Here is a 57,671-nt window from a genome sequence, read left to right on the forward strand (position 1 = left end):
GTTGGAGGGTTGCCTCCCGCCACAATCGCTCAGTGCCAGGTTCTACTTTTAAATAAAACCTCCTAGCTCACATCATTGCTAGGAGGTTTTATTTTATCTTGGATTTAGAATAGTCATATTTGCAGTAGTCCCTCTGGATTGACTGATAGAAGCGATCGCCTCTGCAAACCTTCGCGATGTAAAATCTCGTTGGCTGCTATTAATCCGCTACTAACTGCACGTTCCATTAAACCGCAGGGGAAGGGCATTTTTACCCAATCACCAGCAAACAATAAATTAGTAATATCTGTACTAGTTTCTGGCCTGTCTGCATAACTATGAGGTGGATAACCAGAAAAATTACGTTGATTTACCAATTCTCGATGTAGTACCTTGGCTTGCTTTAACTCAGGAACTATCTCATATAGTTCTTCTTCAAAGCTGGTGAACAAAGCTTCTTGGCTGGGAAATTCTTTTTCTTTATAACAGTAAGCGTGTAACTCAACGACACTACCACCAGTGCGTTGTGACCAATCAATGAATTGTTGTTGGATGCGATGATATAGAGTGATACTATCGGTTAACTGGTAACCAGATAGGGACGTAAAATTACTCTGTTTCCATTCAAAGTCGCGGTCAAACCAGAAACGACATACCGCAAAAGGATCAGCGATACTCAGTTTTTCTACTTGCGATCGCACGGTTTGATCAACATCGCCACTAATCTGCTTAAATAGTTGTTTAACTCCCGGCACATCAGTAGCAAAGACATAATAATCTGCGGTGATTGTCTGTGGAGCAGGTGAGTGAGAATTTATTGCTACTAATTGCAATTCATCATGTTTTTTATTCACAACTTGCAACTTCTGTAAATTGCGTTGAGCGGGGCCTTTCAAAACTTTACCATCAGCAGCAAATACTGCACCATGACAAGGACAATGAAACTTTCCGTCTGCGGCTTTTTTGACAGTACAACCTTGATGAGTACAAGTTAAAGAAATTGCTTCTTGACTACCAGAGGTTAAAGCAAAAACTTCATCTGCTGCACCGAAGTATTCTGTGTTTTTATCAGATATAACTGAGTTAGGGTGTACCCAAAAAGGTACATGAAGCTGATTGCTACCTAAATAATATTTTAAGCTGTGAATTTTACCATTTTCAGCGACGATTTCACTCACTTTTACATCAGTAAAAATTGTCCCTTTCTGCTTTTGTATTGATTTGATCATGGGTTGAATTAAACTTGTCCCCATATCATCTTTAGTACCATTAAAAGCCAAGCCTTCGGGGTTGCCAAAAAAATAAAAATGGAAGAACTGCATGAGTTCTCCCACACTCATCATATCGGGTGCATTTAAACTAGATTTGGCAAAGGGGAGAAAATACAAATCATATAAACCTTGAGGAAATTCGGTTGCTACCCAATCAGCAACCGAAATATTATCAAAGCGTTGATAGTTTTTCTCTCGCTGAAATCCTGTAATGGCTTGGAATACTTGTAGATGTTTGATTTTAGTTAAATTGATTCCCCATTGCAAGCGATTGGGAGAAGCGATCGCTAAATCGATAATATTCCAAGGAAAGGCTGAACTACTAGGGCGAAATACTTCCGGCTTGTATTGATCACCACGATAAAGAACGGCATAGAAATTTAAAGATTGAAAATTATCATTTATGCCTAGTTCTGTAACTATGCTGTTTAAATTATAATATTGCGGAAAAAAGCCATGAAAGCCATGTTCCATCATAAAGGTTTCACCAGCCGCTTCTATTTGCCAACTAGCAATTTTGCCTCCAAGTTGGGGAGATTTTTCTAATAGGGTGACAGTAAATCCCCTGTGACTTAATTCATAAGCACAAGCTAAACCTGCCAAACCTCCACCAATCACTACTACACTTTTCGATTGGTTCAATGTCCTTGGTAAATTGAGAGTATCTTGTTGAAATACTGCTGGTTTAGGCTTGGTAAACCGGGAGTAACCCGTAACCCCTGCAATTGCACCTATACCAAACACCTTTAATAAAGTGCGACGGGAGATAGTTGAAGATTCCGGCGAATTAAATGGTAGACTCATCGGTTAAAAACTTAACTTTTCACTTCGGAATTACTGGGATGAAATGCTAGCTGTCAATCAGTAGATTTCTAGAGGGTTTGTTACAAATCCTCTAAGATCACAAATGGATTGATTTTTGCAGAATCGAGGAAATTGTCAACTCATACTAGTAATTCAAAATACAAAAAATAAAATGCAAACTTTGGTATTCTAATGAATAAATTGAGTATCTGCAAACCTTGCTTTTTTCAATGAATTTTGCTGAGTAGCAAATAATTGCTCAAAACGGCATTAATTTGCGTTGGCGTAACCGCCCACCAGAGGCGATCGCTATCTAAGTAATTAACCTAATTTGTACTGGGTAATTGCTTACACTGGAGATTTAAGGCAAAATTAGTCACAGTAACTTGTTGCCGATATGCGTATTTCAACAGTTGTAGTTTTTATCGTGGGGATATTGCTGGGATGGGAACAGCTAGTCCTAGCGAACTCACCAGCAGATATTCCACACGGGATTAGTGCTGTAGAAATTAATGGGTATGCTAAATATGGAGGTTATGTAGAAGTACCCACAACGATTGAGTTTTCCCAGAGAATTGTCCGAGATATTCAAATTCGCTTTATTGATGAACGGGGTAGGTCGATTGATGACCAAGGAAAACCGATTCGAGGACGTACACAAAGAGACTTTCTTCTGGGTATTTTAAAACTCAAACCAGGTGAAGTATTCCGGGAAGATGTACTAGAAACAGACTTACAAAGATTGCGGACATTAGAATCTGTGGATTTTGTTAGGGCTTTTCCCCAAGAAAACAGCCTTGGTGTCAGCATCGTCTACGATATCAAAGAACGACGCTTTCCCACTTGGAATTTTGGTGCGGGGAGTAACAGTGATATCGGGCTTTACGGTCAAGTACGCTATCTAGATGCGAATATCAGTGGTGTCAATGACCAATTAAACACTACAGTTCAAGTTAGCGGCAAAGATGTTCAATATTCTAGCCAGTTTATTAGTCCTTACCGTGCAGCAGAACCAGAACGCTTTGGTTATAGTCTCAAAGTTTTTCGCGATCGCAAATTATCTCCAGTGTTCGATGATGATATCAGACTAGCCAACGGTGATCGAATCCGGGAAGGTAGATTTGGCGGTTCTTTCACCTTGTTGCGTTCCTCTGAGGATTGGGATACAGCTTTAGGTTTTAACTACACCAGAATTAGTCTGCGTAACCAAGATTATGATGTCGTCCCAGAAGATGAATTAGGAAATCAGCTTTCTGTCAGTGGTAAGGGGATTGATGACTTATTTACTGTATCTTTTAGTGTAAATCGAGATCAACGCGATCGCCGCAACAATCCGAGACAAGGATCAATCCTCACCCTCAGCACCGCCCAAGCAATTCCCATAGGATTAGGTAATATTTCTAGCAACCGACTACAAGGAAACTACATTCAGTATCTACCAGTCAATTGGCTAGGTAATGATAAGTTTTCTGACACTCCCGAAATGATAGCTGTAAATTTCCAACTGGGTACAATCCTTGGCGATTTTCCTCCAGCCGATGCGTTTAACCTTGGTGGTGCAAATTCTGTACGAGGTTATGGTTACGGAGAACTTGCTAGTGGTCGTAGTTATGGTTTAGCGTCTTTAGAATATCGTTTCCCGATTATTGAGTACATTGGTGGAGTTGTATTTACAGACTTCGCCTCAGATTTCGGTTCTGGTAAAACCGTCATCGGAGAACCTGGACTAGTGCGAGATAAACCCGGAAGCGGTTTTGGCTACGGCTTAGGAATGCGCCTCAGTTCACCCTTTGGCATATTGCGTGGTGACTTAGGAGTAAGCGACCAAGGAGAAGTAAGATTAGAATTCACCACAGGTCAGAAATTTTAACAATCCAAAATTTAAAATTTAAAATGGGCATCGGTCAATACTGCACCGATACTTTAAAACAGAAAAAATGAGTAACCTCTGTGCCTCAGTGTCTCTGTGGTTTAAATTAATTTATACTTACCACAAAGACACAGAAGTCAAGCAAATTTAGCTTTCCGAAGTCTCCTGAGAAAACTTCTTGTGCAGGCTAGTAGTTTGTTTCCCATTAGCAGCCGATACAGTGATGAGGTAATCAATTAAATCTTCTGAGAAGGGAACACGTAGATGGAATGTACCATCTGATTTGAGTGTGATAGGTTTACCCGCGATATTGACTGTTGCACCCGGTTCTGTTGCTCCGTGGATAATTAACTCAGCATCAGCTACAAACCAAAAGTCTCCGTAGGGACGACTAAAGACATGAACATTAGCTGAACGAGTTATATTTACCCAACTTTCCCCATCGGTAAAGTAGCCAATTTCTACCATGTAATCACGATCGCTATGGGGAATTGCTATATAGCGATCGCGAATAATTTCTTCACATTCATATTGCTGTATTAATGGGGGAGTTTGATAACTCAGGTCGATATTAGTGACATCATACAGCCGTAGTGCCAATTGAGAAATACCCGCATCCCGCAACATTTGTTGACGCATCTCAGAAATTTGCCAGGAAACATAAGCCCATTTAGGAGTGCGAGAGATGAAGAAAATTTGACTTTCTTCATCTTCTATGGAGTCATCTACAACTAGATTTTCTATGTAAGGACGACTGAAGACACGCACAACATCGGAACGAGCTATTTTCACCCAGCGATCACCTGCTGTTATATAACCAATTTCTACCATGTAGTTGCGATCGCTCTCTAGAATCGATACATAGCTATCAGTGATAGCTGCTTCATATTCGTACTGCTGTACCAAAGAGGGGTCTTGATAACTCAAGTCAATTTCTGTCACATCATAAAGTCGCAATGCTAATTGTGAGATGCCATTATCTCGCATTTGCTGGCGATCGCCGTGAGAAACATACCAAGAAACATAAGCCCATTCCGGGCTACGGGGTTTGAGAAAAATACTGCTCTCTTCGTCGTTATTTGCGACGTTGGCAGGTACTACATCCACTGTTGGTAAACTTTCTCCTGTGGTATCTGTTGTTTCTGGGTCAGGAGTATCCTGAATCCCATAAATACCCACCGCCGCCGCCCCAATGCCTAAACCTAGTGCTGCTGCACTACCAGCTAAATTTTCTAAATTAGTTGGAGGAGTATATTCTGTTTCTTCAAGTGTCTCATAATCGGGTGGTTCAGCCTCATCTGCCACCAAATTCAACGCATCTTCTGGAATCTCGGCCAACTGGGGTGGAACAGTCGGTAAATCTTCCCCATCCTCATCAGATAATTGAGGTGCAATTAACTCAGTGGTAGCATCTGTCTCATCAAATAGGGAGGTAATATCAATATCGGTTGCGTCGTCTAGCTGGGTTTCGCTAGACCATTCTATCTGCTCATCTGCCGTGTCTAAATCGCCAGGTATCACAACTGGCACATCAGCAAATGTGTCTGTGACTGCTAATTCAGTAGTAGCTTCCGACTGCTCAAAGATAGATTCTATATTGGTTGCATCTGGCTGGGGCAATTCCGTATTGAAATCACCAGCTAATTCTTCATCTACGATGTCTAAATTGCCTTGAGTCACATCTACATCTATATCAACAGGTGCATCCGTCATTGCTGGTGTTGATAATTCTCCTGCACCCTTAGTTTCTGGCTCTTCAGTCATAGCCCAGATGCTGGTTTCTATTTCCGGGCTAGCAGTAACTTCCGCCTCAATATTTGACTCACTCGATAAAGTCTCTGGAGTCTCATTTGTCACATCTTGAGTATTGCCAGTTTCTACGATTTGCGGATAGGAAGTGTTCACGATAGCAGCTGGTGCTTCCATATCCCAAGGAGATTGCTCTAACTCAGGCGGTAGGGGTAGGGGCGATTGAGTTACGTTGTCTTTAATATCTGAACTTTTGTCTGCATGGGCTAGAGTCCCCGACGCTGAGTCATTCAGAGTAGATTCTTCCCCAGATGCTGACGGTCGCCGCATAAACCACATTAGCGATCCACCAATAGCACCTATGGGTAACAGCAACCACCACAGCAAGTTTCGTCCATCGGTCTGGGGATTTTCAGGAGGTGCTATCACTGATGGCTGAGTGATGTTATTTACTGTAGAAGTGCTGTTACTATCCAAAAAAGGAGAAGCTGTGGCAGCTGGTGTAGTTATCGTCAAGGGCGCAGAGGTAACTTCCTCTGTGGGGGAATTAGTGGCTGCTGCGGCTTCTGTAGTAGCGGTTGGTGTTGTTTCCGGAGTGCTAGTAGGATTAGTAGCTGTGAGAAATACTGATGATTCACCTTTAGCGATCGCTTCTGCCTCAGCTATTCTCGCTGCTTCTATAGCCTGCTGTCCTTGGGGTGCTAAAGCAAATCCCAAAAAAGCTGCTACGCCAGGACTCGGATTTTTTTTGTAAACGTAAACAAAAGGCTGAGAAAAAGGATACTTCGGATCATCTGGTAAAGTGTCATGTAACTTCAGAACACGTACACCAGGGATTTTTGATACTTGATTAGCTCTGGCATAGCTAATCCCATCCTTACCCAATTGTTTAACAATTTCTGCGGTGTCATCCTGTGCTATTTGGGTAGCAGTCGCGCCTGTAGCAAACTTAGTACCTCGAAACACGGGATAGTTACTCAGTGCTTCCCGTGTGCCGCTATTATCTGGGCGATCAATTACCCGAATCTTACCGTTTGCGTTTCCCAATCGTGACCATCTGGTAATTCTTCCCTGGAAAATTCTGGCAAATTCCCGATCAGTCAAGCTGCCCTTAAAGGGATTGTCTGCTCCTACTATGATCGCAATTTTTTCTCGGTGCAATCGAGCTTGTTCCAAACCTTGAGCCTTTTCTTGTGGAGTCAGGCCTCGACCAATTGCCGCTATGTCGATTTGTCCATCTAACAGAGCTTTAATCGCCGCTTCCGTTCCATTGGCGGCAACTGCCACTTTTGTACCAGAGAAATTTTGCTCAAAACTCTGTTGCAAGTTTTGATTAAAGGCAGCAAAGCCACCAGAACCATCAATCTTCACCGTAGTCCCATCTACCACAGTTTGTGGCAATGGGAAAGAGGGTGTTTCAGTTCCAGATTGTGCCAGCACTGAGGCGGACACTAAAAGGTTTGTTGCTACGGGAGAGGTAGTTAAGGCTAGCAATAATGCCAGACGGACTATCCCACTATCTTGTTTTTCTTGTTGCCACATATGCTGCTTATCAAGGTACAGGAAACAGAAAGCCGACGAGTCTAAAATTCATATTTTCATGCAGGAGGAGACGCGCTCATTATACATCTGGTGTCAATTTTCTTTTAAGTCTCCCAAAATTTCTTTTAGTATAATTGAATACTTATGTTTTATGGGTATTAAGTAGTCTAATATAAAACTTTTGCTTATTATAGACAGTTAAATTAATTATCATAATCTAGAATAAGCGAGGAAAATCATCACAATTTTTATCATCTCTACTGTTCTGTTAAACCTACTTTGACGGTTGGAGAGACGCGATCAATCGCCGTGTCTACAGAATATCTATCTATTCATCAATTATTTCTTGACAGACTAATACTTCTTGCGCTTCTGAGCTTTCCACGTTCCACCATAAACGTAAAATGGGTTATTCTCACTCGCATCAGTCCAACATTCAGGACAGACAAAAACCCACTCTCCACCCAATACCTCTCGGTTAAGCTTATTTATTGCCAAAATTAGTGGAGGGTAACATGGCTAAAAACCTGAGAACTTCGTGAGTAAAATCATTTTAAGTTTTCTAACCGAGAAGTATTGACTCTCCACCTGCTTCAATTTTGACCCTATACAAAATCGGTGCAGGTTGACTGCACCGATTGCATAGTTTAACTCTATTTCCAACAGACATTTCCCTCACGCCAATGCTGAAGCTTGGGGTTTGGCGAAAATCATCCGTCCGGCTGTGGTTTGCAGTGCGCTGGTGACTACTACCCGCAGTTCACCACCTACATAGCCTCTACCTTCCTCGACGACAACCATTGTGCCATCGTCTAAATAACCAATACCTTGGCTGGGTTCTTTACCCTCTTTGAGAATTTTGAGGTCGAGATTATCTCCGGGTAAATAGGTAGGACGGACAGCGTTTACTAAGTCGTTCACATTTAACACTGGCACTTTCTGCACGCTGGCAACTTTAGATAAGTTGTAGTCATTGGTGAGGAGTGTGCCGTTAATTTCTTGGGCAAAGCGCACTAATTTGGCATCTACCGTAGGAATATCGTCATAATCAGATGGGTTGATAATAATTCGATCTGGATATGATTCCTTAACGCGGTTCAATATTTCTAGTCCACGCCTTCCCCGCACCCGTTTTTGGTCTTTACTCGCATCAGCGACTTGCTGCAATTCTTGTAAGACAAACTGTGGAACGATGATTTGGCCTTCTAGAAATCCGGTTTCTAGTAGTGTTTCAATCCGACCATCAATAATACAACTGGTGTCTAAAACTTTGGTGCTAGCGGGTTTGAGTGTCCCTTCCGCTACCATTGTTTCAACAGTATTAGGATTAATAAATCGCAATAAACCCCGTCCGTGGGTGTCGGCTAAATTCATGCCGGTAACGGATAGGATAATACTACCAACCACTGCTACTAGTGGTTTAATAAAACTAAAGTCTGCTGGAATGGGCAGTAAAAATAGCGGTGCTAGCATTAAGTTTGCTAACAATAACCCAATGACTAAGCCAATAGCACGGGTTAAAATTACTTCCAGAGGCATTTCTCGGACTTGGGTTTCTAAGCGGCGGTAACTTGTTTGAAAACTCAGCCCGATCGCACCGCCAATGATGGCGGCAAAAACTGCAACAGTTAGGCGTAGAGCGTCCAGATTCGTAACGCGATCTAATGACCCAGTGGGTAGTAAATCGGTGCTGTAGAACCCGATGCCTGCTACTGCCAGGATAAATGAGAGAATGATAATGGCATCAAGCATGGTTATGATGTATTCCTGCGACTGTTTTACCTAATCGAATCCAATATTGTAAATTTACTCCTTGAGAGAAACTAATCAATATTTACTTAGACTAGGGTTTGATGCAGGGAATGTCTGCAAATATTATAACTAAAGTGCTTTCTCTTAATATTTTTCATAGTTTTGTTAAAAACCGATAGAAAGTTGTAAAGAAACTACGCATTTTCATTATTTCTAATTTTCTGTTAATTAAGTGAATTTTTTCATTAATATGCCAAAAGTTAATAACTCTAGCATTGTCAGTTCTGCCTATGTACACATTCCGTTTTGCCGACGGCGGTGCTTTTATTGTGATTTCCCGGTGTTTGTGGTGGGCGATCACTCGCGGGGGGAAACGTCTGGTACTATCTCTCAATACGTTGAGATGCTCTGTCAAGAAATTTCTACTTCCCCAGCCTTTGGTCAACCTTTAAAAACAATTTTCTTCGGCGGTGGGACTCCCTCATTGCTATCCACGCCTCAGTTACAAAAAATTCTAGAGGTGCTAGAGAAGCGGTTTGGTCTGACTGCTGACATGGAAATTTCTATGGAAATAGACCCAGGAACATTCGATTTAGAGCATATTACAGGCTATCGTAGCGCGGGCGTAAATCGTGTAAGTTTGGGTGTACAAGCGTTGCAAGCAGAATTGTTAAAATTGGCAGGGCGATCGCACTCGGTAGCAGATATTTTTGCGGCTGTAGAATTAATTCACCAAACCCAAATTCCCGAATTTAGCATAGACTTGATTTCTGGGTTGCCGCATCAGTCTTTAGATCAATGGCAGGATTCTCTCACCAAAGCAGTAGCCATTAACCCTACTCATATATCTATATATGATCTCACCATTGAGCCAGGAACTGCTTTTGGTCGTTACTATCAACCTGGAGACAAACCTTTACCCACAGATGAAACCACAGTCACAATGTACCGCATGGCGCAACAAGTCTTAACATCTGCGGGTTATGAACATTACGAAATTTCCAACTACGCCCAAATCGGACATCAATGTCAACATAATCGTGTCTATTGGGAAAATCGACCCTATTACGGCTTTGGTATGGGAGCAGCGAGTTATCTAGAAGGTAAACGCTTCACTCGTCCCCGTACAACTAAAGAGTATTATCACTGGGTAAAAACTGGCTGTGTGATTGATTGTGAAGTCACACCCCCAGAAGAAATATTATTAGAAACTTTAATGTTGGGATTGCGTTTAGCTGAGGGTGTGAGTTTAACTGCACTCACCCAGAAATTTGGTCAACAGCAGATAGAAGCAATTCATCAATGTTTACAACCTTATTTTGCCAAAGGCTGGGTAGAAGTTGTAGACGATAGATTACGTTTACTCGACCCAGAGGGGTTTTTGTTTTCTAATGTAGTGTTAGCAGATTTATTTAATCAGTTGGGATAATCATACCCAATTCTGTATAGTATCTAATTTGTCAATAAGCAATAATACTTAAAACAGTGTTTAATACTATTGAAGCTGTAAAAATCATCAAATTTTTAAATTCTCAGGTGTAGGGGCAATACGTTGCGGATAAGATAATTTGCCAAAGTAATAACGCCTGTAGAGACTTTGCAATGCAGCGTCTCTACCCAACCCACCCATAACGTTAACCGAACCATATTGGGTGTAGGGATGCAAGATATACCTTTGGTCTAGGTGCAATGTTTTACGAACAATGTTATGTTTAGGAATGTAAAGTAACTCTTAAGCTATTCGGGCAGTTATAAAATCTGCTCAATGGATCTGAAAACCATGTCCCAAAGTATTTACAGCCTGTAATTTCTTTGGATTCAGTATGGTATTCATGGCTTAAAAATGAGGGTTAATTCATAAAGTTTTATTGCATATCTTTGCTGAAACTTTAATTACACCTTAAATTTCATAACTCTTTGTCTGTATCAACCAAAATAAAGACGCTAAATATTCTAGTGTTTTATCTTGGTGTAGATAAGCCTATAACTGTCATCAAATGTAGCAAGAGTATCCTCTTTTTTTAATTTAATTGGGGTCAATCTGTGCTGCCAATTTGCAGGAAAATATCCTCTGAATTAGATTCAAAATCTATCATTTAGCAAATCCTAATTTTGTTTGAGGTGCTAGGTGAAAAGTATGAAAAAGCTTGGTTATAAGTTCCTGAAAGTTCAGAATTTCTAATATATCCTATAGAAAATATCCAAAAAATCGATCCAATATTTTACAAACAATGTTATGTTTGGTAATGTAAAGAAAACTTAAGTGATTCGGGCAGTTTAAAGATACTGTCACAAGACTCTTTACAAAAGGTCTAGAGCTAAAAGTCTGTTTATTTTGACTACAGCCTAGTAACCAAAACTTAAAAGGAAGAGAAAATTAACGCAAGTTTTCTTATCCAAATTACAGGAGCGACTAAGTTTAACCAAGATTTAACATAATGATTACTATTCCTTTAAGAGCAAACTCCATATGAGCTTGGGAATATTCATTGGCATGATTTAAGTCTTGGATATCATCAGCAACTGTTACACAACGCCTTGTTTTATGAACTTAAGGTGTTGTGTACAATGCAAATTTCCAGCAAGCTCTGCTTAACCAGAAGCCAATAATTTCTAGTTAGGACGAGTGTATTAACCCAGTAAAACAGGCTATTTTTGTATCCAAAGGACTAAAAAATGAGCATCGTCCAAGCAAAGTTTGAAGCTACAGAAACAGCTTTCCATGTAGAAGGCTACGAAAAAATTGAGTATGACTTAGTGTATGTAGATGGAGTTTTTGCTATTAAAAATCAAGAACTTGCAGATGTCTATAAAAGTTTTGGGCGATGTTTAGCTGTTGTTGACGCAAATGTGAGTCAGTTTTACAGTAGTCAAATGCAGAAATATTTCCAGCATTATGGCATTGAATTGACGCTGTTCCCCATCACAATCACTGAACCAAATAAGACTATTCAAACTTTTGAAAAAGTTATAGATGTCTTTGCAGATTTCAAATTAGTTCGCAAAGAACCAGTCTTAGTAGTGGGTGGGGGTTTAGTTACAGATGTTGTCGGTTTTGCTTGTTCTACCTACCGACGCAGCAGTAATTACATCCGTATTCCTACTAGCTTAATTGGACTAATTGATGCTAGTGTTGCCATAAAGGTAGCAGTTAACCACAAGAAGCTGAAAAACCGTCTAGGTGCTTATCACGCTTCTCGCAAAGTTTTCTTAGATTTTTCCTTCCTGGGTACTTTACCAACAGACCAAGTACGCAACGGTATGGCGGAATTAGTCAAAATCGCCGTAGTTGCTCACAAAGAAGTATTTGAGTTGTTGGAGAAGTACGGGGAAGACTTACTACATACTCATTTTGGCAATCTTGACGCAGCTACTCAAACGCAAGAAGTAGCACATCAAGTCACCCATAAAGCTATCAAAAAGATGTTGGAATTAGAAGTACCTAATCTCCATGAATTAGACCTAGACAGGGTAATTGCTTACGGTCACACTTGGAGTCCGACATTGGAACTTGCGCCGCATATACCCATGTTCCACGGTCACGCAGTCAATATTGATATGGCTTTTTCTGCCACCATTGCGGCACGTAGAGGCTACATTACTACTCAAGAACGCGATCGCATTTTAGGATTGATGAGTCGCATAGGTCTAGCACTAGACCATCCCCTGTTGGATGTAGAGTTATTATGGCGTGCAACCCAATCAATTACTCTGACTAGAGACGGGTTGCTCAGAGCTGCAATGCCAAAACCTATCGGTGAGTGTCACTTCGTCAATGACCTAACAAAAGAAGAATTAGCCGCCGCTTTAGCTGAACACAAAGAACTTTGCAGCACCTATCCTCGTGGTGGTGAGGGTGTAGATATGTATCCCCTCAGCAGCCAGAAAGAACTTGTAGGGAGTGCTAAATCATGAGTAATGCGATCGCACCACCGACAGCTAGACCTGTCACACCCTTGGGAATCTTGACCCAGAAGTTAGAAGCCATTGTTCAAGAAGTCAACCAACACCAAGATTTACCGACTGATTTGGTAACTGAAATCAACCAAGCATGGCAGTTAGCCGCAGGTATCGACCCTTATCTAGAAGAATGCACTACCGAAGAATCAGTAGCCTTGGCTGTACTGGCAAAGATAACAGCCATAGAAGCTTGGGGTGAACGCTTTACCGCAGGTGCAACTGTACGACCTCTAGAACAGGAAATGCTCTCTGGCCATATAGAAGGACAAACCTTAAAGATGTTTGTTCACATGACCAAAGCGCAAAGAGTCCTAGAAATCGGGATGTTTACCGGTTATTCTGCCTTAGCGATGGCAGAAGCCTTGCCAGCAGACGGTGTATTGGTGGCTTGTGAAGTAGACCCTTACGCCGCAGAAGTTGCAAAGACAGCTTTTGGGCAATCTCCCCACGGTGCAAAGATACGTGTGGAATTGGGTGCAGCCTTAGCAACCTTAGAGAAACTAGCGGCGACTGGAGAAACTTTTGACTTGGTATTTATCGATGCCGATAAAAAAGAGTATATAGCTTACTTCCAAATGCTGCTGGATACCAGTTTGTTAGCACCGCAAGGTTTTATCTGTGTCGATAACACACTCCTACAAGGAGAGGTGTATTTACCTGCACACAAACGTAGCGTCAACGGTCAAGCGATCGCTGAATTTAATCATACCGTAGCCCTCGACCCCCGTGTTGAACAGGTTTTACTTCCCCTGCGCGATGGTTTGACGATTATCCGCAGAGTGTAAACTATGACACAATCTATTTCATTTAATTCCTCCCCTGCTACGCCGTCTCTAGGTTTAGAGATGAAAATAGCCGCAATTATCCAAAATATCCTGACTTTGGCTTTGTTATTATTAGCATTGCCAGTCAACGCTGCGATCGTTTTTATATCTTTGTTTTTGGGTGCTATTTTGCGTCCCAAAACTACGAAAATCAGCAACCCCAAAAATATCCTCATCAGTGGCGGTAAAATGACCAAAGCTTTGCAACTAGCAAGGTCATTCCACTCGGCTGGACATCGGGTTGTCCTCCTGGAAACCCATAAATATTGGTTAACTGGCCATAGATTTTCTCAAGCGGTGGATAAATTTTATACAGTTCCCGCACCAGAGAAAAACTCAGAAGCCTATATCCAAGCCTTAGTGGATATAGTCAAACGAGAAAACATAGATGTCTATGTTCCCGTCACCAGTCCAGTTGGGAGTTACTACGACTCCCTAGCCAAACCAGAGTTATCGCGTCATTGCGAAGTATTTCATTTTGATGCAGATATCACCCAAATGTTGGATGATAAATTTGCACTAGCGGAAAAAGCGCGATCGCTTGGTTTATCAGTACCCAAATCCTTTAAAATTACCTCTGGCGAACAAGTCATCAACTTCGACTTTTTCGGCGAGACCCGCAAATACATCCTCAAAAGCATTGCTTACGACTCAGTACGGCGTTTAGATTTAACCAAACTTCCCTGCGCCACCCCAGAAGAAACAGCCGCCTTCGTCAGAAGTTTGCCAATCAGTCCCGAAAAACCGTGGATTATGCAAGAATTTATCCCTGGTGAAGAATTTTGCACCCACAGCACCGTGAGGGATGGGGAATTAAGACTACACTGCTGCTGCGAATCATCAGCGTTTCAAGTCAACTATGAAAACGTTGAAAACCCTCAAATCGTGGAATGGGTGAGACACTTTGTTAAGGAACTCAAACTAACAGGACAGATTTCCTTCGACTTCATCCAAGCTGAGGACGGACAAGTATACGTCATCGAGTGTAACCCCCGCACACATTCAGCAATTACCACCTTCTACAACCACCCCCAGGTTGCAGAAGCCTATCTGGGAACAGAACCAATAGGTGAAACCTTACAGCCATTAGTAACCAGCAAACCAACTTACTGGACTTATCACGAAGTTTGGCGTTTGACTGGTATTCGTTCCTTCACCCAGCTAAAAAAATGGATGCTAAATATTTGGCGCGGGACAGATGCAATTTTACAGTTAGATGACCCCCTACCATTCTTAATGGTGCATCACTGGCAAATTCCTCTGTTGTTGTTGAATAATCTCCGTCAACTGAAAGGCTGGACGCGGATAGATTTCAATATCGGTAAGTTAGTCGAATTGGGAGGAGATTAGGAATTTTTATTTCACGCAGAGACACGGAGGCGCGGAGGAGAGATCAAACTCTGTCTCTTCATTCTTACTCTCTGCGTCTGGTGCGCCTCTGCGCGAGTAAATTACCCCCCAATTCCACAAAGCCGTTAACCGACATTCTTCCCCTCACCAAAAATGCAAACCACACAAATAAATCTCAACGCCACACAAAGAGACTACGACCTATCTCAAAGCTTACATGAGTTATTGACAGCGCAAGTAGAACGCACCCCCAACGCCATAGCTGTAACATTTGAACAGCAACAATTAACATATCAAGAATTAAATACTAGAGCCAATCATCTAGCACATTACTTACAAACACTGGGAGTCAAACTAGAAACATTAGTTGGTGTTTGTGTCGAACGTTCCTTAGAAATGGTTGTGTGTTTATTGGGAATTCTCAAAGCTGGCGGTGCTTATATACCAATTGACCCAGAATATCCCCAAGAACGCATAGCATATATGCTAGAAGATTCTCAGGTAAAAGTATTACTAACTCAAGAAAAATTACTCACTCAAATTCCTCAACATCAAGCTCATACTATTTGTATAGATACAGAATGGAAGAAAATCTCCACACAACCAAATACTAATCTTGAGAGTGACGTAAAACCAGATAATCTTGCTTACGTTATCTACACTTCTGGTTCTACTGGTAAACCCAAGGGTGCAATGAACACCCACAAAGGTATATGTAATCGCCTGCTGTGGATGCAAGAAACTTATCAAATTAATTCTACAGATAGTATCTTACAAAAAACACCATTTAGCTTTGATGTGTCTGTTTGGGAATTCTTCTGGACTTTATTAACAGGCACACGTTTAGTAATTGCTCAACCGGGAGGACATCGAGATAGTAGTTATCTTATTAATCTGATTATTCAAGAGCAAATCACTACTTTGCATTTTGTCCCCTCCATGCTGCAAATATTTTTGGCTAGTCGTGGTGTCGAAAAATGCACTTCCATTAAGAGAGTAATTTGTAGTGGCGAAGCCTTACCTTTAGATTTACAAAATAGATTTTTTGAGCGTTTGGACTGCGAATTACATAACCTATATGGGCCTACAGAAGCAGCTATTGATGTCACTTTTTGGCAGTGTCAAAAACACAGTAATTTAAAAACTGTACCAATCGGTCGTCCCATTGCTAACACCCAAATTTACATCCTTGATGAGCATTTACAGCCAGTTGATTTCGGTGCGATCGCTGAACTTTATATTGGCGGTGTAGGTGTAGCGCGAGGTTATCTCAATCGTCCAGAATTGACTGAAGAAAAATTTATTCCTAACCCATTTAAAGATTCAAAAATTGCATCAAAATATCTCTACAAAACTGGTGATTTAGCTCGTTATTTACCAGATGGTAATATTGAATATATTGGTAGAACCGACTATCAAGTAAAAATCCGAGGCTATCGTATTGAAATTGGCGAAATTGAAAATGTTCTCTCTTTACATCCGCAAGTTAGAGAAGCAGTAATTATTGCGCGTACTGATAACACAGCAGAGAAACAACTAATTGCTTATATTACCTACAATTCCGAAAAGCCAACACTCAATAGCTTGCGCTATTTCCTGAAATCAAAGCTACCTGATTTTATGATTCCCGCCGCTTTTGTGATGTTGGAAACTTTACCTTTAACTCCCAGTGGAAAAGTAGACCGCAAGGCTTTACCACAACCCGATATTTCTCATTTCAGTGAAAATAATGATTTTGCTGCTCCTCGTAATCAGGTAGAAGCGCAATTAGTCAAAATATGGTCAGAGATTTTAAACTTACCACAAATCGGGGTAAAAGATAACTTTTTTGCTTTAGGTGGTGATTCCCTCAAAGCACTGCATTTAATTTCCCGAATAGAACAACATTTTTCTAAAGAAATACCTCTGGCGACACTGTTAACGAATCCACTTATTACAGATTTAGCAATAGTTATTCAAGACTCTAATAATCAGATTCGTCATTCACCTTTAGTCCCAATTCAACCACAAGGTAAAAAGCAACCATTCTTTTGTATTCATCCTGCCGGTGGCCATGTTTTGTGCTACTTCAAATTAACTAATTACATAGGAAATGAACAACCATTTTATGGCTTGCAAGCTCAAGGATTTTATGGGGAAGAAGAACCCTTAACAAGAATTGAAGATATGGCCAGCCTCTATGTTAAAACTATCCGTGAATTTCAACCCCAAGGGCCTTATCAAGTTGGTGGTTGGTCATTTGGGGGAGTTGTCGCTTATGAGGTAGCACAGCAGCTAAAAAGGCAAGGACAAGAAGTGTCTTTGTTAGCAATACTTGATTCTTATGTCCCGATTTTATTAGATAAACAAAAACCAATTGATGATGTTTATTTAGTGGGTGTACTTTCTAGAGTATTTGGGGGAATGTTTGGTCAAGATAATTTAGTTACACCTGATGAAATACAAGATTTAAGTTTAGAAGCAAAAATCAACTACATCATCGATAAAGCGAGACAAGCTAAAATATTTCCTCCTGGTGTAGAACGTCAAAATAATCGCCGCATTTTGGATGTCTTAGTGGGAACTTTGAAAGCAACTTATGCCTATAAAAGACAGCCATATCCGGGGAAAGTGACTGTGTTTCGAGCCAGAGAGAAACATATTATGGCTGCTGATCCGACTTTAGTTTGGGTAGAGTTATTTTCTGTTATGGCGGCAGATGAAATCAATATTATTGATGTACCAGGAAATCATTATTCGTTTGTTTTAGAACCTCATGTACCAGTTTTGGCACAACGTTTAAAAGCTTGCATGAATTAATGAGTAAAGATCACAACTTTGTGCTGCCTTAACATTTTCTTAATCAGACTTTGATTCTAGGTTGGTAGGTTATTTTTACTTGATTGCAAGGTAAGTTAAAAATTGCCCCCCATATCTAAATCTTAGTAGGAGTGAGTATGGAATTTATTGGCGATCGCCTGCTCAAACGACGTAATTTTTTGCTAGGTGCAAGTTTTCTTACAGGTTTAGCCGTAATTAGCCAATGGCAGCCTGTAATGGCGCGAGGCCGGTTTTCTGACTATCCCTTCAAGCTGGGTGTCGCTTCTGGTGATCCTCTACCCGATAGTGTGGTGTTATGGACTCGTCTCGCACCAGCACCTTTGAATGGCGGCGGTATGCCATCCGTAAATGTACCAGTGCGATGGCAAATTGCACGGGACGAAAAAATGAGACAGGTTGTGCAGAGAGGCACGGTTTTGGCAACACCACAACTAGGTCATGCTGTCCACGTTGATGTGCAGGGGCTAGAGCCTAACAGTTGGTATTGGTATCAATTTACAGTTGGTAGTGAAGTTAGCCCCATTGGTCGCACTCGTACAGCCCCCGCACTTGATAGTTCAATTCAACAGCTAAACTTTGCCTTTGCCTCTTGTCAAGATTGGCAAAATGGTTTGTACACAGCTTACAAACACATGGCTAAGGAAGACCTAGATTTAGTTGTACATCTAGGTGATTACATCTATGAGTATGGCCCCAGAAATGGTGCGCCACGTCAGCATAATAGCCCGGAAATCATTACTTTAGCTGACTACCGCAACCGTTATGCTTTATACAAAAGCGACGTAAATTTACAAGCGGCTCATGCTAACTTTCCGTGGGTAGTAACTTGGGATGACCATGAAGTAGATAACAACTACGCCAATTTAACCCCTGAAGATAATCAAAGTCCAACAGCCTTTGAACAGCGACGAGCGAATGCTTACCAAGCCTACTATGAACATATGCCGTTGCGCCTATCGTCCCTACCAACGCAATCAAGTATGCTGCTGTATCGGCGATTAACCTTTGGTAATTTAGCAGAGTTCAATGTTTTAGATACTCGCCAGTACCGTACAGATCAACCTTGTTATGACGGACTAAAACCCCTGTGTGATGAAGCGTTAGATCCCCAAGCGACGATGACCGGCGCAGCACAAGAAGATTGGTTACTGCAAGGACTAGAAAAATCACAAGCACGCTGGAATGTAATTGCCCAGCAAACTATATTGGCTCAATTTGATTTTAATCCCAATCCTGGAATACAACTGTTTAATGTGGATCAATGGGATGGTTATGTAGCTGCGCGTAAGCGGTTGTTGAACTTTTTAGAACAGCGCAAACCTTCTAACCCAGTTGTGATTACTGGCGATATCCATTCCAGTTGGGTACACGATTTAAAAGCTGATTTTAATAATCCCCTATCAGCAACCGTAGGTACTGAGTTTGTCGGAACTTCCATTTCTTCCGACTTTCCAGCTAATTTTATTGCCCCAGTACAAGCTGCACTCAGCAGCAATCCCCATACAAAATTCTTTGATGGTGCTTACAGGGGTTATGTGCGTTGCAAATTGACTAAAGACAACTGGCAAACTGATTACCGTGTTGTTTCCAGCATTCTTGATCAAAATGCTACTATCAGCACCCTAGCTTCCTTTGTAGTAGAAAATGGACAACCAGGCGCACAAAAAGCTTAATCATAAATTTTAAATTAACAGAGAAGGGAAAGCGATCGCCTTTCCCTTCTTATATATATGCTTGTAGTAAGGACTTTAGTCCTAATCATATTTATTTTTGGCATCATTATTTGCACAGAAGATAGAAACTTAGAAAGACTAGCGAAACGCATTCATGAAGCGATCGCTGTAATTGAAGTTTTCACAGGAAAATTAATTCGAGTTAATCGTCCAGCAAAGTGAGTAATATTTGTCAAAGCAGTTGAATGCGGTGCGTCAAACTTCAATCAACGCACCACTAAGCACCCAAAACTCAGCACTCACCACTCAGCACTCACCACTCAGCACTCTCAAGGCACAATCAACACTGGACAAGGTGACAGATTAATCACGCGAGTAGTAACACTATCAGTTGCACCCTCTTCCGTTAAACCTAGTCCTCGACAGCCCATAATAATTAAATTTGCCCCAATTTCATCGGCAACATCACAGATAGTAAAGGCTGGTTTACCTTGCTTTTCCATAATTTCCGATGGAATACCTTGCCCAGAAAATAAAGCTTGAGCATCGGCTAAGAGTTTAGCAACCGCCTCTGGTGAGACCATTGGATCAGTTTTAGCTTCATCTGCGGCGGGTTCTTCCACCACAGATAGCAGCACTAAACGACTACGATATTTCTGCACGACATTAGCCACCACATCAGCAGCTTCCCGTGCTTCCCGACTTTGATCGATTGGAAATAAAACTGTGTTGAACATATATCTCTCCTCAGCACCCCGTACTCCGGTAAAATCTTGATGGTTATACTTTCAAAACGATAACAAAAAGGCAATCAGGAGGGTTTGGTAGTGTCCAAAAAAACTTTAGCAAGTTTATCTGCGGCTGATATTTCCGGTAAACGCGCCTTTGTGCGGGTTGATTTTAATGTACCTGTGGATGACCAAGGCAACATCACAGATGATACTCGCATTCGTGCTGCTCTACCAACCATTCAAGATTTAACGCAGAAGGGTGCTAAGGTCATTCTAGCAAGCCATTTTGGTCGTCCCAAGGGTGTGGATGACAAATTGCGCCTGACTCCCGTTGCAAAACGTCTATCTGAGTTGTTGGGTCAAGAAGTTGTTAAAACTGATGACTGTATTGGCGATGAAGCAGCTGCTAAAGTGGCTGCTTTACAAAATGGCCAAGTGCTATTGCTAGAAAATGTCCGTTTTTATAAAGAAGAAGAAAAGAACGATCCAGAATTTGCCAAAAAACTGGCAGCTAATGCCGATTTTTATGTAAATGATGCTTTTGGGACAGCACACCGCGCCCACGCTTCTACTGAAGGTGTAACTCATTATTTGAGTCCGGCTGTTGGTGGTTATTTGATTGAGAAGGAATTGCAGTATTTGCAAAGCGCAATTGAAGAACCCCAACGTCCTTTAGCCGCGATTATTGGCGGTTCTAAGGTTTCTAGTAAAATCGGCGTAATCGAAACCCTACTAGAGAAGTGCGACAAGCTAATCATCGGTGGGGGGATGATTTTCACCTTCTATAAAGCCCGTGGTTTGAATGTTGGTAAGTCTCTAGTAGAAGAAGACAAGCTAGAACTGGCGAAGTCTTTGGAAGCTAAGGCTAAAGAACGTGGTGTCACCTTCTTGCTACCTACAGATATTGTATCGGCTGATAAATTTGCCCCTGATGCCAATGCTACCACCGTCAGCATTGAAAATATTCCTGCTGATGGCATGGGTTTGGATATTGGCCCTGACTCGATAAAAGTCTTCCAAGCAGCTTTGGCTGACTGTAAGACCGTGATTTGGAACGGGCCGATGGGTGTATTTGAGTTTGATAAATTTGCTGCTGGTACAGAAGCGATCGCTCATACTCTAGCAGAAATCAGTAAAACTGGTACAACCACCATCATCGGTGGTGGTGACTCTGTAGCAGCTGTTGAAAAGGTAGGTTTGGCTGATCAAATGAGCCATATCTCCACCGGTGGCGGTGCTAGCTTAGAGTTACTCGAAGGTAAAGTCCTACCCGGTATTGCTGCTTTAGACGAAGCGTAATTAGAGGGACTGGGGACTGGGGATAAGGAAGTAAAGAGGCAAAAGAAAAAATCTTTTAACTTTTTTATGCCCAATTCCCAATTCCCAATTCCCAATTCCCAATGACTATTGACTATTAACTATTGACTATTAACGCTAAAACTTGGCATTTAATTAACTCATTCGCTAGGCGATGGGCTTGATGTTGATAAAGGGGATACTGTAAAGTTCCTGGTAGTTGAGTCATCAATTCTAATATTTTCTACATCTACATTATGAGATTTTAAATAAGCAACAGTCTCTTCTATATCCTCAACAGCAAAAGCTAAATGTCTTAAACCACAAGCCTCTGGATTACCGACTCTTTGGGGAGGGTTAGGGAAAGAAAATAATTCAATCTGAGTATTTTCGTTGATTCGCAAATCTAATTTATAAGAATTTCTCGTAGCACGAAAAGTCTCTTGGATAATCGCAAAACATAGAATTTCTACATAAAACTTTTTTGATTGTTCGTAGTCTGAACAAATAATAGCTATGTGATGAATACCCGTAGTTTTCATGCGTCAAGAACTCTGTAAAATTGTCTTGGAAGCAATACGAGTTTTCTTGAGGTCTGCATCTGAGAGTTCTTGCCCAGATTGTAGGCGGGTAGCGGAGGTTTGTAAAACCGTGGCTGCATTCTGATCACCGATTTGTAAAGCAGTTTTAGCAGCAGTTTGTAACATTGTCGCCGCACCAGAGCGATCGCCTTGTTGTAATTTAGTCTCAGCTAACTGAGTTTGGCGATATTTAGCTAAAGCTAAAATCGACTGATGCACTTGGGAATTAAAATCTGGTTGATATACCTGTAAAACGCTGGCATACACTGGCCACATAGGCGATAGTAACCCTTCTTGCTCCAAAGATGGGTCATCGTAGCGGATCTGTAGGTTGCCAATTACCTGTTCTCCTAGGGGTAACTTTCCTAAGTACAAATTAGCCAAAACCACCCGTTCGACATCCTTCATTAAATCTCCCAAACGCACCGCAAAACTACCATCATTTGTTTCTACGGGTAACTCAATAATATCCGGGGAAATTTGGGCAATGGGTTTGAGTTCTGCTAACCTGACATTTGGTGTCAGAGACAGCAGCAGGTAAGCATTAGTTAACCCCACCGACTGCACCCGCGTAAATAGGCGATTAAATTGATGGACGGCTTGTTCTGGTCGCTCAATATGGGAGAGAGTCCCGCCACCAGCATCAGCAATTTTTTCGAGTAAATCTTGATTCCAGTTATTACCAAAACCTAGAGTGTTGATAGTCAGGTTGATTTTCGCGGCTTTTTTCGCTAGTTCCAGACACAGCTTACCGTCATCAGAGCCAAATTCCCACTTCCAAATTTTCAGACTGCTTTCACCATGACCATCGGTCAGGAGAAAAGCTTGGGAAACAGCACCTCTTGTCCCCTTCATTAATTCTGTAATTCCCAGTTGCAAACCCTCAGAAATTGATGTCCCACCACTAGCAGTTAATTTCTTTTTAATTTGAGATTTGATATTTTCGGGGTCGAGAACTAGTTGGTTAGGGATGATGACCGTAGCAGAACCCGCAAAAGCGACAACAGAAATGCGATCGCCAGGTTCTAGTCTATCTAATAATCGCTCTACAGCCTGAATCACGGTTTTCAGAGGCTGACCGTGCATAGAACCACTTTGATCCAGAATTAAGCATAAATTTAGGGGTAAATTATGCTCAAACTGCTCGGCGATGGCAGAAACGGAAATTGCCAATTGACGCTGGCTATTGAGTTGAGCCGCATCAATATTGTGATCACTTAAGGCTGAGAGCAATTGGACTTTCATTTTTGAGGGGTATCTTGCAACACAGTTTTCGAGACAATCCTAGTTTTCTTGCGATCGCTTTCCGATAAATCTTGCCCAGCTTGGAGTTGAGTTGCTGAGGTTTGTAACACTGTCGCCGCGCCTGTATCACCCATTTGCAGAGCAGTTTTCGCCGCAGTTTGTAACATAGTAGCCGCACCAGAGCGATCGCCTTGCTGTAATTTGGCTTCTGCTAATTGGGTTTGGCGATATTTAGCTAAGGCCAAAATCGACTGCTGCACCTGGGGATTGGTTTCTGGTTGGTATACCCTAACCACATTGGCATAAACCGGGAGATTCGGAGTGAATATGCCGGCTTGATTTTGGAACGGGTTATCGTACCTGACTTGGACATTAGCTATGGGTTGTTTACCTTCTGGTAACTGTCCCAAATAAATATTCGCCAAAATCACCCTTTCTACATCCTTCATCAAATCTCCCAAGCGGACAGCAAAACGTCCATCACTTTCTTGTTGCAAGGGTAACTCAATTGTGTCTGGGGCAACTTGGGCAATGGGTTTGAGTTCTGCTAACCTGACATTGGGCATAAGGGAGAATAAAAGATAAGCATTAGTCAAGCCCACCGTTTGAATCCGCGTGAACAAACGGCCAAACTCATCCACTGCTTGATCTGGTTTTTGAATATAAGATAAAGCACCTAAACCCGCATCAGCGATTTTTTCTAAAATATCTTGATTCCAGTTGTCGCCGAAGCCCAGAGTATTTAAAGTCAAGTTATAACCAGCCGCCAACTGAGCGAATTTTAAACAGCGATTATTATCACCGTGTTCATTTTCCCCATCGGTTAACAAAAACGCCTGGGAAATAGTGTCTTTCTTCCCCTTGGCTAACTCCTCAATCCCCAAGCGTAAACCTTCATCTATGGCTGTACCGCCATCCGCCGAGAGACGGTTGATTTGTTTTTTGATTTGTTCTGGGTCTGCGATCGCTTGATTAGGGATTAAGACCTTAGCACGGTGATCGAAGGCTACCACACTTAGGCGATCGCCCACATTCAATCTATCCACCAAACGATTCGCCGCTTGTTTGACAATTTCTAGCGGTCGCCCATTCATCGAACCACTATGGTCAAGAATTAAGCATAAATTCAATGGGACAGTGCGATCTTGAGGTTCTGCACCGGCTGAAATGGAAATCGCCAACTGACGCTGACTACTAATTTGGTTAGCGTCCAGATTGGCATCATTGAGGGTAGGCTGCAAATTAACTTTCATAAAAAAAATCGGTAAGTGGGAAACGAGCGGGTCTTTAGACCTGAGAGGAAAACGACTCGTGCGGTTTTAACCGCCTTGAATATTAGAAACATTATCGCCTTGGGGTTACTCTGCTTGGTGTGCTTTTGTAATGCACTTTCAACGGGACAATTACCGATCAAACTTTTCACCCTGTGCGCATAATGTTTTGCTCAATAGAGCCTTCCCTTGCGGGAGTAAAGTTAGCCTAGTCAATGTTTTAAGAGCTTGTTAGGCTTGCAACACTGTTCCAGTGACCTTAGAACTGTTTAATCACAAGCGACAGAGCAAGGGACTGGCTGCGTATCCCAGGGTGTCGTGACTCAAAAAACGTAGTCAGTTAAGACTTAGACGGGTCAGTACAGCTTGCTTGATTTCTCTTACAAGCTCAGTCCCTTTAGGGCTGGGTTACTGACAACCCAAAATTTCCAGGATATTTAACAAACATGGGTAAGGGGAACTTGTCCCTTACATATTCTTGAATAACTTCAAATCATTACACTAGTGCTACGGAAAACTTAATTAAAGTAATCCATTAATATATTGTCAGATAATATATTCAGAATATCTTAGAAGCCACCCATTGGCAGATGCCCAGCTATCTTGCTAATTAGCGAGAAAACCGCACTTGAAGATAGCTAGCATCGCGCTAGGATGTATTACAGTTAACGGCACTATATCAGGCGATCAGTTGCTATGGACATTTCCCCCATCAAGGCTGTTCAAGCCCCTTACTACGGCGATAGTTCCTACCGGACACCGCCGCCAGATTTACCATCCCTACTATTGAAGGAGCGAATTGTCTATTTGGGGATGCCACTAGTTCCTGCTGTCACAGAATTAATAATTGCTCAACTATTGTATTTACAGTCCGACGACCCCGAAAAGCCGATTAAAATTTATATCAACTCTACCGGCACTTCCGGTTATAGCGGTGAACCCATCGGCTTTGAAACCGAAGCCTTCGCCATCTATGACACTATGAAATACATCAAGCCCCCCATCCACACCATTTGCATTGGTTCTGCAATGGGTATGGCAGCAATGTTACTTGGTGCTGGGACAAAAGGTTGCCGAGCTAGTTTACCCAACGCCAATATTATTCTGCACCAGCCCAAGAGCTATGCCCAAGGTCAAGCCACAGATATTCAAATTCGGGCTAAAGAAGTTCTAGTTAACAAAGCCTCAATGGTTGATATTCTGTCTCTGACTACAGGACAAACAACAGAAAAAATTACCAAAGACATGGATCGTCTCTTCTACCTGACTCCATACCAAGCCAAAGAATACGGCTTAATCGATCGAGTCTTTGAAAAAGAAGAACTCGCCCATCCCCCACTACCAGCTAGTGTTCTTTAGTAAGTAGTGAGTAATGAGTAATGAGTAATGAGTAATGAGTAACGACTAGTGAGTAAAAATTAATTTAAAAACTTTACCACTCAGCACCGGCTAAACGCCGCGCTACCGCTAACAGCACTCTCTACTCAGCACTCTCTACTAACCCTGCCCAAATTAACTATTAACGGAGTCAAATATGCCTATAGGAGTTCCTAAAGTTCCTTATCGGATGCCCGGCGGTCAATTTACAGATTGGATTAGCATCTACGATCGCCTGTACCGGGAACGGATTATTTTCCTAGGACGTGATGTGGATGATGAAATTGCTAACCAAATCATCGCTGTCATGCTGTACTTGGATTCAGAAGACCCAGGTAAGGATATTTTCTTATACATCAATTCCCCCGGTGGTATGGTGACATCCGGCTTGGCAATTTATGACACCATGCAGCACATCAAGTCAGATGTCGTAACGATTTGTGTGGGTTTAGCGGCTTCAATGGGTTCTTTCTTGTTGGCAGCTGGGACTAAAGGCAAACGCCTAGCATTGCCCCATTCCCGAATTATGATTCACCAACCTTCTGGCGGGACTCGTGGACAAGCTACTGACATCGAAATCGAAGCTAGAGAAATTATCCGCATTCGTCACCAGTTGAATCAAATTTATGCCAACAATACTGGTCAAACCCTAGCCAAGATTGAAAAAGACATGGATCGGGACTTTTTCATGTCCGCCCAAGAAGCGAAAGAATACGGCTTAATTGACCGTGTGATTGAAGACCGCGTGTAGAATCAGGGACTGGGGACTAGTACCGCAAGGCGGAAGTCAAAAGTCATAGACGCGAAAGCGGCTTCCCGCAGGGTAAGTCAAAAGTCAAAAGTTTAATATATCAAGGCTTTTGCTGTTTTGAAATAGTCTGCTTATTTACGCCGTGTTGTACTAGTAAGAAGCAAAGGGGCAGAGGAGATTTTACCCCAATGCCCAATGCCCCATTCCCAATCCTTTACAAAATTCGTTAAATATGAACTATAAAATATAAGATTATTCAATATTATTAAAACTTTCGGTTGGCAGATCATAGCTGATAACTGAATATTCACCACTAATAGATCAAAATGGATCTTGGAGATTGCTACCGTTTATTGGGTTTAAGGTCGGGAGCTTCTTTTACCGACATTAAAACCTCTTACCGACGACTGGCGCACCAATATCACCCGGATATCAACCCCGGTGATAAAAAAGCTCAGGATAAATTCATTGCCTTGACTGAGGCATACAGATTTTTATTGTCTGTCGTCCCACCAGAGGAGACAACCCCACGGACAAAGCCGTCGCCTACTTCTACATCTAAACGCGAAGAGACAAAAACCACCCAACCACAAAAAGCAACTACAGCTACCGCAACAACTGAGAAACCACCAACCACCCAACCGCCGAACATTGTAGAAATCGAACAACGGCTAAAGTGGAAGACATACGAACAACTGCAAAGATTTTTGAGAGAGAGGCGATTTCCCCAAGCGATCGCCCTAGCCGAAGCCTTAGCCGCACGTTTACCCAAAGATGCAGAAGTACGCCAATGGCAAGCGATCGCCTATCAGATTTGGGGACGCGCTCTCATTAGTGAAAACCAACTACTAAAAGCCAGAGTTTATCTCAAAAAAGCCTTAAAAACTGACCCCCATAATAAAACCTTATGGGAAGAAATACAGCGCGACTTCCAAAAGTTGGAGCAGATTTTTTAGAAAAAGTCAATGGGCATTGGGCAATTCAATGAGTGGATTTTGGATTTTAGATTTTGGATTAGTTTGAATCTAAAATTCCCCAGTCCCCAGTCCCCAGTCCCCTGTCACCTGTCCCCTGTCACCTGTCCCTATCTTTCCGAGTGAACATAATCTACAAAGTAAAATTTCGGAGTTAGCCAGAATTTTAGCCAAGCATAAGCAGCAAGACCTAAAACTCCGCTAATTACTAAAGGTAAACCTAACTTCAGTCTGAGGCTGTCTGGAAGGATGGCAGCCGCAGCCACGGTAATGGCAAAATATGCCAGGAGGATGATTTGCGATCGCTCTATATTCTTTAAGGCATTACGGCAACTACTACAATGCTGGGTATGTTGTTTGTAACGATCTAACACCACAGTGCGATCGGGATTGATGGTTGAAGATTCTGCAATATTCAGTCCAACTTCTTGCCAAGGTAACTTTCCCTGACAATATCGATCAAACCACCTACGAAACTCAATGACTAAACGGTCTGCACTAGTAGGCATTTGGTAGGCTGTTTTCCAGCTTTCCGTTGCTTGTCTTTGTTGGAGAATCTGTTCTTGTTGAAGTAATAGAACCATATCTCCATCTAAAACAGGATTACGGTTGTTGATATGATCCCACCAACGGGGTGTAAACCGATGGAGTTCTTTGGCAAAATTACGGCTAAATTGAGCGACAATTCTAGATTTACCGGGGGATACAGGAATACAGTAAGTAATCAATCCTATTTGTTTTCCCGCATCACCAAAACTTATAGCATACTCTAAACGACAAGGTGGCTCGAAGATAATTGTACTTTTCAAGTTTCTACTCACATTGACTTCAATCAATTCTGGCGTAGATTGCACAATGTCGATAGGAATGGGTTTTGCTTGTTCTCGCCTCCCCTGCACCCCATGATGAGAAAAAGGCACATGACTAGGATCGGCAACGTTTTCAACTAAAGTTTGCCAATCATATGCCAAATCACGGACAAAAGAACTCCAAACAAAACCTTTACTAGCATCTATCTGCGGTGACAAAGGTAAAGGTGTTTGATCCGCTAACTCTGCTGACTTAGCATCTGGCCAGACCCAGAGTAAATCATTTGCTTGACGAACTGGTAAAGTCGTCACACAAAAACTATCTTGATTCTTCGTGACAATTTCTGGATTCTCAGCTTGGGGAATATGAGTGCAAACCCCTTGCGCATCAAATTGCCAACCGTGATAACTACACATCAAATTCCCTGTCTTGTCGTCAACTCGTCCTTCACTTAAAGGCGCAAGACGATGCGGACATTGATCCAAAAATACTCGGTAAGTTTCCGAAGATTTAGGCTTCCAGATAACTAAACGCAACCCTAACAGTGTTATGGGAGTAGGTCGTTGAGGATCTATATCTTCAACGGGTGATACTGGATACCAATGCTGAAAAAAGTTGAATTCTGGTTGCATTTTGCTCAAAAATTAAATAAATTTTAAATAAAGTGTATGTAACGACCGTTAAAATCAAGAGTTAGCGTTTTTGTTAGTGATAGTAAACAGTAAATCTCAAATAATCGCCCAAACTTGAGAAACTTTGTCAATCTAGTCTGCGTCCCTAAAAAGGCTCGTACCGTAAAACTCGGACGATAAAATTATATGTGCAATTCAGCTATCACCATCACAGTCAAATTATTTGCTGTCTATCAAGAAATATATGGAGTACCAGAGCTAGTGTTAGATTTTCCCTATGGTACACCTGTTAGCGCAGTGTGCGATCGCCTGATTACCGAACACCCAAAACTCAGCCAATGGCGTGATGTTACTCGCTTTGGGATTAATTTGATTTTTGTCGAACCCGATACAGTCTTAAAAGATGGTGATGAAGTGGTGTTAATTCCACCTGTTAGCGGTGGCTAGTACCGCAAGGCGGAAGTCAAAAGTCAAAAGTCAAAAGTCAAAAGTCAAAAGTCAAATTTCACTTCACCTTAGCCCGGAAGCGTACAAAGCCGTAAGAATCTGGTGATAAGGTAGGTAAAATAGAATTGCGGGTAATCTCTACTACTACAGCCCCATTGGTATTGTTACCACTGTTATTGCAGAAACTGGGTGTATTGGGATCATTCGCTGGGTAAAAAGTGCCGCGATCGCTATCTGCTACATTACTAAAATATACTGTCGGGGTAGTAGAATCCACTGCCATAGCCATCCCTTGATCTGCATCAGCTAAACCGCCATCATTGGGAGTTAAACTATTAAACGCAGTAGGCAAAAATGTCGTATTATTAGGTACTAAATCACATAATTTAACCTTAACTGCATTACTTAGACCACTAGAAAGAAAATAGATAGTGTACTCTAAAATATCTGCTGGCTTAACAGTCCCAGCATTAATTAAACCGCGTAAATAATTAGCTGGCCACTTAGAATCATTATCATCAGTATCCCGTGGTGCAGCTACATAATTAGTATCAGTATTATTTACATTACTACTACCATCTACAATATTAGTGAAGTCTTGGTTGTTAATGCGGGTGATACGTTTGACTAATAGTAATTTAGAATTACCAACTGTAGCAGATGTAAACTGCATAGTTACTGTTGCAGGCGTAGGATCTTCTTTTCCTGCCGCATCCACTGCTGCTACGGTAAAATTAACTGTGATTGCACCATCATTTGGGTCTAGTGTCAGTTTGGTTGGATCATAGCTATTAATCACCTGGTTAGCTACCACAGGTATGTTGTCGTAATATAGCGTCCCATTAGTTGGCAGAGTAACAATTTTAAAGCTTTTACCAGCACCAAGATTACCATCTTCAGGGTCAGTTCCAGATAGGGTAGGTACTTGCACTTTATTTGTTCCGCCCGGATTGGGTTGTTGAAGTGCAGTGACATCATTAGTATTAGGTAACTGCTCAATCCCAAAGTCCTGATTAGAGATATCTGTACCAGTATTAAAAGTAGACGTTGTTAGTGGGCTAGTATTAACCCAGTTAGCAGGAAGGGATGGCAAAGGTGCAGTATTACCAACTGTTCCAGGAGTTGCACTTAAAATAATTTTGACGTTATTTTGATTGAGGGGAACGTTGAGAAATGTGTAAGTACCATCTGCGGCGACAGGTATTGTTCTTAACACGTTATTATTTGAATCTACCAGAATAGCATTTAACACCCCACCTGCATTAGTACCCGTTTCTGAACCAGTATTGATATTAGTGAAAGTATTGTTTGCACTATTGTCCGCATCATTCCACACCTTACCGCTAACGAAATCATCATCATAGATTGTGTAGTTGGAAACGATAGTCGGGCTACCACCACAAGTCATTGTAGAACTAGCAAAAAAACTGGATGAAGGTTCTAGGGTAAATATGATTGTCCTAATTCCTTCAGGAACATTATTATTAATGACAGTAAAGGGAATACTAAAGACACTATTAGCATTGCTACCGTCATAGTTGCCCGCAGGGATAGTCATATTAAAGGTAGATGTACCTGATGTTGTAGTGAAATGCGTACCTAAAATCGCTGTCCCACTGACAGTAATGGGAACACTAATTCCCCCTGTTGGCACTAAACCAACAACCCTCAGTTTGGGAGGGTTGGTAGTGGGATTAGTTTCTGATTCAGCCCCATCACCGGAACTGGCGACAAACTCCAGCACAGGTTTACCAGCAAACTGCACATCATCAAGGAAGTTACCTGTAGTCAGGTTATTATTCGCGGTGGAAACTGCTGCAAATCCTACAGGTTTATTACCAGTCGAACCAGTGTAAGGCACAGAGCCATTGTACCGAACCCAGCCATCGCCGGCGTTATTATTAGTGACCGTGGGAATAGTTGCACCGTTCTGTGCAACAGGTTGTGTGGTAACTGTGCCATTATTAGTTGTTGAGAATCGTCCAAAAATAGTTGGTGTTCCAGTAATTAACCCAATTAAAAAATTAGCTACGTCAGGAGTGGATGAATTTGTCCGCCCACGGTGTAGAAGAGAGAATGTAATTGTTTCATTTTGATATAGACATAGGTTCTGATATAATTGAGAGTTTTCTTCAGCATTTAACTCAGCAAATTGATTTCCTGCACCAGTCGCTGTGTTAACACTACTGAATCCCTTTGTCCAAATCTCGATAATTTTGCCCAATGTAGTGAAACCAGTAGTTGCACAAGAAGCTGTCCCTTGCTTGGTGTTATGGGTTGTTGTCCACCCAGGGATCTGGCTTTCATCCACTTGAATGTAACAGCTAGTAGCAAAAACAGGTTGCTCAAAACTGGGATTTAAGAACGATCGCTGGATTTGAGCTTGGGCTAACGTAGGTTGTAGTACCAATGTTGTACTTATTAATAAACCACCGAAATTTTTAATATTTTTCTGATAATTTTTCATAAATAAATTAGTTATAAAATATCCTTATAAATATATTTATTTCCTGGTAGAAACCTTGCAGTGCAACGTCTCCACTCCACATCTACCCTTAACGCGCCACAGGTTTCTGTAATCCAAACCCATCAAATAATTCATTCAGTTTAAGCGTCAAACCCAAATAAAGCCCCCCCGCCGATCGCGTACCAGAAAAATCACGGTCATCAACTTTCCCAAAAGCATAACCAGCACCAAGACGTAGGTTAGGACTCAAATAGTAACCTGCTTCCACAACAAAACCCGTCTCAGTATAGTTAGCTTGACCAATTACACGCGCTTCACCCACCAAATCCCAGCTATATCCCAAGCGATAAGTAGCACGCAATTGTCCCAGATTTACTGTACTTGTACCCGCCAAGTCATTCGCTAAATAAGAAGTGCTATTACGCAGTGCATACTTACCATAAAATTCCCATTGCCAATTAGGTGCATAAATAGCTTCTACAGCAAAGGTATGGTCTTGAGAACCCGTACCACTACCTAACAGAATTGTGTCGGGGATAATCGCCGGGTTTTGACGATATTCATAACGCAACAAAGCATTAAATTTATCGTCGGTGGGGTCACGGTAAGCTAAACCCAACTTTAAGTTCACCGTATCACCCAATCCAGAGAGTTTTTGATTAGAAGAGTTGGCTTGTTGATAACGCACCAAAGCCGTCAGCGCAGGGGAAATTTTACCTAAAGCTGCGGCGGAAATCACCGTATTAGAACCACCAGAAGAAGTGCGATGTTCATAACGCGCACTAGCTTGAAACTCTGGATTATCAGCATATTCCAAGCCAACACTGTAACTATCACCACCATTAAATCCAATAGCAGCAGCACTTTGTCCAGGTGCAAATGGTTGGGCAAATTGTTGATCTGCGGCGGTGCGGTTGAAGAAGTTACCAAAGACGTGTTCGTAAGCCAGATTTAGCCGTAATCCAGAAGCAATCATCCACTGATTTTTTAAACCTACAGCACCTTGGGTAGTCAGTTCGTTAGCCCCTCCGATAATGGAGTAACGACCAGTTAAAGTAGTATCTGAACCAAGTTTATGTTCGCCGTTGACACTTAAACTAGTGATGGAATTTCCCTCTAATTGACCGCTAGTGTAAAATTGTTGGGCGAGACTAATATTTACACCAGAAACAACAGCCCAATTTAGTCCTAAGATAGTGCGGTCTGGGTAGACTATATCTTTTTGGGAAGATAAGGTGAGTTCATTTTGGGCTTGGAAAGTTAGTTTATTGGTGAGGGGATAGGTGAAACGACTACGCAATTGATCGGATGTACTTTCTAAGGCGTTAGTCGAAATCCTGTCTTGGCGATCGCGATGAATCCAATCAACATCTACAATAGCTTTACCCAAACGTTGTTGTATCCCCGCAGAAATAGTTGTGAGGGAATTATCAACTTTACTACCGGGGATGGCTTCTGAACGCGGTGAAAATAATTCTTCAAAGGTATCTAGGGGTTGCGGTGCAATGCCAAAGTTATCTTCGTGGTCGTACTGCACCCGAATATTGGTAGTTTGAGAAACTCTTCCTGTTAACTGTCCGCCATAACGAGTCTGACCAGGAACAAAGCTAATGGTGGCGTTATTCGCAAAACCTGTATCGGCGTGGCGATAATAGGCGCGACCTTGTAAACCTGTAAAAATCTCACCTTGGGCTTCTAAGCGGTAAGCTTCGCCGCTTACCTGTCCTATGATGTCAGAATCATTGGTGGAATGGGCATATTCTGCGGTTAACTTACCTTGAGAACCTAAAGAGATCATGGCATCTGCGCCATAAAGTTCAAAACCGCGTACTCCTTGGTTTTCTCGGATGTAGGTAGCTCCTAGCCAACTTTCTTGATTCAGGATGCGGGAAAAGTTATATTGCAGACGACCTGCATAAATGTTGCTATCGGTGTTCTCACCGTCGTATTGATAGCTAACAATAATGCGCCGGACAAGAACTTGTCCGGTTGCGTCAATATCTGTACGCAGAATTGGTTCACGAAAAATTAGAGTACCGCGATCGTAATCAATTTCGTAGTCTGCTCCTCTATTTAGTTGTTCCCGTTGCAATACTGAACCAGGGCGATTTAATTCTTCTAACTCAATGAAGACATTCTCACTCCCAGGGACTAATAGCCGACGAGAGAGGAAATAATAACCGCTAGTACCATCAGGTGCGATCGCATCTCGTTGAAAAGCCTCTAAATTATTACCATAGAAACCTGTAATTTGCAGATTTCCTAAGTTGTAATTGGCTTTAAAGCCGTGGAGTTGGCGAGTAATAGCGGTGAACTGCTGAGAAGAACGAGCAAATTCTTCTGTGTTGTAGTCACCCCACATCGCATAATCAGGCGCAGTTCCAGGGATACGAGTGGAACGTTCAAAGCGTAGATATAGGCTATCAATAGAAGGTGCAACGACATCAATTTTGGAACTATCACCGTAGACAGGATAGTTTTGTTCACTAAATTGATGACTCCTAAACAGTCGATTATCACAGTTGCAATCTTCGTTGAGGCTGCGAGAACTATTGTACGCACCCGTAAATAACCAGTCGCCCAGAGTACCCGTAGCAAAGATAGCGGAATTAAAATCTAATTGGGTGCTTGTATCTTTATCAGGACGGAGAAAATCTCGAAAACTCCCGTAATAGTCTGTCCCTCTCGCACCTAAACGCACATCTATCACCCCAGTTACTAGACTGGGACGCAGTGCTGTTTCAAATTGCAATTGGGTAAAGGCTTCTAAATCATTGGCTATAGCTCTAATTCTCACAGTTTGGGCTTTGAGATCAGAACGCAATTGAGCTGTAAACTCTCCTTTCTTTACCTCTGCCTGAAATCCTGGTTGTTCTGGTTTCAAGTCTGTTCCTACTAACTCGCCAGCCGTAGGGATTAAAGTAGCGATCGCATCTTGATTCGATCGATTTCCATTTACATCTAGCAGTTGACCTTTGATTGTCGCTGTCGAACGTCCATCAGCCGGGATACGAGACTCAACGGTTTCTATCGTTAATTTACTGGCTGTTCCTCTGACTACTACCCTGGCTGTGACAGGTGTCTCTGTACCTCCTACGATTTGGGCAGAGAGAGTATTTTCACCGTCTTTAAGGGAGACTCCGTACCATGTCTGCGTTACTAAGTTTGTATCCGCATCAGTTTCGGTTTTTCCTAATAAAGAAGCATCTACCAATGCACCATTCACCCGCAATTCTACTTGACTACCAACAGGAAACTCTACCGTTACTGTAGTTGCTGGGACATCTACAACGCTGTCAGCAGTGGGGGTGAGGATTTTTAATGCTGGGGATTGGGGAGTATTTTCTTTGGTTTCATCGTTTTTGTCTGGTTCTGCTGCTATTAACTTACTTAAGCCTCTGGGTAAGGGGGTTTCGATGGCTGGTTGGAATGTGGGGATTTCTTTAAGTCTGTCTGGGATGGGTGCGGTGAGTTTGCTTAAGCCTAATGGTACTTCAACATCTACTGAGGGTTGAAATGGTGGGATGGCATTTTCAGAAAGCTGAACATTTTCGTTCTGTATTTCTTGAATTCCTGCTTCTAGGGGAACTGGCGCGTTTGATTGAGTAGTTGTTTGACCTAACCCCCTAACCCCCTTCCCTACTAGGGAAGGGGGGATATTTAAAGCTTCTTGTTTTGTCGAAGGCGAGGGGTTTTCTAACTCTGGTAAAAATTCTGGGTGATTATTAGTATCAGCAGTTGCACTATGAGCTATAGCCGGATACAAAACGCAGCTAAAAGCCCCTACCATCACTCCCATGAACCTCAAATTGAAATTAGTTACAGGTTTCATGGCTTAACTACCTCCTCAGCGATCGGAGTAACGGCGAAATTCATCCGTACTAAGCCTCCTGGTTCTAAGCGCACTAGGCGAGATTGACTATTACGCTCACGGAATTTTTTGTTGGGCGCGAGTTTGTAACCGGGAACACTGGTGAGGTCTAATACTCCGGCGTGACTTCCAGGTAAGGCGTTAGCTACGGAAAACAAACCATTGGGATCGGTAGTAATTCGGTTGCCATCTTGTAAGAAAATTACCGCGTTGGCAACTCCTGGTTCTCCTGGTTGTTGTTCCCCATCGAAATTTTTGTCAACAAACACACGACCGATAATTGTGCCACAGTCAGAAACTATGCCTGGACGAATTCTTAATTGATGGGTAGCTGGGCCATCTTTAATACTAAAACCATTGTCAGCACGTAAGGCATTGGCGATCGCACTGTTCCTTCCAGTACCGCGCAGAGAGTCAGTCGTTAATTGTGCTGCGTAGGCAATATTTAGCACTTTCCCGACGGGGATACTGACATCTGTGTTGAAGGTGACAGTGCTACCATTACGTGTAGAAGTGATGGCGACTAGCTGACCATCAATTTCTCCCCGGACAAATTTAGGTAAAAAGTTAAATCCTAAAGGTAAATTATCGGTGACAACTACATTATTTAAAGCCGCATCAGATAAGTTGCGGACTGATAGGCGATAGATTACAGTATCGCCTGGTTCAGCCGCAGCGCGATCGCCTGTTTTGATGATCTGCATCTGACTGGCTTGACACATATTAGTAGTAAATTCAAAAGCTAATAAGTCCAATCCCACGACTTCTGCATTTGGAACTAAGACCACTGTGCTTTCTACTCTGGTTTCGCCAGTGAGACTGATTGGTTGACCATCTAAAGAGGTAGCAATATAACGGACAATACTGTTATTAACTGCACCTGCGCTATCAAGAATTTCAATCTTGATGCGTCGTTGCTGATAAACAGAATTAGCTGGGGGATTAACTACAAAAATATAAGTCCTACCTGGATCAGTTTGACCTTTATTTGGATCAAGTAAGAAATTATAGACACCAGCCGGATTATTAGTAATGAAATAAGGATTAATATTTTCACTATTTGGTGCTTTACCACCAGGAATATTATTATTAGGAATATCAGGAACTTCTGTGCGGGTTAGAGAAACTAATTGCCCTAATTCTGTCCCCGTTGGATCATTAGGATTAGGTTCATATACACCCACAGAAAAACCTGTGTAATCTGGTAAAAGCGCACCTCCACAACCTAAAATGCGTCCTAATGGGTCAACTAATGGCTCAGGATTTAAATTAATCTGACTAGTAAGTCCTTCATATCGATTATTGCTAGCAGTATCTTGATAAGTATAAGTAGCTTGATTTGTGAGATTGACCACACGAGCATCTTGTGCAGTGGCTGGGATGAATATGGTCGTTTGTAACAAACTGCCAAGCAGGATTGTTGCTGTTAACTGTTGATAGAATTTACTACCAAAAGTATTTTTTTTCTTGTTACGAGGACGGTTCACTGACTTATCTCCTCAGACACGCCCTGATATTTACATTTATTAATAAAGACATTTATTGAAAAGTGATAATTATCTCCAGCCCAAAGACATCAGAAGCCCCAATTAAGAGGTCAAGACAAAAAGCTTCATCTAAAGATGCGATAAATCGCATCTTGAAAAAATGTACGATGTAGATTTTTCATCAATTACGAATTACAAATTATGAACTACGAATTATCTAGTCAACAGATGTCATCACGATCAATTAATAAACAAAGGCTGACTAATAAGTAAATGTTGCCCAAAAACAGTACAAAACCAGTCAGTTAGCGTACCTGAGTTTGATAAGTTGCTTGAACTGTAGTTTTTGCTGCTACAGAGGGAAGTTGCAACCGGATGTGAGTATAAGCAGTTGCTGGTGCTGGTTTGGTTTCAACTTTGCCACCAGGGAGGGTAACTTTAATTGTGGGGTTATCTACAAAACTACGTCCGCCATCAATGCTGTAGGTAATTTTGGCATCTTTATTACTCATATTGGCAGACTTCAACACATACATCATCCCTTGAGGAATGGGTTGATTGAGAGTGAGATTTTTAATGGGGCGATCGCTCTTGTTTTCCCCACTCAAGGTATAACGTAATATATCCCCTGGTTGTACCACAGCCTTACCTTGTAACGCTTGCCATGCAACCTTTTGTTTACCTTGTTGGTCTTTAGTTACAACTTGCTTTTCTGCTGCTAAACGTAGCTGTAATTGTGGTTGCTTTTGAACATTTTGCGCCACCACACTGCTAGATGACCAGAAAGCAGCTACTCCTGGTACATCATCGATAAATGGTACAGTGGCAATCAGAGCAAATGCTCCCATACCTGCAATAAAAATACCCTTCATTTAAATTGCCTCAAAAACTCTTAGATATATAATTCCCATGTTTGTAGTAAGGACTTTAGTCCTGAATTTCTCAGCACTAAAATACTTACTACAAACTCTGCAAAACTCTAGTTAACCTTACGACGGAAGGTAAATGTTCTTAGCTGACCTGGTGCTACCTGACCAGTTACAGTATTGACATATCTAGTCACGTCGGTAGTTAAAGTAGTTCCAGTCTGATCGCTACCGAGGGTGGTAGCTGGATTACCGTTAAAGAACTGGATATTACCATTTGGATCAGTGGCTGAACCAATAATGTTACTGGTATCAATCTGGCCATTACTATCGTTATCTAATGCCCAGTTGTTAGGAGATACCACACCATTTTCATTAATCACCACATTACTGGCATTCAAAATAATATTACCGTTACCAGACTGTGGCTCAGAAATATTACTGTACTGAATTACGTACTCAATAATATTTCCAGGTACAGGTTTCTTGGCAGCAGTGCTAAGTTGACCATCAGCACCTGCTACTGGCTGTCCATTTGCATCTAAGATTCTGGAGAGTTTCTCCAGTTTCAAGTAACCAGTATATACACGGTTAATAGTTGTATTACGGACAGTTTCAGAACCCAAACCAGCATTAGTATCATCCACAAAAGCCGTAATAGGAACAGGGAAACCTCTGCCAATATCTGTAGATAACTGAGTTCCAGCAGGTAGATCAACTTCCACACCGTAGTTGATATTAGTACCACCTAGGACGCTAGGAATAGTAATGTATTTACTTAGGGCATCAATAGCTGATTGATCACTATTAAAGAGGAAATTAGTACCATTCCAAACATAGGTTCTAGATTCAGAACCGTAGGTAATGGTGACTAATGTACCCGTGGGTAAATGACTAGCCGTTGCAGGTGGCGTAGGAACAAGGGAGTAACTGCTGGTGTTAGTACCATTATTTCTGATCGTGTTAGTGAAAGCTACTGCTTGCGGGTTAAGTGTCGCACCTGGTACTGTACCTGCTGGTACTAAAGAAGATTTGTTAGTGAAGTCGTCATTAGTTGTACCAGATGGGCCAATGGCAGCAGGAGCATTTACAGGGCCATTGAGAACTGCTGAAGTTACAGGAATTTCTACAGTAAAGATGTTGGCTTCACCACCTGTGCCAACACCAGTGTTATCGTTATTACCATCAACTCCTGTTTCGGGCGTAGCGGGGTTATTCACAAAACCATCATCAACGCTCAAATTATCAGGAATACCATCACTATTGCTATCGACAATATCAGGAATACCATCATCATTGGTATCCGTAACTGTAGGTAGTTTCATGTTGCCCAGTTGACCATCGAAATTACTGGGATTTTGATCACCAGATTCATCGTATACAGGCACATTAGTACCAGGGGTTTGACCAAATACTTGGGCGATGTTAGCAACTTGCAGGGGTGAAGATGCACTAGATTCAACGGCTAATTGAATGGAAAAACCAGTTACCGTTTGATTGGGTGCAACAGAAGTAACCGTAGCGGGGTTGTTGATAAAACCAACACGGGTGACTGTACTTAGAGTACCGGGTGCTGTTATCGTCCATGCGGCAGCATTAGCATCTGTGGTTACTGCATCTGTAGTATAAACTTGTATCCATCCAGGTGGGGCAGTTGGTATGGCTGCTAAATCCGTACCTGCAGGAATCGCGTCGGAAATTAAGATGCGTTTTTGAGTAGTTGTACCTGAACCTGTATTAAGTTGAATATCTGTCCCTTCCAAGGCGGCTGGTGTCAGTCCCTTTCCTGTGGGATCATTGCCTTCAACTCGTAAACTCAACCCATAGGTGATCGTGTCATCTGTAATTAAGTTAGGTGTACCAGCGTTGTAACCAGTACGTGTCTTGAGAATAGTCGCTAAAGAGTAGGTCTTAACAACTGCACCCACTTTCACATCTATAGAAGTATCACTAGCTTCTCTAGTACCGTTCACTGGAACACCATCTACTTCTGCATCAGTAGGAGTACCATCTGGGTTATCTACAGTGTAAACGTCACCACCATCAGGACTTCGTAGGACGTTTTGAGCATTGGCGGGAGTATTACCCAACTTAACGGTAATCGTGTCATTAGGTTGTGCGCCTGGCTGTACAGTAACTGGTACTCTGACTAAGACCTGACCCCCTACAGGAATATTGGGTACAATTACGTCTGAACCAGTGATGTTAACCCAAGTTGTCCCGCCGTTGATACTATATTGCAGGTTATTTGCTGTGCCGCCATCAGGCAATGTTCCAGAAACTGTGGCTGGCCCAGTTGTACTAGCAAGGTTGGGTATGCGGAAGCCGGTGGGGTCGTTACCGACGTTGGTGATGGTGTAATTGAAGATTAATAAATCGTCAACTGTAACATTACCACCGTTACTATCTACCAAACCTGTATAGTCAACTGTGATACCTGCAACTTCCGCGACAGTGACGGTTACTGTGTTAGAAGTAGTGTTGAGTGGTTTGTCAGGGTCATTAGGATCTTCGTAGGTGGCTGTGGCTTCGTTGCTAATAGATGTACCAGCAGTAGTTCCTTCAGCTAGTACAGGTGCAATAAATTGGAAAATACCGTTAGCTAGGAATACTGTTGCGACTAAAGCGCGGTAAGGTCTAGACTTCTTCGTCTGATTAATTCTATGCCGAGATTTCATTTGGTGTATTTGCTGGGTAAAGTGCTGCCTGGTAAATTTCGATGAGAACAAATGCAAAATACACCAGAGTCATTGAAATCTACGTTTGATGTATGTTGCAGTTATTTCTTTCCATAGAAAACTGATTCCAAAGCAATCTAAATCACTTTGGAATATGGGTTGGCTCTCATATATGAGCTTTGGCACAACCAGTTGCTGATTGACTAAGCTTGATTTATCGAAATAGAGTTAATTTATTGTTACAGGATGATCGCATAACAATCACAACCTTAAACCAAAAAAAATAGATTTAAAAACCGTTAAAATACCAGTCTTTAAAGATTTAGTTCAAAAACAATTATTTTTTTTCACAGAGGCAATCTTAAAAACTTATCTATCTTTTTATACAAAATTATTATTTCCATTCAGTAATACGGTGGTGCAAAAGCGTAGGATTGCGCTTGTACCAATCTAGGTAACGTTATAAAATACCCGATAATTTTAGTCGGGTATGTTTGACTGGTATTTTTACTCGTGTTAGTATTCAGCCACAGTTGACGGACAAACAGGGAAAGATAGTTACTATGACTCAGGCAGTATCAACTCCTACCAAAACAAGCAACGCCACCTTTAGTGCTTTGAAATGTAAAGAATGTGGCGCGGAATATGAACTCAAAGCCATTCATGTGTGTGAGTTATGCTTTGGGCCTTTGGAAGTGAAATATGACTACAATGCTTTGCGTCTAACTGTCACCCGCGAAACCATCCAAGCTGGCCCGAACTCAATTTGGCGTTATCGTCCCTTTTTGCCCGTCGCAACTGACAATGTAATTGATGTGGGAACAGGTATGACTCCCCTGGTACGTTCCCATCGTCTAGCCCGCCGCCTGGGTCTAAACAAACTATATATAAAGAATGACGCGGTAAATATGCCCACCCTGAGCTTTAAGGATCGGGTGGTGTCCGTTGCTCTTTCCCGTGCTAGGGAGTTGGGTTTCACAACAGTTTCTTGTGCAAGTACCGGTAACTTGGCAAACTCTACAGCTGCGATCGCAGCTCATGCCGGTTTAGACTGTTGTGTCTTCATCCCCTCAGATTTAGAAGCTGGTAAAGTCTTGGGAAGCTTGGTATACAGTCCTACTTTGATGGCTGTCAAAGGTAACTACGACCAAGTAAATCGCCTCTGCTCGGAAGTTGCTAATACACACGGTTGGGGTTTTGTCAATATTAATTTACGTCCTTACTACTCTGAAGGTTCTAAAACACTAGGGTTTGAAGTTGCTGAACAATTGGGTTGGGAACTACCAGATCATATAGTTGCACCTTTAGCGTCGGGTTCACTGTTCACCAAAATCTATAAAGGTTTCAACGAATTTGTCGAAGTTGGTTTGGTAGAAGGTAAAAACGTCCGCTTTAGTGGCGCACAAGCAGAAGGTTGTTCACCAATCGCCGAAGCGTTTAGAGAAGATCGCGACTTTATTAAACCAGTTAAACCGAATACAATTGCTAAATCAATTGCGATCGGCAACCCAGCCGATGGTGTTTACGCCGTTGAGATTGCCAAGAAGACTGGCGGTAATATTGAATCAGTCAACGATGCAGAAATTATCGAAGGGATGAAGTTGCTAGCCGAAACAGAAGGCATCTTCACAGAAACAGCTGGCGGAACTACTGTTGCTGTACTGAAAAAATTGGTAGAAGCTGGCAAGATAGATCCAGATGAAACGACTGTGGTTTACATCACTGGCAACGGTTTAAAAACCCAAGAAGCAATACAAGGCTATATTGGCGAACCTTTGACAATTGATGCCAAACTCGATAGTTTTGAACGTGCATTAGAGCGATCGCGTACTTTAGACCGCTTGGAATGGCAACAAGTTCTTGTTTAGTTAATAGTCAATAGTCATTAGTAAACTGCTAATGGCTATTGACAACCTCTTTGTAACAACTGACCACTATTAACTCACTATGGCTGTAAAAGTTTTAGTCCCTACCCCTCTACAAAATTTCACTAACAATCAAGCTGCGCTAGAATCTAGTGGGAGCAACATTGCTGAACTTTTAGACTCTTTAGAAACAAGCTTCCCTGGGATTAAATCGCGGTTGTGCGATGAAAAGGGACAGCCACGACGCTTTTTAAATTTTTATGTCAACAGCGAAGATATTCGCTTTTTGGAGGGTACAGCTACACCTTTGAAAGATGGGGATGAAGTGAGTATTGTCCCGGCTGTCGCAGGTGGTTGATGTAATACAAATTTGTCAACCAATATAGTTTTAGTCTCTCCGGTACTATATCTAGTAAGTTACAGCAGAAATAAAACCATGATCTGAGAAGAGGTAAAAAGCGGTTTTTTCTTTTGCTTTGTAGTTCTAGAGAGACGATGGATGTCAACTGTTATTAGCATGAGTAGTCTTTATTACTCGTGCTTTTTGTGTTGAACTTCAAGGCGGCTAGAAGTCGTGGCTACACAGTGTTCAATTTACCCTCTCAGGTTGAATACTGTACGCGCACTTATTTTGAGATAAAAAGAGGAATTAATCTGTTGTCGGGAAACGAGTAGGAGGATTTTTTGCCTAAAACTTAAGGGGAAGCAGAGGGGGAAAATATTATATCCAATGCCCAATCTTAATTAAGAATTACCAAGATAACAATGACAATCTGGTTTTTCAATCAATGACTCCACCAGGGAATTGAGCGCAGTCGCCGCTAGCAACCCTCCACCAATTGTCCCATCAATAGTGATAAAGGGTAACTCTTGTTGCCTGAGTTGACGCTTGGCGGCTGGCGCATGACTAAAACCAATCGGCATTCCAATAACTAGAGAAGGTTGAATTTTTTGCTGATTAATCAGGGTACAAACTTCTAATAGCACTGAGGGAGCATAACCAATAACTAAAATACAGCCAATGCTAGCTTGTTCTAATCTTTGTCGCCATTCCTGATGCTGCCAAAATTCTACTTCAGCTTCTGTGGCGGTGGAAACGTGGGGGTTATCAATTAAAGTTGTGACTCGACAACCCAGATGAACTAATCTTGTTTGATCTACAGCCGCCGCAATGGTGGGGATATCAACTATAATCTCACAACCAGAACTCAGGGCTGCACGACTAGCAGCGATCGCATTTTTACCAACCCTCACAAAAGACACTAAACTAACATCACCACAGGACAAAACCAGCTGAGAAATTAAATGTTGTTCGATCTCAGAACGGCTTGATAAGTCAGGGAGCAAGTGTTGTAGAGATTCTGCAAAAACTTCCGAGTGAGTGTGAACTTCTGCATCTAAACCACTCCACAGCTTTGCCAAATCTCCTAAACCGGCTTGGGTTTCTACGTCCAGTAACTTGACTTGTGCCAAGACTTCTGCTTGCATAATTTGACAATGGCGATCGCGTCCTAATAATCCTTCTAAAGCTGAGGCTGTTTGGCGCAGTTGGGCAATTTGCTGCATGACGGCGCGATATTGCTGTTGCAACTGTGCCATTAAATGACTATTAGTGTCGGTTTCTGGTTGTATTTCCAAAATTTGGCGGATGTGGTTAATTTGAAAGCCTTGTTGCTTCAGTGCCACAATTTTTTGTAGCCTCATCACATCTTTTTCAGTATAGAGACGATAGTTACTTGGCGATCGCTCAGGCTGCGGCAGTAACCCTAACTCATGGTAATGTCGCACCATCCGGGGAGTAATTCCACCTCCCACCGCTTCCGTCAGTTCTTTAATTGTCAAGCAACCAGCATTCATAGTTTACCCCAACAAACCTAAAATTCTTTGCAATTCTCCACAAGCCGCCTGAAGTGATGGCGGTGCATTAGCCTCTAAACTTCCCTGACGACATTTATCTGCCAAGTTCTCAACATAGGGTTTACAAGCTGATTCATTATTGAGGAATTTTGCATATACTGTTTCTTCATCAATACTTGCTCCTTGCAAATAATGTATCCATGTTTCAATATTTCTTTTAGGTACGAACATTGCCATAGCTTCATTAGCTTGACGAGGTTTTTGCTCATTTTCAATTAGTACATCATCTAATTGTTTCAGCCTGTCTTCTAGTGTTTTTGTGTCTGCATCAATCAGAACAACTAAAATTCCTGAGATATAGTTTTTGCTACGGAAGACCTTCACCTCCGCCGCATAACTTTCTCTCACAAACTGTTCTCCTGCGCCTTTACGACAAAATTTAGTTCTAATATTCCCCGTAAAACCTCTTTTTTTGAGAAAGTAGCGAGCAAAAACCTCTTGTTGTCTATCCTCACATAAAATCACAATCTGAATCCTACGCTGACTCATGCAGCCATCCCCGCGCGATTAATTCTGAAATTGGTAATCCAGTATTTTCAGAATTTTTATCACTAATTTTTTTTACCCGCACAGGTGCATTACTCTGACGCTCAAACCAATAACCTATAGGTGATGCTAGAAGATAATTAATCAGTTCTGGATGGTGTGATATGAGTAAAGCCTGCATTTTTTGTTCACTACAAAAATCATAAAGTTGAATCAACCAAGGTTGAATTTCTGGCAGTGCTAAAAAATTTTCTGGTTCATCTATACATAATGTATAGTCTTCAGATTGAGTACCATAAAGCAGAGTGTAAAGGGCAAGTAGTACTTTTTGCCCATCGGATAATTCTCCAAAGTAATACTCAATTGCTTTCTCGGTGTCATCACGAGATTTAAATTTCAATTTCAAAGTGCGGTCTTGTTCACTAAATTTTTCAATTATAAAATTTGAAAATCCTTCTAATACATTCTGCAAAACACTCATTAGTTCATATACTTTTCCCTGATCTTGTGAAATATATCTATACCAAGAAACAAAGTTTTCCATTTTGTGACTAAGTATTTTTTCTTCTTGTTTACTATTATTGTTCATTAATACAGGCGTGATTTGTACAATAACTAATCTCTCAATACGGTATTTAAACCAAGTTAGTTTTGTATTATCTTGGCTGGGTTGTAGTAAAGATAAAACTGATTGAGAAAAATTGAATGGATATTTTGGACTGGGTGAGTAATTATCATTAAAAATTTCTACTTCACCTGCTTCATATTTTAGTAATGGTTGCTGATCAAACCATAAACGTTCATAGTGAATATGGCTTTTATTTTGATCATGTGCAATGGCTAGTTCATATTTATAATTTCCATGATTTCCATCTACTTCCAACTCGAAACGCTGAATTGATAAATTCTGCCAACGAGTACATTCAAAATAAGAAAAAACACCTGCTATTGGATAACCACCAATTATAAAAAGTTGCAGTCTCCGTAAAGCTTCAAAGACAGTTGATTTACCTGACCCATTACCACCGAGAAATAGATTAATTGAGTCAAAGTCAAGTTCAAAATTTACCAAGCATCGAAAGTTATCAATATAAATTCGCTTTAGCATATTTTTTCTCTTAATATTGAGAATTTTATAAGAACTAGGTTTTAATCCATTCTCTTGACATTAACATTAATGTCAAGGTTTAGGGTGAGGGTAGTTATCACTGATTCAACTCTCATGCTTTACCCCCAGCGTTTTAACCAATTCACCACAGAACACTCTGACACATTAGCCGCCCTAATTTGCGGAGTGCTGTTATTTTTAGGATGGTTTGCCTTACATCTAGGTTGGCTAGGATGGGCTTTACTACTGTTACCGGCTGCTTATGTCATTGGTGGCTACGACAGTGCGCGTGAGGGACTAACGACGCTGATTAAAGAAAAAGAACTTGATGTAGATTTACTGATGATTGTGGCTGCTGTTGGTGCAGCTAGTTTGGGTTTGTGGCGGAGGGAATACCACTTAATTATTGATGGGGCAATTTTAATTCTCATCTTTGCTATCAGTGGCGCATTGGAAGGTTACGCCATGCGGCGAACTGAGAGGAGTATCCGCAGTTTGATGAGTTTGACACCAGATACAGCGAGGGTTTTACAACAGGGGGAAGAAGCAACTATTCCGATTAGCCAGCTGCAAGTCGGCGATGAAATTGTCGTTAAACCTGGTGAATTGATTCCTACTGATGGCATGATCATTTCTGGTTACAGCACCATCAATCAAGCGGCGATTACAGGGGAATCTTTACCTGTAGAAAAGACAGTGGGTGAAGAAGTCTTTGCGGGGACAATTAATGGTTATGGTGCATTGCAGTTGAAGTTACACAAACCAGCCGCCAGCAGTTTGATTCAGCGAGTGATTCGGTTGGTGGAACAAGCCCAAACAGAAGCACCGCCTTCTCAGGAATTTATTGAAAATTTTGAAAGGGGGTATGCCAAAGTTATCGTCATTGCTGGGGTATTACTAGCAACTTTACCGCCGTTTCTGTGGGCTTGGGACTGGGAAACGACAATTTATCGGGCTTTGACTTTTTTGGTGGTGGCTTCTCCCTGTGCATTAATGGCAGCCATTATGCCTACATTGTTATCGGGAATTGCCAATGGTGCAAGACAGGGCATTTTATTTAAAAATGGCGCACAGTTAGAGAAAATTGGGAAAGTGAGAGCGATCGCCTTTGATAAAACTGGTACTCTCACGACAGGACAAGTACGAGTATCCCAAGTTCTCAGCACGGGTAAATACACACAACAAGATGTACTGAAAGCCGCCGCCGCTTTGGAATCTTCCTCAGAACATCCCATTGGACAAGCTATCACCCAGGCAGCTAGTGATTTAGACTGGGTGAGGGCGATTGAGGTACAAGCTATACCTGGACAGGGAATTTTTGGCACAGTTAACAATCAATCGGTGATTGTAGGGAATGCGGCTTTTGTACAACAGTATGTTGTCCAATTACCAGAAGAATTACTAGAAAAAGCTGCATCTTTAGAACAAGAGGGTAATACGGTGGTTTGGGTGGCGCAAATGGAGAGCAAGGGAGATGAATATTACATAATGGGTGCGATCGCGCTTGCAGATACAATCAGACCAGAAGCTGCTAGCACTCTCACCCATTTACGACAAATGGGAATAGAACAAATTGTCATGATTACTGGCGATAATGAACGCACTGCCCATAGTGTCGCCCAAGCGGTCGGGATTGATCAAGTATTTGCCGAACTGCTACCTGAAGACAAATTAGATGTGATTCGGAACTTACAGAAGAAGTATCAAACCGTCGTAATGGTGGGGGATGGGATTAATGATGCACCAGCTTTAGCTCAAGCCTCAGTAGGGATTGCAATGGGAATAGCAGGTAGCGATGTTGCCTTAGAAACCGCAGATATAGTATTAATGGCAGACAAACTAGACAAAATGGCCACAGCTATCAAATTAGGCAGGCGATCGCAAAATATAATCAAACAAAATATAGTCGTTGCTTTAGGGTTTATTGCTTTGCTGTTGGTTGGTAACTTTCTCGGCAACATTAATCTCCCCATCGGTGTGATTGGACACGAAGGTTCTACGGTGTTAGTTACTCTGAGTGGTCTGAGATTGCTCAAGTAGCTGAGTGCTGAGTGCTGAGTGCTGAGTGCTGAGTGCTGAGTTGTGAGTGCTGAGTTGTGAGTGCTGAGTGCTGAGTGCTGAGTGTTGAGTGTTGAGTAAAGTAAGATTATGCCCCACTACGCTCATAGCATTTTTAACTCAGCACTTTTTATTTTTTATTTTTAACTTTTAAATCCGCGTAGCGGTACTTTTTTCTAAAAATCTTCTAATAAACTCATCAATGCGTAAAATTCAGGCTCTTCTGTTGGCGACTGAGATAACTGATTTCTTAACTCTAAGAGTTGAGTCTCTATTGCTTCAGCTACATAGTGCATTTGAGATGCCTTGGCAATTTCTAGCTGTTTTTCTTTGACTCTGATTTTTCTGATCAGTTCGTTGACAAAATCAATTGCATTATAATCTTGAGAAATCATACCCTGATACCCTTTTAAAAATCTCCAGAACTAAATGAAATTTATAGTTTTAGTGAAAACGGGTGTAAATCAAACTTTGTAGTAGTCCACACCATCAGGTTGGTATCAATTTCGTTACTATTAAAAATATTTTGGTAAAGCCTACGGTAAAATATTAGACTATGATTCATTGGTGAGGTATATTACTTCATCTGTTGTTACATTATTCACTTTCGCCCATAAAAAGTTTAAAGGCAAAAATTCGCCAGTGTCGAGCCATTTTGATTGTAACTAGTGATGAGCGAGTAAATATTGCCGGGGCATTTGCCGCGTGATCGCTAAATCCTGATGTGCATTTAGTCATCCGTTCCTCCCAAGATAACCTCAATGAGTTACTGAAGGAAAGTCTAGGTAATTTTGTTGCCTTTGAAGCTACGCAGTTACCAGCCAAAAGCTTTGCCTTGGCAGCTTTGGGAAGTGAAACTACAGGTTTTTTTAGTTTAGAAAATCATTTCCTCCAAGTCATGAAAGTCTCATTTCATATTGGACATCGTTGGCGAAATTTTCTACAACTCCAGGAAATAAACACTACTAATCGGCGAATTCTCACCCATAACCGAGCCGGAGAATTCTCAAAAATACTGCATTTATGAGCGCACCTGCGGAATCTGGGTTACCATGCAAACCAACAAAAAACCCCAGTCTTGCAACTGGGGGGATTGAGAGAAGTCCGAATGACGATGAGAAACTTAAACCGAAGTTAAAAATTTTAGCTAACGCCCAAAGCTACCAAAACTAAAGTAGTGACAAGTAATGCAGCGTATACAGCTTGCAATGCGTAGCTGCGTTTCTGTTCTTGGTTGGGGTAAGTAGCATAGTACATTTTAGGTTCGGTTGCGTAGTTATTCAGAATGCCGTTTTCGTTAATGGTGGTATACATAGTTTTTTGTGTGTGTTTTATTAACTTATGTAAATAAATTTAACATAATTGTTACAAAGTGTCAACCCAGCTTGACAATAAAAGGGTAATAAGGTTAATAAACATTACTTATCAGGGAGAGGCATCAACAAATGATGGGAAATGATACTGCGAGACTGTCCTTGAAAACTGAACTATTGCAGCGAATAGCAGCCTTAGATGTACAGCAAGCCTTGTTTCCCTCATCAGAACCCAAGATTGATGAAATAGTGCAGAAGTTAGAGAATATCAATCCCATCGCCAACCCCCTGAGTGTGAATCACCTAGCTGATTTAACTGGTAACTGGCAGTTGGTGTATGCTTCTCGCGGAACTGTTGTTACTCGTCCCTTGGCATCAATTGCAGATATTTGGGGAGGAATTAACATCATAGGAGTTTGGCAAAGGTTAGTGACAGGCGATACCGGGAAAATTTCTGCTACTAATGGTGCTGAGTTTGAATTACCCCTGTTAGGAAACTGGCATCTGTCGGCTGATGGAGTTTGGAGTTGGGGTGATGATGAGCAGGTAGCAAAGGTGAGCTTTTATGCCTTCGCTGTGCAAGCTATCAAACCTTTGGGGATAGCTGGCTGGAGTTTGCCGCCATTGAAAATCCCGGTATTAGAATTTTTGCGAAAAGAGGCTCTATGGATAACCTCATATTTAGATGAAGACATCAGGGTGGGGAGAGGTGCAACGGGTAATCTGTTTGTCTTTCGTCGTGAGTAAGTTCTCACTCTAGTACCATGAAGTAATCATCAATCAATTTTAATCAATCACTTATGTCTTCCACTCCTCTGACATTAAATCTAGTTGAAGGTTCTATTGGTTTAAGTTTTTCTCCCCAAGCGGCGAGGGAATTAAAAGCGGCGATTGATCAATTGATGGGAAGCCTGAAAGCTGTTGCAGCTAAATCCAACCCTGGTACTAAAGCCACTCCTCAACCATCTTTGGAATATCGTTACACAGGCGACGTATTTTTAGAAATTTTCTGTAATCCTAATATCTGGCCTACGCCATTTGCCGCTAAGGTATTGCTCACTGTGCGGGATGTCAATATTCGTCTGACTACGGAAGCTGAACTGGTGCGGGTGATTGAAGATATTAACCAGTATTTAGAGCAAGTTGATTGACACTCCCCTGCCTAACCATCGCCAGCCAAGACAACCTGAATCATCGCTGAGAAATTAGATACCCGACTTTTTGAAAAAGTCGGGTATCTAGGGGATTTGGAGCAAGCTTTTAATGAAGTTGTTTTTGTAGATATAAGTGCTGTTATTGCACGGGATGCTGCAAACATTCGGATGCCCTGCAATCTCCAGCTACCCGATGCTTTTTGAAACTGCTATTTCAAGCGGCTGTGATGCTTTTTTGACTAATGATGCAGCTTTGCAACGAGTCCTAGAGTTGAGAATTTTGGTATTCATACCAATTCTTTATGAAGCTGCGCTAAATAACCCATATTTAGACTTTGGTAGGGTGCGTCAGTATGAATAATTTATGGGTATAATTAGGTTCTCTCTCACTGGCGCACTTGACATTGTGAAAGGCGATCGCACTACGTAAATTAAAAGATGAAAAAAGGTTGATGTCAACTCAATACGTCTAAATCTTGCAAAATTTTTTGATCTCATAGTGGGATAGCTTAGTGGTGCAGAAAAGTCCTGAAATCCTTATAAATAAGGGATTTTCGATGAGATAGTTATTTTAGCGTTTTTTTAAAAAATTTAACGAGGGTAGTGGGTTTCAGCCACTATTTTGACCATCTATGCTGTCCATCATGAGACTCAGAAAAGTTTTCTGCACCACCAAGGTAATAAAGTGCAGCAAGGGATTAGATGGCATATTTATTAAATCACTAATTATTATCTCAACCTTTTTTACATTTCCTAGTTCTAATTATTTCTGTATCTCTGCCCCAGACTCGCTTTAAGGTGTTTTTTATGCTAAAAATATGGGCAGTTATCTATTTTGTTTATACTATTTTATCATAACCACTCTAGGAGAGCCACAATTCTTTTATTTGAATAACCAGATTTATCTTTAGTATCTTGATAAGGTTCACTGTTAGATTCTAAATAGCTATCAAATAAATTGAATATCCAATAATCAGAAATACCTGCTTGAGCATAGAGAGGTATTTTGACATCTTGATCATAACTTAAAGAAGAATCTGCAACCTCGATAAGCAGCAACACATCAGCCAGACTAGGGTGAGTAGAGAGATAATCATCAGCGCCGGTTCTGCACAATAGCAAAATCTAGTTCAGGTTCGCTATTAGGCGGTAAACTAATAGGGGCTTGAGATTGCAAAGTAGCCCTATCTCCTATCAGTTTTGGGAGTTCCTTCCACAACTTTCGTAAACAAGTTTCATGGGCTGTACCCTTAGATACCATTTGTATAAGTTCCCCGTTAACTAGCTCAATGCGATCATCTTCGTGGAAAAAGCCCAATTCCGCGAGTTTGTGGTACTCACCCAGTGTGAAGCGTTTAGCTTGAGCGATACTCATAAATTTTGCTCCCAAGGGCAACACAAAGCCCTCATTCCTATAACCCTTATTCTAAATATGCCAGAAATTGATATGCTAAAAGCCGAGACTAACTTGAAAGTGCTGAGTAATGAGTGCTGAGTAAAAATATCAGTTCTCAGTTCGTATTAAAACTGCCTCCTGCCTTTATAATCATTTGCAAACCATGCCTGCGCCTACTATCAACCCTACAATTACCGCTTTTCCCTTGACGGCTGTTGTCGGTCAAGAAGCCATTAAATTAGCCTTGCTGTTAGCAGCAGTCGATCCTGGTTTGGGAGGAGTAGCGATCGCAGGCCGTCGCGGTACGGCAAAATCTGTTATGGCGCGGGCTATCCACGCGCTGTTACCACCGATTGAAGTTGTTCAAGATTCGCTGAGTAACTGCGACCCTAACCACCCAGAAACATGGGATGATTATCTTTTGGCAGAGTACGCCGATAAAGATATTCAGGATGTCCCGACAGCAATTATCCCTGCGCCTTTTATCCAAATTCCCCTCGGTGTAACTGAAGACCGCCTCCTCGGTTCTGTGGATGTGGAACAGTCGGTCAAACAAGGAGACACCATCTTTCAGCCGGGGTTACTCGCCACCGCTAACCGAGGCGTTTTGTATGTGGATGAACTCAATCTATTAGATGACCAGATATCCAATCAGCTATTAACAGTCCTGTCGGAAGGACGTAACCAAATTGAACGGGAAGGAATCAGCTTTCAGCATCCTTGCCAATCTTTGTTTATTGCCACCTATAACCCAGAAGAAGGGGCATTGCGGGAGCATTTATTAGATAGAATTGCGATCGCACTTTCTGCTGACGGTGTTCTCGGTCTAGATCAAAGGGTAGAGGCCGTTGAGCAAGCGATCGCTTATTCCCAGTCACCCCAAGAATTTCTCCAACAATATAGCGAAGATTTAGACTCGCTAAAAACTCAAATTCTCCTGGCGCGGGAATGGTTAAAAGATGTCACTATCACCCGCGAACAAATAGCTTACCTAGTAGATGAAGCCCTGCGCGGCGGTGTCCAGGGACATCGGGCGGAATTATTTGCTGTGCGGGTAGCGAAAGCGGCTGCGGCTTTGGATGGTAGGTCAACGGTTAATGCTGACGACTTACGCCGGGCTGTAGAGTTAGTTATTGTCCCACGGGCGACCGTTGTCCAGTCACCACCACCAGACCAAGCACCGCCACCACCACCCCCACCACCACAAAGCCAGGACGAATCAGAAGAAGACCAACAAGAGGAAGAAGAAGACAAAGAAGATCAAGAAGACCAACCAGACGAACCAGAAGACCAAGAACCCCCCAGCATCCCGGAAGAATTTATCTTTGACCCGGAAGGGGTAATCCTAGATGAAAGTGTGCTGTACTTTGCTCAAATGGCGCAGCGTCAAGGTAAATCTGGAAGTCGCAGCATTATCTTTTCCGATGACCGGGGACGCTATATCAAGCCGATGTTACCTAAAGGTAAAGTCCGCCGCATCGCCGTAGATGCCACCTTGAGGGCGGCTGCACCCTATCAAAAAGCCCGACGGGAGAGACACCCAGACAAGAAGGTGATTGTGGAACAGGGCGACATTCGCGCCAAGCGTTTGGTACGCAAAGCCGGGGCTTTAGTGGTGTTTGTGGTCGATGCTTCAGGTTCTATGGCCTTGAACCGGATGCAGTCAGCCAAAGGTGCAGTTATGCAACTGTTGACAGAAGCCTATCAAAACCGCGACCAAGTAGCATTGATTCCCTTCCGGGGAGAACAAGCAGAGGTATTATTACCGCCAACCCGTTCCATAGCCTTAGCACGCAACCGCTTAGAAAGATTACCCTGTGGTGGCGGTTCACCCCTCGCACATGGGTTAACTCAAGCTGTACGCGTGGGTTTAAATGCGCGCATGAGTGGAGATATTGGGCAAGTGGTAGTTGTGGCAATTACCGACGGACGAGGTAATATTCCTCTGTCTCGTTCTTTAGGCGAACCCCAAGAACCGGGAGAAAAACCAGACATCAAGGGGGAATTGCTAGAAATTGCGGCGAGAGTTCGCGCCTTGGGGATGCAGCTATTAGTTATTGATACTGAGAGTAAATTCGTCTCCACTGGTTTTGCTAAGGAATTAGCCCAAACAGCCGGCGGTAAATATTATCATTTACCGAAAGCTACCGATAAAGCCATTGCCGCCATGACCAAAGGTGCGATCGCTGATTTAAAATCTAGATAAAATCACCCTAGAAGTAGTAGTCTTTTTCTATCCTCAGCAATAAAGAAAAACTTCTCAATCGTTATCTAATTTGGGATGAGGTTTTCACTCTCCCACTTAGTTTTGATAGGAGGAGTAGTTATGGCAAAGTTTGGTTATCATGCCTCCCACGAACAATTTAAACCGAGTCAGCTTTTACAATACGTACAAGCTGCCTACCGAGCAGGATTTGAGCGTGTATCTTCCTCAGACCACTTTCAGCCGTGGAGTGTGCGCCAGGGAGAAAGTGGTTTTGCTTGGTCTTGGCTAGGTGCAGCTATGCAATCAGTACCACTTACCTTTGGGGTAGTTTGCGCCCCCGGACAGCGTTATCATCCGGCAATTATTGCTCAAGCAGCAGCGACTCTGGCGGAAATGTTTCCTAAGCGGTTTTGGTTAGCCTTGGGAAGTGGTCAAGCCTTGAATGAAAAAATCACAGGCGATCGCTGGCCGGGCAAAATTGAACGCAATGTCCGCCTTAAGGAATGTGCTGATATCATTCGCACTCTTTGGGCGGGAAAAACTGTCACTCATCATGGTTTAGTGCGGGTAGAAGAAGCAAAACTTTATACTCGTCCAGAAGTTCCACCGTTAATTATTGGCGCAGCCATTACACCAGAAACCGCCGAGTGGCTGGGGGGATGGGCAGATGGACTCATTACAATTTCTCACCCCTACAAAAAATTAAAAGCCGTAGTCGATGCTTTTCAAAGAGGTGGCGGCAAAAATAAGCCGATGTACCTCAAAGTTCAACTTTCCTACGCTCAAGATGAAGAAACTGCCCTCAGAGGTGCTTATGAACAGTGGCGGACTAACATTTTTCAAAGTCCAGTATTAGCAAACCTCCAGAATCCTCAGCAATTTGATGCGGCGGCACAATTTATCAAACCGGAGGATATGTATGAATATGTACGGATTTCATCTGAAACCCAAAGACATATCGAGTGGTTACAGCAATACGTGGAACTAGGTTTTGAGGAAATTTATCTGCACAACGTCAACAAAGAACAGCAGAGGTTTATCGAAGTTTTTGGTGAACAAATTCTGCCAGTAGTTGTAAGCGAAAGAGAAACAGCGTTACAAGCTTAGTTTTATTTTAACCCTTGACGCTACAACCAAGGGCAGATGTAAAATTTTACAAAATATTTCAGGATAAATCACGTCTTTGAAAAGCTGATTTTGTCATACTTCAGTAGACATTATTTAGTAAAGCATGGCGTAAATAGAACAACCATTATTTTTATCAGATTTTTGACTTTTGACCATGCCAATTTTAGATTGAAGAAAATCTGACATCCAAAATCCAACAACCAAAATTCGTTGATTTCACGGCCGTACTAGCTTTTCCATGTACATTTTTACAAGAGGTATCATGAACCGAAACTTCATTTTGCTAGCTTCAAGTATTGGATTAAGTGTATTGATTGGAGCTTGTGAACCTGCTACTCAAACCCCAACAACTGCACCACCACCTGCGACTCCTGTACCCGCAGTCCCACCTGAAACTCCGCCAACTGTAACTCCAGATCCGACCCCTGCTGTCCCATAAAAAATTTCACAAGTGCAACACGATTGTAGAGGTGTTATAAGTTAGCATCTCTACATTACAAAGACTGCCATAATTTCTAGGATATTTGGAAAAAATCTGTGTTTATTAATTACATAAATTATTTATCTATAAAAATATTGTTGATCAAATAAAACCATGAGAATAAATGTTGGTTCTCCAAATTTAACAATTAATCACGGCAGAACCTTTATGGTGTCTAATTTAGACGGCAGTATAAAGCCTGAAACTTCTCAGGGGATTTTTGCAGATGATACGCGGTTTTTGTGTTACTACGCTTGTTATATTAACGGTAAAAATTGGATACGTCTGACCTCTACAACAACTGCTTATTATGCAGCGCGAATTTATCTGATTAACCCAGAATTTACTACTGATGATGGGTCATATGCTCAAGGTACTCTATCATTAATGATTAGTCGGGTTGCTAGTGAAGGTATCCGCGAAGAGTTACAACTAACCAACTATGGACTGAAAAAGGTTCATTTCAATTTAGAAATTGCTTTGCGTTCAGACTTTGCTGATATCTTTGAGGTTGAGTCTCAAAATATTGTACGTCGTGGACAAATTGAAACTCAATGGCATAGGGAGCAGAGTGAACTTGTCACAACCTACAGCAATGATGATTTTTTCCGTTGTCTTAGCTATCGTTTAGCCAACTGTCCAGTAGAGCCGCATTATGGCAATGGGCGGATTATTTTTGAGATTACCTTAGAACCTGGTGCTAGTTGGAATACTTGTTGCTTTTACACCTTGGCAGATAACGAACACGTTCGCAAGCCCGTAGACTTATCTTACACAGCAGCTATTGAGACAGGTTTGGATAAGGTACAACAACAATGGCGAGACAATGTTACTGATGTTACTTCTTCTGATGAAGATATTAATCGACTGTACCACCAATCAATAGAAGATTTGGGGGCGTTGCGCCTGTATGATTACAAATTTACTGGGGATACTTGGATACCTGCGGCGGGTGTACCCAAGTTTGTCACCTTATTTGGTCGTGATAGTTTGATTGTGAGCCTACAAAATATGATTGTGCATCCTGGTTTCGTCAGGGGTACGTTGCAAAAACTGGCAGAATTTCAGGCGCAAGATAGGGATGATTGGCGGGATGCTGAACCAGGTAAAATTCTGCACGAAGTTCGCATGGGTGAACTAGCGTATTTTAATAAAATACCGCACTCCCCCTATTATGGTGCTGCTGATACTGCTTCTTTGTTTTTAATTGCGTTGCATGAAGCTTGGAAGTGGTTAGGTGATGAGTCGTTGTTACAAAACTATCGGGATGTCGCTCGGCGTTGTTTAGAATGGATTGAGCGGTACGGCGACTTTGATGGCGACGGCTTGCAGGAATATCAAATGCGCTCCTCACAGGGATTGGAAAATCAAAGTTGGAAAGATTCCGGTGATGCGATCGCTTATCCTGATGGTAGACAAGTAGATGCTCCTAAAGCTTTGTGTGAACTCCAAGGCTATGCTTTTGATGCCTATATGCGAAT

Annotated in this window: 43 protein-coding genes and 1 pseudogene (1 of these 44 running past the window's edge); 24 read left to right on the forward strand and 20 right to left on the reverse strand. The window is 41.9% G+C overall.

Annotated features, from left to right (window positions below; all coding sequences use genetic code 11):
• Positions 1-113 precede the first annotated feature (113 nt).
• Complete coding sequence (locus tag ACM0OR_RS15295) at positions 114-2,054, reverse strand: FAD-dependent oxidoreductase (RefSeq protein WP_414577144.1); 1,941 nt, start codon at positions 2,052-2,054, stop codon at positions 114-116.
• Between the two features lie 397 nt (positions 2,055-2,451).
• Here ACM0OR_RS15295 and ACM0OR_RS15300 point away from each other — a divergent pair, with 397 nt between their 5' ends.
• A complete protein-coding gene (locus ACM0OR_RS15300) occupies positions 2,452-3,924 on the forward strand; it encodes a BamA/TamA family outer membrane protein (protein ID WP_414577145.1) in 1,473 nt (490 codons plus the stop codon).
• Between the two features lie 147 nt (positions 3,925-4,071).
• Here the strand turns inward: ACM0OR_RS15300 and ACM0OR_RS15305 are convergent, their stop codons facing one another.
• Entirely contained in the window at positions 4,072-7,215 is a 3,144-nt protein-coding gene (locus tag ACM0OR_RS15305) for a DUF4912 domain-containing protein (protein WP_414577146.1), read from the reverse strand.
• 675 nt (positions 7,216-7,890) lie between these two features.
• Entirely contained in the window at positions 7,891-8,967 is a 1,077-nt protein-coding gene (locus tag ACM0OR_RS15310; protein ID WP_414577148.1) for a PIN/TRAM domain-containing protein, read from the reverse strand.
• Between the two features lie 250 nt (positions 8,968-9,217).
• Between ACM0OR_RS15310 and hemW the strand changes: the two genes are divergently transcribed.
• On the forward strand, positions 9,218-10,396 hold the full coding sequence (gene hemW / locus ACM0OR_RS15315; RefSeq protein WP_414577149.1) for a radical SAM family heme chaperone HemW: 1,179 nt from the start codon (positions 9,218-9,220) through the stop codon (positions 10,394-10,396).
• Between the two features lie 87 nt (positions 10,397-10,483).
• Here hemW and ACM0OR_RS15320 read toward each other — a convergent pair whose 3' ends face one another.
• Positions 10,484-10,657: a hypothetical protein gene (locus ACM0OR_RS15320; protein ID WP_414577151.1), complete on the reverse strand. Its 174-nt coding sequence runs from the start codon at positions 10,655-10,657 to the stop codon at positions 10,484-10,486.
• 986 nt (positions 10,658-11,643) lie between these two features.
• On the opposite strand from ACM0OR_RS15320, the gene ACM0OR_RS15325 reads away from it, so the two are divergent.
• The 6 genes from ACM0OR_RS15325 to ACM0OR_RS15350 all read left to right on the forward strand — a co-directional run bounded on the left by ACM0OR_RS15325 (position 11,644) and on the right by ACM0OR_RS15350 (position 19,816).
• Positions 11,644-12,882 carry a sedoheptulose 7-phosphate cyclase gene (locus ACM0OR_RS15325; protein WP_414577152.1) on the forward strand — a complete coding sequence of 413 codons (1,239 nt, stop codon included), beginning with the start codon at positions 11,644-11,646 and terminating at the stop codon, positions 12,880-12,882.
• Positions 12,879-13,712 (forward strand): O-methyltransferase, encoded by an 834-nt coding sequence (locus tag ACM0OR_RS15330; protein WP_414577154.1) that lies wholly within the window; start codon positions 12,879-12,881, stop codon positions 13,710-13,712. Before ACM0OR_RS15325 ends, ACM0OR_RS15330 begins: the two co-directional genes overlap by 4 nt.
• Before the next feature lie 3 nt (positions 13,713-13,715).
• Positions 13,716-15,101, forward strand: coding sequence for an ATP-grasp domain-containing protein (locus ACM0OR_RS15335; protein ID WP_414577156.1), 1,386 nt, complete (start codon positions 13,716-13,718; stop codon positions 15,099-15,101).
• A 153-nt stretch (positions 15,102-15,254) separates the two neighbouring features.
• Positions 15,255-17,900, forward strand: coding sequence for an amino acid adenylation domain-containing protein (locus ACM0OR_RS15340; RefSeq protein WP_414577157.1), 2,646 nt, complete (start codon positions 15,255-15,257; stop codon positions 17,898-17,900).
• Positions 17,901-18,037: 137 nt separating this feature from the next.
• Positions 18,038-19,594, forward strand: a complete 1,557-nt coding sequence (locus tag ACM0OR_RS15345; protein ID WP_414577159.1) for an alkaline phosphatase D family protein — start codon at positions 18,038-18,040, stop codon at positions 19,592-19,594.
• 57 nt (positions 19,595-19,651) lie between these two features.
• Positions 19,652-19,816: a hypothetical protein gene (locus ACM0OR_RS15350; protein ID WP_414577161.1), complete on the forward strand. Its 165-nt coding sequence runs from the start codon at positions 19,652-19,654 to the stop codon at positions 19,814-19,816.
• A 107-nt stretch (positions 19,817-19,923) separates the two neighbouring features.
• On the opposite strand, the gene ACM0OR_RS15355 is transcribed toward ACM0OR_RS15350, so the two are convergent.
• Positions 19,924-20,331, reverse strand: a complete 408-nt coding sequence (locus ACM0OR_RS15355; RefSeq protein WP_414577162.1) for a universal stress protein — start codon at positions 20,329-20,331, stop codon at positions 19,924-19,926.
• A 90-nt stretch (positions 20,332-20,421) separates the two neighbouring features.
• Between ACM0OR_RS15355 and ACM0OR_RS15360 the strand changes: the two genes are divergently transcribed.
• Positions 20,422-21,624 (forward strand): phosphoglycerate kinase, encoded by a 1,203-nt coding sequence (locus tag ACM0OR_RS15360; RefSeq protein WP_414577163.1) that lies wholly within the window; start codon positions 20,422-20,424, stop codon positions 21,622-21,624.
• A 158-nt stretch (positions 21,625-21,782) separates the two neighbouring features.
• Here ACM0OR_RS15360 and ACM0OR_RS15365 read toward each other — a convergent pair whose 3' ends face one another.
• Genes ACM0OR_RS15365 through ACM0OR_RS15375 form a run of 3 tightly spaced genes read right to left on the reverse strand, consistent with a single transcriptional unit; the run spans position 21,783 to position 24,700 of the window.
• Positions 21,783-22,163 (reverse strand): VOC family protein, encoded by a 381-nt coding sequence (locus ACM0OR_RS15365; RefSeq protein WP_414577165.1) that lies wholly within the window; start codon positions 22,161-22,163, stop codon positions 21,783-21,785.
• A gap of 3 nt (positions 22,164-22,166) precedes the next feature.
• Positions 22,167-23,447: a vWA domain-containing protein gene (locus tag ACM0OR_RS15370; protein ID WP_414577167.1), complete on the reverse strand. Its 1,281-nt coding sequence runs from the start codon at positions 23,445-23,447 to the stop codon at positions 22,167-22,169.
• Positions 23,444-24,700 carry a VWA domain-containing protein gene (locus ACM0OR_RS15375; protein ID WP_323267231.1) on the reverse strand — a complete coding sequence of 419 codons (1,257 nt, stop codon included), beginning with the start codon at positions 24,698-24,700 and terminating at the stop codon, positions 23,444-23,446. Before ACM0OR_RS15375 ends, ACM0OR_RS15370 begins: the two co-directional genes overlap by 4 nt.
• A gap of 714 nt (positions 24,701-25,414) precedes the next feature.
• On the opposite strand from ACM0OR_RS15375, the gene ACM0OR_RS15380 reads away from it, so the two are divergent.
• From ACM0OR_RS15380 to ACM0OR_RS15390, 3 genes are all read left to right on the forward strand, one after another.
• Positions 25,415-26,077: an ATP-dependent Clp protease proteolytic subunit gene (locus tag ACM0OR_RS15380; RefSeq protein ID WP_190704257.1), complete on the forward strand. Its 663-nt coding sequence runs from the start codon at positions 25,415-25,417 to the stop codon at positions 26,075-26,077.
• 175 nt (positions 26,078-26,252) lie between these two features.
• Positions 26,253-26,846 (forward strand): ATP-dependent Clp protease proteolytic subunit, encoded by a 594-nt coding sequence (locus tag ACM0OR_RS15385; protein WP_190704255.1) that lies wholly within the window; start codon positions 26,253-26,255, stop codon positions 26,844-26,846.
• Positions 26,847-27,172: 326 nt separating this feature from the next.
• Positions 27,173-27,802 carry a J domain-containing protein gene (locus ACM0OR_RS15390; protein WP_414577170.1) on the forward strand — a complete coding sequence of 210 codons (630 nt, stop codon included), beginning with the start codon at positions 27,173-27,175 and terminating at the stop codon, positions 27,800-27,802.
• A gap of 128 nt (positions 27,803-27,930) precedes the next feature.
• Here ACM0OR_RS15390 and ACM0OR_RS15395 read toward each other — a convergent pair whose 3' ends face one another.
• Positions 27,931-29,262 carry a Rieske 2Fe-2S domain-containing protein gene (locus ACM0OR_RS15395; protein WP_414577172.1) on the reverse strand — a complete coding sequence of 444 codons (1,332 nt, stop codon included), beginning with the start codon at positions 29,260-29,262 and terminating at the stop codon, positions 27,931-27,933.
• 186 nt (positions 29,263-29,448) lie between these two features.
• Here ACM0OR_RS15395 and ACM0OR_RS15400 point away from each other — a divergent pair, with 186 nt between their 5' ends.
• Positions 29,449-29,709 (forward strand): MoaD/ThiS family protein, encoded by a 261-nt coding sequence (locus ACM0OR_RS15400; protein WP_414577174.1) that lies wholly within the window; start codon positions 29,449-29,451, stop codon positions 29,707-29,709.
• 58 nt (positions 29,710-29,767) lie between these two features.
• Here ACM0OR_RS15400 and ACM0OR_RS15405 read toward each other — a convergent pair whose 3' ends face one another.
• The 5 genes from ACM0OR_RS15405 to ACM0OR_RS15425 form a co-directional block, all read right to left on the reverse strand.
• The gene (locus ACM0OR_RS15405) at positions 29,768-32,176 is read right to left on the reverse strand and encodes a hypothetical protein (RefSeq protein ID WP_414577176.1); all 2,409 of its coding nucleotides are present in this window, start codon (positions 32,174-32,176) and stop codon (positions 29,768-29,770) included.
• 88 nt (positions 32,177-32,264) lie between these two features.
• On the reverse strand, positions 32,265-36,008 hold the full coding sequence (locus ACM0OR_RS15410) for a TonB-dependent receptor (RefSeq protein ID WP_414577177.1): 3,744 nt from the start codon (positions 36,006-36,008) through the stop codon (positions 32,265-32,267).
• Positions 36,005-37,534, reverse strand: a complete 1,530-nt coding sequence (locus ACM0OR_RS15415) for a hypothetical protein (RefSeq protein WP_323267204.1) — start codon at positions 37,532-37,534, stop codon at positions 36,005-36,007. The genes ACM0OR_RS15410 and ACM0OR_RS15415 overlap by 4 nt, the downstream gene beginning before the upstream one ends.
• Before the next feature lie 305 nt (positions 37,535-37,839).
• A complete protein-coding gene (locus ACM0OR_RS15420) occupies positions 37,840-38,406 on the reverse strand; it encodes a hypothetical protein (protein WP_414577178.1) in 567 nt (188 codons plus the stop codon).
• Positions 38,407-38,513: 107 nt separating this feature from the next.
• Positions 38,514-41,078 (reverse strand): beta strand repeat-containing protein, encoded by a 2,565-nt coding sequence (locus ACM0OR_RS15425; protein ID WP_414577180.1) that lies wholly within the window; start codon positions 41,076-41,078, stop codon positions 38,514-38,516.
• Between the two features lie 563 nt (positions 41,079-41,641).
• On the opposite strand from ACM0OR_RS15425, the gene thrC reads away from it, so the two are divergent.
• Both thrC and ACM0OR_RS15435 read left to right on the forward strand, forming a co-directional pair.
• On the forward strand, positions 41,642-42,946 hold the full coding sequence (gene thrC, locus ACM0OR_RS15430; RefSeq protein WP_414577182.1) for a threonine synthase: 1,305 nt from the start codon (positions 41,642-41,644) through the stop codon (positions 42,944-42,946).
• Between the two features lie 79 nt (positions 42,947-43,025).
• The gene (locus tag ACM0OR_RS15435) at positions 43,026-43,301 is read left to right on the forward strand and encodes a MoaD/ThiS family protein (protein ID WP_190704178.1); all 276 of its coding nucleotides are present in this window, start codon (positions 43,026-43,028) and stop codon (positions 43,299-43,301) included.
• Between the two features lie 386 nt (positions 43,302-43,687).
• Here the strand turns inward: ACM0OR_RS15435 and ACM0OR_RS15440 are convergent, their stop codons facing one another.
• From ACM0OR_RS15440 to ACM0OR_RS15450, 3 genes are read right to left on the reverse strand one after another with little or no spacing between them, the layout of a single operon-like run.
• Positions 43,688-44,800 carry a precorrin-8X methylmutase gene (locus ACM0OR_RS15440; RefSeq protein ID WP_414577184.1) on the reverse strand — a complete coding sequence of 371 codons (1,113 nt, stop codon included), beginning with the start codon at positions 44,798-44,800 and terminating at the stop codon, positions 43,688-43,690.
• Positions 44,801-44,803: 3 nt separating this feature from the next.
• Positions 44,804-45,349: a hypothetical protein gene (locus ACM0OR_RS15445; protein ID WP_323267200.1), complete on the reverse strand. Its 546-nt coding sequence runs from the start codon at positions 45,347-45,349 to the stop codon at positions 44,804-44,806.
• Positions 45,336-46,454 (reverse strand): AAA family ATPase, encoded by a 1,119-nt coding sequence (locus tag ACM0OR_RS15450; protein WP_414577186.1) that lies wholly within the window; start codon positions 46,452-46,454, stop codon positions 45,336-45,338. Before ACM0OR_RS15450 ends, ACM0OR_RS15445 begins: the two co-directional genes overlap by 14 nt.
• A 114-nt stretch (positions 46,455-46,568) precedes the next feature.
• On the opposite strand from ACM0OR_RS15450, the gene ACM0OR_RS15455 reads away from it, so the two are divergent.
• Positions 46,569-48,494 (forward strand): heavy metal translocating P-type ATPase, encoded by a 1,926-nt coding sequence (locus ACM0OR_RS15455; protein ID WP_414577187.1) that lies wholly within the window; start codon positions 46,569-46,571, stop codon positions 48,492-48,494.
• Between the two features lie 194 nt (positions 48,495-48,688).
• Here the strand turns inward: ACM0OR_RS15455 and ACM0OR_RS15460 are convergent, their stop codons facing one another.
• A complete protein-coding gene (locus ACM0OR_RS15460; RefSeq protein WP_414577189.1) occupies positions 48,689-48,907 on the reverse strand; it encodes a hypothetical protein in 219 nt (72 codons plus the stop codon).
• 329 nt (positions 48,908-49,236) lie between these two features.
• Here ACM0OR_RS15460 and ACM0OR_RS15465 point away from each other — a divergent pair, with 329 nt between their 5' ends.
• Entirely contained in the window at positions 49,237-49,539 is a 303-nt protein-coding gene (locus tag ACM0OR_RS15465; RefSeq protein ID WP_414577191.1) for a hypothetical protein, read from the forward strand.
• Between the two features lie 116 nt (positions 49,540-49,655).
• On the opposite strand, the gene psb34 is transcribed toward ACM0OR_RS15465, so the two are convergent.
• On the reverse strand, positions 49,656-49,826 hold the full coding sequence (psb34, locus tag ACM0OR_RS15470) for a photosystem II assembly protein Psb34 (protein WP_190704265.1): 171 nt from the start codon (positions 49,824-49,826) through the stop codon (positions 49,656-49,658).
• 131 nt (positions 49,827-49,957) lie between these two features.
• Between psb34 and ACM0OR_RS15475 the strand changes: the two genes are divergently transcribed.
• The 3 genes from ACM0OR_RS15475 to ACM0OR_RS15485 all read left to right on the forward strand — a co-directional run bounded on the left by ACM0OR_RS15475 (position 49,958) and on the right by ACM0OR_RS15485 (position 51,340).
• Positions 49,958-50,572, forward strand: coding sequence for a PAP/fibrillin family protein (locus tag ACM0OR_RS15475; protein WP_414577193.1), 615 nt, complete (start codon positions 49,958-49,960; stop codon positions 50,570-50,572).
• Positions 50,573-50,625: 53 nt separating this feature from the next.
• Positions 50,626-50,976 carry a hypothetical protein gene (locus tag ACM0OR_RS15480; RefSeq protein WP_323267234.1) on the forward strand — a complete coding sequence of 117 codons (351 nt, stop codon included), beginning with the start codon at positions 50,626-50,628 and terminating at the stop codon, positions 50,974-50,976.
• 196 nt (positions 50,977-51,172) lie between these two features.
• Entirely contained in the window at positions 51,173-51,340 is a 168-nt protein-coding gene (locus ACM0OR_RS15485) for a hypothetical protein (protein WP_414577196.1), read from the forward strand.
• A gap of 512 nt (positions 51,341-51,852) precedes the next feature.
• Here ACM0OR_RS15485 and ACM0OR_RS15490 read toward each other — a convergent pair.
• Positions 51,853-52,354: pseudogene (locus ACM0OR_RS15490) on the reverse strand (Uma2 family endonuclease); the annotation flags it as partial.
• A gap of 184 nt (positions 52,355-52,538) precedes the next feature.
• Here ACM0OR_RS15490 and bchD point away from each other — a divergent pair.
• From bchD to ACM0OR_RS15510, 4 genes are all read left to right on the forward strand, one after another.
• Positions 52,539-54,581, forward strand: a complete 2,043-nt coding sequence (gene bchD, locus ACM0OR_RS15495; protein WP_414577198.1) for a magnesium chelatase ATPase subunit D — start codon at positions 52,539-52,541, stop codon at positions 54,579-54,581.
• Positions 54,582-54,701: 120 nt separating this feature from the next.
• Positions 54,702-55,688 (forward strand): TIGR03885 family FMN-dependent LLM class oxidoreductase, encoded by a 987-nt coding sequence (locus ACM0OR_RS15500; RefSeq protein WP_414577199.1) that lies wholly within the window; start codon positions 54,702-54,704, stop codon positions 55,686-55,688.
• Between the two features lie 283 nt (positions 55,689-55,971).
• Entirely contained in the window at positions 55,972-56,148 is a 177-nt protein-coding gene (locus ACM0OR_RS15505; protein ID WP_414577201.1) for a beta-Ig-H3/fasciclin, read from the forward strand.
• A gap of 156 nt (positions 56,149-56,304) precedes the next feature.
• Positions 56,305-57,671, forward strand: the 5' portion of a protein-coding gene (locus ACM0OR_RS15510) for a glycogen debranching N-terminal domain-containing protein (RefSeq protein ID WP_414577203.1). It continues 796 nt past the right edge of the window; 1,367 of the gene's 2,163 nt are visible here — the first part of the coding sequence; it begins with the start codon at positions 56,305-56,307; the stop codon falls past the right edge of the window.

It is taken from the genome of Anabaena sp. CCY 9402-a, assembly GCF_963920945.1.
GTDB classification, from domain to species: domain Bacteria; phylum Cyanobacteriota; class Cyanobacteriia; order Cyanobacteriales; family Nostocaceae; genus Trichormus; species Trichormus minutissimus.

Excerpts from the sequence above, each read along its gene's own strand:
- ACM0OR_RS15295 (WP_414577144.1), bottom strand. The coding sequence starts at position 2,054 with ATGAGTCTACCATTTAATTCGCCGGAATCTTCAACTATCTCCCGTCGC.
- ACM0OR_RS15300 (WP_414577145.1), top strand. The coding sequence starts at position 2,452 with ATGCGTATTTCAACAGTTGTAGTTTTTATCGTGGGGATATTGCTGGGA.
- ACM0OR_RS15305 (WP_414577146.1), bottom strand. The coding sequence starts at position 7,215 with ATGTGGCAACAAGAAAAACAAGATAGTGGGATAGTCCGTCTGGCATTA.
- ACM0OR_RS15310 (WP_414577148.1), bottom strand. The coding sequence starts at position 8,967 with ATGCTTGATGCCATTATCATTCTCTCATTTATCCTGGCAGTAGCAGGC.
- hemW (WP_414577149.1), top strand. The coding sequence starts at position 9,218 with ATGCCAAAAGTTAATAACTCTAGCATTGTCAGTTCTGCCTATGTACAC.
- ACM0OR_RS15325 (WP_414577152.1), top strand. The coding sequence starts at position 11,644 with ATGAGCATCGTCCAAGCAAAGTTTGAAGCTACAGAAACAGCTTTCCAT.
- ACM0OR_RS15330 (WP_414577154.1), top strand. The coding sequence starts at position 12,879 with ATGAGTAATGCGATCGCACCACCGACAGCTAGACCTGTCACACCCTTG.
- ACM0OR_RS15335 (WP_414577156.1), top strand. The coding sequence starts at position 13,716 with ATGACACAATCTATTTCATTTAATTCCTCCCCTGCTACGCCGTCTCTA.
- ACM0OR_RS15340 (WP_414577157.1), top strand. The coding sequence starts at position 15,255 with ATGCAAACCACACAAATAAATCTCAACGCCACACAAAGAGACTACGAC.
- ACM0OR_RS15345 (WP_414577159.1), top strand. The coding sequence starts at position 18,038 with ATGGAATTTATTGGCGATCGCCTGCTCAAACGACGTAATTTTTTGCTA.
- ACM0OR_RS15350 (WP_414577161.1), top strand. The coding sequence starts at position 19,652 with ATGCTTGTAGTAAGGACTTTAGTCCTAATCATATTTATTTTTGGCATC.
- ACM0OR_RS15355 (WP_414577162.1), bottom strand. The coding sequence starts at position 20,331 with ATGTTCAACACAGTTTTATTTCCAATCGATCAAAGTCGGGAAGCACGG.
- ACM0OR_RS15365 (WP_414577165.1), bottom strand. The coding sequence starts at position 22,163 with ATGAAAACTACGGGTATTCATCACATAGCTATTATTTGTTCAGACTAC.
- ACM0OR_RS15370 (WP_414577167.1), bottom strand. The coding sequence starts at position 23,447 with ATGAAAGTCCAATTGCTCTCAGCCTTAAGTGATCACAATATTGATGCG.
- ACM0OR_RS15375 (WP_323267231.1), bottom strand. The coding sequence starts at position 24,700 with ATGAAAGTTAATTTGCAGCCTACCCTCAATGATGCCAATCTGGACGCT.
- ACM0OR_RS15380 (WP_190704257.1), top strand. The coding sequence starts at position 25,415 with ATGGACATTTCCCCCATCAAGGCTGTTCAAGCCCCTTACTACGGCGAT.
- ACM0OR_RS15385 (WP_190704255.1), top strand. The coding sequence starts at position 26,253 with ATGCCTATAGGAGTTCCTAAAGTTCCTTATCGGATGCCCGGCGGTCAA.
- ACM0OR_RS15390 (WP_414577170.1), top strand. The coding sequence starts at position 27,173 with ATGGATCTTGGAGATTGCTACCGTTTATTGGGTTTAAGGTCGGGAGCT.
- ACM0OR_RS15395 (WP_414577172.1), bottom strand. The coding sequence starts at position 29,262 with ATGCAACCAGAATTCAACTTTTTTCAGCATTGGTATCCAGTATCACCC.
- ACM0OR_RS15400 (WP_414577174.1), top strand. The coding sequence starts at position 29,449 with ATGTGCAATTCAGCTATCACCATCACAGTCAAATTATTTGCTGTCTAT.
- ACM0OR_RS15405 (WP_414577176.1), bottom strand. The coding sequence starts at position 32,176 with ATGAAAAATTATCAGAAAAATATTAAAAATTTCGGTGGTTTATTAATA.
- ACM0OR_RS15410 (WP_414577177.1), bottom strand. The coding sequence starts at position 36,008 with ATGAAACCTGTAACTAATTTCAATTTGAGGTTCATGGGAGTGATGGTA.
- ACM0OR_RS15420 (WP_414577178.1), bottom strand. The coding sequence starts at position 38,406 with ATGAAGGGTATTTTTATTGCAGGTATGGGAGCATTTGCTCTGATTGCC.
- ACM0OR_RS15425 (WP_414577180.1), bottom strand. The coding sequence starts at position 41,078 with ATGAAATCTCGGCATAGAATTAATCAGACGAAGAAGTCTAGACCTTAC.
- thrC (WP_414577182.1), top strand. The coding sequence starts at position 41,642 with ATGACTCAGGCAGTATCAACTCCTACCAAAACAAGCAACGCCACCTTT.
- ACM0OR_RS15435 (WP_190704178.1), top strand. The coding sequence starts at position 43,026 with ATGGCTGTAAAAGTTTTAGTCCCTACCCCTCTACAAAATTTCACTAAC.
- ACM0OR_RS15440 (WP_414577184.1), bottom strand. The coding sequence starts at position 44,800 with ATGAATGCTGGTTGCTTGACAATTAAAGAACTGACGGAAGCGGTGGGA.
- ACM0OR_RS15445 (WP_323267200.1), bottom strand. The coding sequence starts at position 45,349 with ATGAGTCAGCGTAGGATTCAGATTGTGATTTTATGTGAGGATAGACAA.
- ACM0OR_RS15450 (WP_414577186.1), bottom strand. The coding sequence starts at position 46,454 with ATGCTAAAGCGAATTTATATTGATAACTTTCGATGCTTGGTAAATTTT.
- ACM0OR_RS15455 (WP_414577187.1), top strand. The coding sequence starts at position 46,569 with ATGCTTTACCCCCAGCGTTTTAACCAATTCACCACAGAACACTCTGAC.
- ACM0OR_RS15460 (WP_414577189.1), bottom strand. The coding sequence starts at position 48,907 with ATGATTTCTCAAGATTATAATGCAATTGATTTTGTCAACGAACTGATC.
- psb34 (WP_190704265.1), bottom strand. The coding sequence starts at position 49,826 with ATGTATACCACCATTAACGAAAACGGCATTCTGAATAACTACGCAACC.
- ACM0OR_RS15475 (WP_414577193.1), top strand. The coding sequence starts at position 49,958 with ATGATGGGAAATGATACTGCGAGACTGTCCTTGAAAACTGAACTATTG.
- ACM0OR_RS15480 (WP_323267234.1), top strand. The coding sequence starts at position 50,626 with ATGTCTTCCACTCCTCTGACATTAAATCTAGTTGAAGGTTCTATTGGT.
- ACM0OR_RS15485 (WP_414577196.1), top strand. The coding sequence starts at position 51,173 with ATGCTTTTTGAAACTGCTATTTCAAGCGGCTGTGATGCTTTTTTGACT.
- bchD (WP_414577198.1), top strand. The coding sequence starts at position 52,539 with ATGCCTGCGCCTACTATCAACCCTACAATTACCGCTTTTCCCTTGACG.
- ACM0OR_RS15500 (WP_414577199.1), top strand. The coding sequence starts at position 54,702 with ATGGCAAAGTTTGGTTATCATGCCTCCCACGAACAATTTAAACCGAGT.
- ACM0OR_RS15505 (WP_414577201.1), top strand. The coding sequence starts at position 55,972 with ATGAACCGAAACTTCATTTTGCTAGCTTCAAGTATTGGATTAAGTGTA.